Raw genomic sequence first — 53,942 nt, 5'->3', positions numbered from 1 at the left:
AGGAAGAGCTTCGCCTCGGTCAGGATCATCTTGTTCATCAAATCTCCTTGAGCGTGGATACCCCCGCCCTCGGGCAGGGGAGAAAACGCGGTGCGGCGGCGCGCGATTCGGTAACGTGTTCGGCGGCGGCGATAACCAAGCCGTCTGCGTGATCGGCACTACCCTCGCCGCCGGGCCGGCGGAGAGGTGAAACGCCTGTGGAGCTGGTGTAAGACCTCAATGGAGATCCTTCCGGGCGGGCGACCGGCGGTGAAGCAGGAAGTCTCACGGGCGACCGTGGGAAGCCCCTCCCTCCACGGAGGGGAGGAGGTCAAGCGGAGATCTTCTTTCCGGTGAGAGCGAGGAATGCGTCGTCGAGGGTGGCCTGCTCCACCCGCAGGTCGGCGGGGACGGCCCCGGCCGCGGCCACCGCGGTGGTGACCGCGAGGAGCAGGTCGCCGGTGCCGGTGACCTCGACCTGGCCGCCGTCGCGGCTCACCCCGGTCACCTCGGGCAGGGCGCTGAGCACCGAGTCGTCGAACGCGCCGGAGGGCCGGAACCGGACGCGCTGCTGACCGCCAACCCGGGAGATCAGCCCGGACGGGCTGTCCACGGCGACCACCCGGCCGGAGTCGATCACCGCCAGCCGGTCGCAGAGCCGCTCCGCCTCCTCCATGAAGTGGGTGACCAGCACGATCGTCACGCCGTCCGCGCGGACCTGCTCGATGAGCTCCCAGGTGTCCCGGCGGGCCTGCGGATCGAGGCCGGTGGTCAGCTCGTCCAGGATCGCCACGCGAGGGCTGCCGATCAGCGCGAGCGCGATGGACAGCCGTTGCTGCTGGCCGCCGGAGAGCTTGCCGTAGGGGGTGTCCCGCTTGCCGGCGAGCCCGACCCGCTCCATCAGCGCGCCCTGGTCCGCGGGCGTCCGGTAGAAGGAGGCGTAGAGGTCCAGCGCCTCCCAGACCTTGATCTTCGCGGGCAGCGCGGCGCTCTGCAGCTGGACGCCGAGCCGCTCCTTGAGTTCGGTGCCGCTCAGGCCGCCGAGCACCTTCACGGTGCCGGAGTCGGGTGTGCGCAGGCCGGCGACGCATTCGACGGTCGTCGTCTTGCCCGCGCCGTTGGGGCCGAGGACGCCGAATATCTCGCCCTCCTCGACGGTGAACGACACATCGTCCACCGCGAGGTGATCGCGGTACCGCTTGCGGAGGTTGTCGACCTCGATGACCTTCATGCCGACGACCCTAGGAAGCCCGCGGGCCGCGCAGAATCCGTCTGGGCACCCGGCGGGGGTGTGGCTACCTCCACCCCGGTACGGCCTCCAGCGTCATTGGTAGGGTGCGGGCGGATGGGCGAGACTCCATGTCATGAGGCGACATGTGGTGGCGATCGGCCATGCCCTGGCACTGGGGCTGCTGGCCCTGACGGACATCGTCCTCGTCGGTCTGTCCCTGGTCACCGCCATGCTGACGGGGCTAGGGATGATCTTCTTCTTCACCCCGATGGTCACCCTGATCAGGCGCCGCACCATGCTCACCAGGGAGCTCACCGGCCGGTGGCTGGGCACGCCGGTGGCACCGTCCTACCTGCCGCCCCCGCCCCCGCCCCGGCCCCAGCCCGACGGCTGGTACCGGCACGAGCGCCAGCTCTACAAGACGCCGCGGTGGCCCGAGTGGAACAACCGCTGGAAGTGGCTGTTCACCGACCCGGCCACCTGGCGGGACGGGCTCTGGCTGCTTCTGAACCCGGTGCTCGCCGGGACGTTCCTGCTGATGCCCTTCGTCGTGGCCGGCTGCTTCCTGGCGGCGCCGTGGTACCCGAACCCGGTCGGCACGCCCGCGGCGGCGGTGGTGGCCCTCGCCGCGGTGGTCGCGATGCCCTGGCTGCTGCGCGGCTACGGGTGGTGGAACCACCTGATGCTGTCGCCCACGGCGAGGGCCGTGCTGGCCGGCCGGGTCCAGCGGCTCGACCGGGTCCGCCTGGAGGCGGCGGACTCCCAGGCGGCCGAGCTGCGGCGGATCGAGCGCGACCTGCACGACGGGGCCCAGGCCAGGCTCGTCGCCATCGGGATGACGCTCGGCGCGGTCGAGGAGCTGATGGACAGGGACCCGGAGGCGGCCAAGGCCCTGCTGGCCAAGGCGCGCGAGGCCTCGTCCACGGCGCTCACCGAGCTGCGCGGCCTGGTCCGGGGCATCCACCCGCCGGTCCTGGCCGAACGCGGCCTCGGCGACGCCGTACGGGCCCTGGCGCTGGACAGCCCGATGAAGGTCACGGTCACCGTCGACCTGAAGACGCGTCCGGACTCGCCCGTCGAGTCGGCCGCCTACTTCTCGATCAGCGAGCTGCTCACCAACGCCGCCCGGCACGGCGGCGCCGACCGCGTGTGGATCGACATCAGCGGGCAGGGCCGGACCCTGCGCGTCACCGTCACCGACGACGGCTCGGGCGGCGCCGATCCCTCGCGGGGCAGCGGCCTGCGCGGCATCGAGCGGCGGCTGGCGGCCTTCGACGGGGTGCTCGCGATCAGCAGCCCGCCGGAGGGGCCGACCACGGCCGTCATCGACCTGCCGGACGCGCTGACCTGGGCCGAGCCGGAGGTCAGCGTGCCGATGCCGCGGTGGAAGCTCGTCGTCGTCGGTCTGGGCTGGGGCCTCGGATGGCTCCCGCTGTTCCCCCAGGGGCTGATCACGATGGTCGCCAAGATCGTCGGTGCCGACGCGTTCAGCTGGTTCCTCGCGCTCTACCTGCCCGAGCCGTGGCAGTGGCCGATGATCGTCTTCAACATCCTGCTGGGCCTCGGCATGTACGGCGTGGCCCTGGCCCTTCCCATCGCGCATGCGCGCCGGCACTCGATGACGGAGACCACCATACGCAGTCTAAAGTTGGACCGATGAGCCCGAGAGTCGTCATCGCCGAAGATCTCTACCTGCTCAGGGACGGCCTGGTCCATCTGCTCCAGGCGCACGGCTTCGAGGTCGTCGCGGCGGTCGAGTCCGGTCCCGAGCTGCTGAAGGCGCTGACCGACGAGCGGCCCGACGTCGCCGTGGTGGACGTACGGCTCCCGCCCACGTTCACCGACGAGGGGCTCCAGGCGGCGCTGGCCGCCCGCAGGGCCGTTCCCGGCCTGCCGGTGCTCGTGCTCTCCCAGCACGTCGAGCAGCTCTACGCGCGCGAGCTGCTGGCCGACGGCTCGGGGGCGATCGGCTACCTCCTCAAGGACCGGGTGTTCAACGCCGAGCAGTTCGTCGACGCGGTCCGCCGCGTCGCCGCCGGAGGCACCGCGATGGACCCCGAGGTGATCGCCAAGCTCCTGGCCAGCACCGCCCGGCACGAGCCGCTCGGCGCGCTGACCCCGCGTGAGCGCGAGGTGCTGGAGCTGATGGCCGGGGGCCGTTCCAACGCCGCCATCTCCCAGCGCCTGTTCCTCAGCGAGAGCGCGGTCGGCAAGCACACGGCCAGCATCTTCGGCAAGCTCGGCCTCGCCCCGTCCGACGACGACAACCGCCGCGTCCTGGCCGTCCTGACCTACCTCAACGCGGCCCGCTCCCAGCCGTAGCCGCCTTCCGGACCGCCCGCCGGCCGCGCCCGACCGGCGACGCGGAGGCGCCGGCCTTCTCCAGGGAGGCTCTTCCCGTCTCTGTCAGCCGCCCCTCCCGCACGCGAGGGCGTTGGGCCGGATCGACATCTCGGAGGTCGCCCGGTCCGCCCCTCCCGCACGCGCGCGAGGACGTCAGGCGCGCTGGATCAGCCCGGTCTCGTAGGCCGTGATGACCGCCTGGACCCGGTCGCGCAGGCCGAGCTTGGTCAGTACGTTGCTCACGTGGGTCTTGACCGTGTGCTCGCTGACCACCATCGTGGCCGCGATCTCGGCGTTGGACAGGCCGCGGCCGAGGAGTTCGAGGGTCTCGCGTTCCCGGGCAGTCAGCATGTCGAGCGCGGCCGCCGGCGCCGGGGGCCTGGCCCGCCTGCGCACCATGTCGTCGATCAGCCGCCGGGTCACCGACGGCGCGAGCAGCGACTCGCCGCCGGCCACCACCCGGACCGCCTGCACCAGGTCGTCGCGGCGCACGTCCTTCAGCAGGAACCCGCTGGCCCCGGCGTGCAGCGCGTCGTAGACGTAGTCGTCCTGGTCGAACGTGGTCAGCATGAGCACCTTGGTGTCCGTCTCCTCGCAGACCACCCGGGCAGCCGCGATGCCGTCCATCCTGGGCATCCTGATGTCCAGGAGCAGCAGGTCGGGACGGTGCTCGCGGACCGCGGCGACCGCCTCGGCCCCGTCGCCGGCCTCGGCCACGACGGCGATGTCCGGCTGGGCGTCCAGGATCATGGAGAATCCGCCCCTGACCAGCTCCTGATCGTCGGCCACCACCACACGGATGCTCATCACCCAACCGCCTTTCGGTCTTCCCGGAGCTGGGCCGGTAAACGAGGGACCTCGCATGTCTGACCATATTGGTCAGCGCCTCCGGAAAGTCCCGGCGGGCCGCGCTCTCCGTCCGGCCCAGGGTCTATCCCCCGGCCGGGGCGCGGCCGGCCACGGCCCTCCTCCGGCGCTGGCCTGTCCCGCTCTCCGCCCGGCCCGGGGTCTATCCCCCTAGCCACGGCCCTCCTCCGGCGCCGGCCGGCCCGCCCCGCTCTCCGCCCGGCCCAGGGGCCCTCTTCCGGCGCCGGACTGCCTGCTCCGCTCTTCCGGTACCGGACAGTCCGTCCCTCCGATCACACCGGCCCCCGGGGCCTCACCCGCACGAGGCATATGGGGCGGCTCGGAGGTTCTTGTCGGTCCCACCGGCTACCGTTCTGTTGACGTACGGCTCCCGCGCGTGGGGGTGCCGTTCAGGACGAAGGGATGATCAGGTGAAGTTCCAGGTTAACCGTGATGTCCTGGCCGACGCGGTGGCCTGGGTCGCCCGGGCGCTGCCGAACCGTCCGGCCCTCCCCGTGCTCTCCGGGCTGCTCCTGGAGGCCGGCGACGACCTCGTGCTGTCGGCCTTCGACTACGACGTCTCCGCCCGCGCCTCGATCGAGGCCGACGTGGCGGAGCCAGGCCGGGTGCTGATCCCCGGCCGGATCCTCGCGGAGATCACCCGGAGCCTGCCCGCCGAGCCGGTGGAGATCGTCACCAGCGGCTCCGAGGCGGTGCTGACCTGTGGCAGCGCCGAATTCGGCCTGCTCACCATGCCGGTGGAAGACTTTCCGACCCTGCCGTCCATGCCACCGAAGATCGGCGCGGTCGGCGGCGGCGTCTTCGCGAGCGCGGTCGGTCAGGTGGCGCCCGCGGCCAGCCGTGACGAGAGCCTCCCCATGCTGACCGGCATCCGGATCGACATCTCCGGCGAGACCGTGGCCATGGCCGCCACCGACCGCTACCGCATCGCGGCGAGGGAGTTCGGCTGGCGCCCCGAGGAGCCCGGCGCCGCGGCCGCGGCCATGGTGCCCGCCCGGGTGCTCGTCGAGGTGGCCAGATCGCTGCGCGGCGGCGAGGTGTCGATGGCGCTGGGCGACGGTGTCGCGGGCTTCGAGAGCGTCGGCCGGAGCACCACGGTCCGCCTGCTCGACGAGCAGTTCATCGACTACCGCTCGCGGCTGTCCGACGACTGGTCGATCCGGGCCGACCTCCGGGTGGCCCCGTTCATCGACGCGATCAAGCGCGTCGCGCTGGTCGCCGAGCGCAACACCGCGATCCGGCTGTCGTTCAGCCAGGGACAGGTGCTCATCCAGGCGGGCGGCGGCGACATCGGCCGCGGCACCGAGGTCATGGAGGCGGAGCTGTCCGGCGACGGCATCCAGATCGCCTTCCAGTCCCAGTTCCTGCTGGACGGCCTGGCCGGGGTCGAGACCGAGTTCGTCCGGCTCAACATGGAGTCCCCCAGCCGGCCGGCCCTCATCACCGAGGTCCCCGGTGACGCCGACCCCGCCTTCCGCTACCTCGTGATGTCCCTGCGCCTCACCTGACCGAGTCCCGCCCGATGTGCGAAAGGGCCCGCTCCTTGAGGGAGCGGGCCCTTTCGCACATCGGGGGTCTTCGCTGTCGATCAAGTCCGACCGTCGGCAGCGCTCGTGGTCGACACAGCTAGGGGGAGAGCTCCTGAGCCTCGGTCAGGGCGATCAGGATGTGCTCCATGCACGCGTGACCGGCGCGTTCGGCGGCGGCCACGTCGCCGGCCGCGATGGCGCGGGCGATGGCCTCGTGCGGGATGTAGGTGCTGTTGAGCGAGGTGCCCGCAGCGGTGATGCTCGCCCGCAGGGCGGCCGAGAAGTCCTCGTAGAGGTCGATCAGGACCAGGTTGTGGGTGGCCTGGACGACCGCGATGTGGAAGGCCAGGTCGGCCTCGACGAACGCGTTGGGCTCGCCGATCTCCCAGGCCCGCTCCCGTTCGGCCAGGGCGGTTTCGATGCGGACGATGTCGGCGTCGCTGCGCCTCGTCGCGGCCAGCCTGGCGGCCTCCACCTCCAGCGCACGCCGTACTTCCAGGATCTCCAACTGCTCGGCGGTGCGCAGCCGCCGCAGCATGGCACCCGACAGTTCGCTGGTGGCGCGGACGTACGTGCCGTCGCCCTGACGGCACTCCAGCAGGCCCGCGTGAGTGAGCGCTCTCACCGCCTCGCGCACGGTGTTACGTCCGACCCCGAGCTGTTCGGCGAGCACGGTCTCGGTGGGAATCTTCGCGTGCATCTGCCAGGAGTTCGAAGTGATCTGCTCTTTGAGCTGATCGATCACCTGGTCGACGAGGGACGCTCGCTGCGCCGTACGCAGACTCACAGTCCGCCTCCTCCGGGGAAACCAATCATCCTATGAGTCAATGACTGGTCGACCCTAATTATTCCGGAGGCAGAAAAACAAATCCAGAGGCCTGGTGAGCGAGTTGTTTTACCGAACCAGCGCCGAATCGACCGTCACACCAACCATCGCACTACGCACTCCGGCGGCTTCAAGCGCCTTACGGTATGCGCTCGCCTGCTCCTCGCCGGCACCGACCCGGCTGTACAGGTCGCCGAGCTCGCGCCAGACCCGTGCGATCTCCCGGTCGGGGCTGGAGGCCCCGGACCGCAGGTCGTCGAGCAGCCCGCGGGCGCTGTGCAGGATGGTCGTGACATCGCCTTCGCCGCGGGTGAGCGCGACCTGGGCGAGCACCAGGTGTGCGGTGGCCGCCGTGGCGCCGATCCGGCCGCTCAGCGCGTCGAGGGCGGACCCGGCCAGGTCGGCCGCGCCGTCCGGATCGCCGCTTCTGAGCTGGACGTAGGCGAGCACCACCAGGCTCTTGGCGTGGTCGTTCACCCTGTCGGGGAACGCGCCGAAGACCTCGCTCGCGGCGGTCGCGAGCTGGTGGGCCTCCTCAAGCGAGTCCTCGCCCTGGGAGGCGGTGAAGCGCGACCAGTCCATCGCGATGCGGGCCAGCCGGAAGGCCATCCGCGTCGGACGTCCGGTCGCGATCGCGTCGTCGGCGAGGCGGACGGCCAGCGCCGAGTCCTCGCCCTCGGCCGCGGTGATGCTGGCCTGCCAGAGGGAGTGGATCTCGGCGGTGCGGTTGACCGCGGCCGGAACGCCGTTGACCGACAGGAGGTGCCGGACGTAGGACAGGCCCGGGGAGTGCGGCCCGCGGGAGATCTCGGTCTCCATCAGGGAGGCGGCCAGATCCACGGCGATCTCACCCTGGGCCAGGGCCAGCCGGTTCACCTGGGTGAGGGCGTGCGTGGCCAGGTCATGGGCGCGCAGCGCGTCGCCGGCGCGCTGGTAGCAGCGGCTCAGCGCCACCGTCAGCGGCAGGTCGGCCAGCCGTTCGGGGTGGGCGGCCGCCTCGCGCCGGAGCCGTTCGAACGCCTCCACCGCCGGGCCGATCCTGCCCTGGGACTCCAGGGCGCGGGCTCGGCCGAACCGCGCGTGCGCGGCCAGCATGGCGTTCTCCTCGCCGGCGACCTTGACGATCTCGCCGAACCGCTCGGCGGCGGCGGACGGGTCGCCGTGCTGCAGCTCCAGCTCCGCGTGGCGCAGGCCCAGCTCGGTGTCGATCCGCTGGCGCGGCTCGATCCCGTGCAGCAGGAACTCGGTGGTGCACCCCAGCCGTTCGGCGAGAAGGCGCGCGACCACCGGAGTCGGCGTGCGCTTGCCGGACTCGATGAGGGAGACATAACTGTCGGAGAGGTCAGGCCCTGCTAGCTGGGCCTGAGACATGCGCCTACTCAGCCGCAGTCCGCGGACGCGGTCACCGATGGTTCCCTGACTCGGCATCTGATCTCTCAGGGCGGGGGATGGTCAATGTTCCCGCCATGATTGCATGAAGCAGTCGAATCGGGTAACCCCGCGCGAAAAATCCATCAGACGGACTCTTCTCTAGCCCCATGTCATAAAGGACGCGGGGGGACTAATCATCCGAGTCGTTGCCTCCGGGGAACAGCATCTGGCAGACCTCAAGGTAGAGGGTCTCGGGATAGGGGATATAGGTCACCGTCGACAAAGCCTGATCTTGACCGGCCGATTCCAGGACGAACTCGCCGTAACCCAGCATCCGGCCGAGCAGGGAGCGCTGGAAGCTCATGTCCGTCACCTTGCCGAGCGGCATCATCGCGACCTTGCGCGTGATGAGCCCCGTGGTGAGCAGCATGCGCTTGGACGTGACCACGAAGTAGTCGACCGACCACTCCGCCACCTTCCACACGAAGCGGATCAGCAGCAGGAGCCATGCCCACCAGACGATGACGAGCGCGCCGCCACCGCCCTGGTCGCCGAACCACTTGCTGAGCAGACCGGCGAGAATCAGGCCGCCGAAGACCTCGGCGACGGGGCGGAGCAGTACGGCCGGGTGGCGCCGCACCATGATGACCTGGTGTTCGTGGGGGAGTAGGTAGCGGTTGACCGACGAGGGAGCTGAGTCCCCGTGGGTCACAAGTCTCATGACAGATGGGAAACGAACTGGGCCAGGGAATTGGCCGCGGTGTATACCGTGTCCATGGCACCCCTCACTGCGTTCGCGGCGTCACCTGGTCGTGTGAACAGGAAAAACGCTACGAAGGCTGCTCCGCCATACGTTAGAACTTTCTTGACCTGCACTGCGGCCTCCTACTACCACTGACCCACTGCACCCGCCGTATACATTACCCACGCCATAGGCGAGGTAAAGCGCATCAACCCATTACGGTCTCGGCCCGTCCCGAAGACCTGGTGGGACTGATGTGATATCCGTCACCCGCGTTCGCTCGCGACCAGCGCGAGGACCTCGAGGTGTTTGCGGGCGATCCGCTCGACCAGCCCGGGATGGGCGTGGCCGGTGACCTCCAGCGCGCCGTAGTGCGCCGCCTCTATGCAGCGGGTCACGGTGGTCGCCGGGTGTACTTCGGAAAACTCATCCCGCAACGCGGCGCTGACGTCCTCGTAGGGGTCCGGTTCCGGGTCCGGGATGATTCGCTCGCTCATGGTTCTCCCTGGTGTGCGCCCACGGCCGCCATGGGCCGGGGACACAGAAGAGATGTCTTCGTCACTATCGGTACCCACATAAGCACACCGTGTAACGGAGAAACGGCGAAACGACTCTCCCTTGGGGAGGAAGATTACTCAGACGACCCCGTAAAGCCGGTCGCCGGCGTCGCCGAGACCCGGAACGATGTAGCCGTGCTCGTTCAGCCGCTCGTCCAGAGCCGCGGTCACCAGGCGGATCGGCCTGCCGGTGCCCGCGAAGACCTCGTCCATGTAGGCGATGCCCTCGGGGGCGGCCAGCAGGCACAGCGCGGTCACGTCGTCGGCGCCGCGCTCGAAGAGGAACTCGATCGCCGCGGCCAGGGTGCCGCCGGTGGCCAGCATCGGGTCGACCACGTAGACCTGCCGGCCCGAAAGGTCGTCGGGCAGCCGGGTGGCGTAGGTCTCCGCCTTCAGGGTCGACTCGTTGCGGATCATCCCGAGGAAACCGACCTCGGCCGTCGGCAGCAGCCGGGTCATGCCGTCCAGCATGCCCAGGCCGGCCCGGAGGATGGGGACCACCAGCGGGTACGGCTGGGCCAGCCGCACGCCCCGGGCGGGGGCGACGGGGGTGTTCACCGTCACATCGGTGGTGCGGACCTGGCGGGTCGCCTCGTAGGCGAGCAACGTCACCAATTCGTCGGCGAGGCGCCGGAAGGTGGGCGAATCCGTGTTCACATCCCGCAGCACGGTCAGCTTGTGGGCCACCAGCGGGTGGTCAACGACCAGGGTCTCCATGGGCGCCAACGGTATCTCGGATGGCAGCTCAGGAGATAACAGCCCACAGACGTGTGACACCGCCCGCTCGCGCGGATTTGATCACAATTTGGTCGGAGGGGCGTACGGTGATGAGCTGGTTCTGAAAGCATTGACTTCCGTAGAGAATGCATCGGTGGGGATGGCCATGTCAGACGAAGACTCGCTGGACTTTGCCATCGTGGTCTATCGCGAGGACGACATCTGGGAGGCGGAGACGCTCCCGGTGGCGCTCACCTCGGATCTCGACGGCCTGATTCACGCTCTGCGCCAGCAGCCGAGCATGAACGGAACGATTGGCCTGGTCGCCGTGGGGGATGAGTTCTTCGTGGCGTTACGGGTGTTCGGTGAGCGGGTGGAGGTCTTCCTCTCCGACATCGCCGCGTCCTGGGACTTCCCTCTCGCGCAGCAGGCGCTGGAATACCTCGACGTGCCGGTCCCCGACGAGGACGAGCTCGACGCGATCCTCCAGGACGAGGAGACGGCGCTCCCCGCCGGGGATCTGTCGATCTTCGCCGACCTGGGCCTCGACGAGATGGAGCTCGGCATCCTCTCCGGGGACATCGACCTGCTCCCCGAGGACGTGCTGTCCAGCATCGCCGCGCGGCTGGGATTCTCCGAGCCGTTCGAACGCGCCATCGACTCGGTGTTCGGCTGACCTCGGGAGATCGGCCATGGCCTCCAGACCATCCGGAAACAGCGTGTTCTCGGCAGCCTTCGTCCGCACCGCGGACGGATGGAACGGCGCGGAGGTCGATCTCAGCGCCGCCGAGATAGCCGACGACCTGGGCGACGCCGTCCAGGAGCATCTCGGGCTCAGCGGCGACGAGCTGGCCCTGCTCTGCGTGGAGGTGGAGGACGAGTGGTTCGCGATCGTCCGTTACCAGGGCGACCTGGAGCCCCGCGCGTTCCTGTCCGACGCCCAGGCCGGGCTCTCCGACCAGCTCGGCGAGCTCTTCACCGAGCTGGCCGGCGTCGCGCCGGACAAGGACACCCCCGATCTGGGCGTACGGCCCGCGGGTGACTTCGAGCTCCTGAGCGACCTCGGCATGAGTCCCGAGGAGCTCATCGAGCTCAGCATGGAGGAGGGCGTGCTCCCCGCGGACACGCTCTCGGTGATCGCCGAGAGGCTCGCCTTCGCGGAAGAGCTCGACCGGCTGCGGTGACGGACTACGTCCCGGAGATGCGGCTCGCCCTGGCACAGGCCGCGGCGGCCGGCGCCCGCGGTGAGGTCCCGGTCGGCGCGGTCGTCCTCGGCCCGGACGGATCCGTGCTGGCGCGGGCCGGAAACGACCGGGAGTCCCTGAACGACCCCACCGCGCACGCCGAGGTCCTCGCCCTGAGGGAGGCCGCGCGGGCCCGCGGGGAGTGGCGGCTGACCGGCTGCACGCTGGTGGTCACGCTGGAGCCCTGCACGATGTGCGCGGGAGCCTCGGTGCTGGCCAGGGTCGACCGCATCGTCTACGGCGCCACGGACGCCAAGGGCGGAGCCGCCGGCTCGCTCTGGGACGTGGTGCGGGACCGTCGCCTCAACCACCGGCCCGAGGTCGTCATGGGCGTGCTGGCCGAGGAGTGCGCCGGCGTTCTCACCGAGTTCTTCACCGTCCGCCGGATGCGCGAGCAATAGCGGTTATCCGGTAAGCTGCTCGGCGGTGGTGTCGCCTAGTGGCCGAGGGCGCACGCCTCGAAAGCGTGTGATGGGGCAACTCATCCGTGGGTTCAAATCCCACCACCACCGCCACCGAAAAGGCCTCCGGCCCCGTCGAACGGGGCGGAGGTCTTTCGCATTTCCACGCCTTCCACCTCTCGAAGTCCTCCGCGCGCCGGGGCCTCTCGCGTGCCGGGGCGCCGGAGCACGGGCGCGCCCCGCGGGCGACGCCGCCCGGAGCACCGCCGGAGAGAGCCACCCACACGTCCTCGCCCGGCCGCGTCGGCCGCGGGGATGGGGCGCCCGTTCCCGCCACGGACAGTGGAAGGGCCCCCGGGGCACCGGGAGCCCTTCCACCGTTCTCAGCCCTCGGAGGGGAGTTCCAGGACGCGCGCGTGCAGGACCGAGCGCTGGTGCAGGGCCGAGCGCAGCGCGCGGTGCAGGCCGTCCTCAAGATAGAGATCACCGCGCCACTGCACCACGTGCGGGAACAGGTCGCCGTAGAACGTGGAGTCCTTCGCGAGCAGGGAGTGCAGGTCGAGCACCGCTTTGGTGGTGATCAGCGTGTCGAGCCGGACCTGTCGCGGCGGTATCTGCGCCCACTCGCGATGCGAGAGGCCGTGCTCGGGGTAGGGCCGTCCATCACCGATCAGCTTGAAGATCACACTATGTAGTTTAGGAGAGATTCGGACCCTTTGCCTTCCGGGCGGCTCTCATCGCAGGTCAGCGGCCTCTTTCAGATGCCACCGGCGAAGGTGTCGCACCGGTTGGGGTCGCCGCTCTCATAGCCGGTGGTGAACCACTTGACGCGCTGCGCCGACGTTCCATGGGTGAAGCCGTCGGGGTTGACCCGGCCCTGGGTCCGCTCCTGGATGCTGTCGTCGCCCACGGCCGAGGCCGCGCTGAGCGCCTCGTCGATGTCCGTTTTGGTGAAGGGCTTCTCGAACAGGCCGGTCTCGTAGGCGTTCTTGGCCCAGGCGCCGGCGTAGCAGTCGGCCTGAAGCTCCAGCCGGACCGAGCCGCTCTCGGGACCCTGCCGGTCGCCTTCCGCCCTGGCGTTGGTGCCGAGCAGGTTCTGCACGTGGTGGCCGTACTCGTGCCCGATGACGTAGGCCTGGGCGAACGGCCCGCCCTTGGCGCCGAACCTGCTCTCAAGCTGCTTGAAGAACGACAGGTCGAGGTAGACCGTGCGGTCGGCCGGGCAGTAGAAGGGGCCGACCGAGGAGTCGGCCGCGCCGCAGGCCGTGTTGACCTGCTGGGAGAACATGACGGTCTTGGCCGGCTCGTAGTTCTGCGCGACCTTGGGCCAGTAGTCCTGGATGCTGTTGACCACGCCGACCACCCGGCACTCCTCGTTCTGGTCGGCGTCCTGCCCGGTCTTGCACTGGGCGCTCAGATCGGAGCCGGGGCCCACCGGAGCGGGGTCGCCGCCGGTGATGTCTCCGGGGTTGATCCCGAATATCAGCGCCACGATGAGCGCGAGGATCCCTGCCGCGCCGCCGCCGACCGCGAGCCCGCCACCGGGGATCCTGCCCCGGCCGCGGCTCTCGACCTGCGAGCTGTCCAGCTGGGCATCGTCCTTGAAATCCATCGCCGACGTCCCTTCGATCCGCTAGGACCCTCCGACTGCCCTCAGAAGGGCTGGACATGCCGGTGGGTTCGGATACCCCCGGAGGAGACGTGGCAGGGCGCTGTGGCTCGCCGATCCGGCGGCCGGCGGCGGACCGCGTGTCCGGCACCGTCCCGCCCGGCCTCGCCCGGCCGTGCCCTGACGGCCCGGCGGGCCCCTCCCCGTTGGCTGTCTCAGACATTCCCCGGACGGCTCCGTCTACGCCACGGTACGGCGACGGCTCCGAAGGCGGAGGACACGGCCCTGGTCGTGGCCTAGCCGAACCTCTTCTCCGCTTCCTCGTACTTCAGGAGACGCTCCTGCTCCTGGTTGCGCGGCTCCCATAGATCCTCCTCGGTTCTACTGTCGTTCATAAGGTTCCTATTGCGGTCCGGCCATAGCTCGTCAATCCTCGTGCGGGACTCGACGAGGGTCTGGTCGGTGATGAGCAGACCGGGCAGATCTTGCGCGATGCGCTTGGGCATGCCCTCGTAGAGGGTCATGAACTCCCGGTTCGGTTCCTCGAGGAAGGCGCGGGTCCGGCTGTCGGGGGTGCCACCGAAATCCAAGAGCTCGCGCCGGCCGCTGCGGTCCGGATCCGCCCCGCGGTCGAAGTTACGCCTGCACCAGTCAAGGAGATCCGCGTACCGGCTGGTCGCCGCGGCCAGGCCGCCCGCGACGACAGCCAGGGCGGTCGCGTTCCCGTAGATCTGCCGCAGCGCTGTCTGGGCGTTGTCCGCGGCCGCGCCACGCCACGGCGAATCCCGCAGGTCCTGAGCCCGGCTCTGCAGTGCCCTGACCAGTTCGATCAGCGCGTCGGTGGCCTGTCTGAAGTGCAGGGAGTTGTCATGGAAGCGCTTGTCGGGAGAGAAGTCCTCCTTCGCCTTCTCCGCGGTCATGTCGCCGACGCCGTAGTCGACCTCCTCGGAAAGCTCCAGTGACAGACTGCTCTTGGGATAATCCTTGCTCGGGGTATTGAAGAGCCTGCTTCTGGGCGAGTTGCCCCCCAGCATTGCGGCGATCCGCTCCTCGAACCTGGACCTGGCGATGTCGCCGAGCAGTGGCTCTTCTAAAAGATCATATCGCTGGGCGCACTGCTCGATCAGTAGCCCGGCCATCGCCGCCTCCGCGTACAGATCCGCCCAGAAGTGGGAGAACGCGTCACCGGCGTAGTAGAGCAGCTGGCCGATAGCCCCGGGTAATCTCCAGTTGAGCGACAAGTAGAAGTGATCGGGGTATTGGGCGAAATATTTGTCGTTGCCCGCAGAGATGCCGATTTTGACGAGGCCGAGGGCGGCCGCCCGCACTCCGGCACGGTCGATCTCGTAGCCGTCGCTGTGCTCGTTTCCGAGGCCCGGCCAGTATCCGGGGGACTTGGGGACGGCGTCCCACTGGGACAGCAGTTCGGCGGAAGTGGGGCTCGGATCACGCATGTCAGCCTCCGAAGATCAAACTCGGACGGCCACACTATGGACATGCCGGATGTGCGGGCAACCGTCGGCCAGGGCTGGAACGCCGAAGGGCCGTGCCGCAGATCGCGGCACGGCCCTTCCGGACTGGCGGAGGATAGGAGATTCGAACTCCTGAGGGGTTGCCCCCAACACGCTTTCCAAGCGTGCGCCCTAGGCCAACTAGGCGAATCCTCCGTGGAGAAGCTTACCGAACTTTCAGGAGTGTGCAGACCATGTTTTCGGGACCCCGAGCACTCCGTTCAGAGGCTAGACTGTGCCAGGACCCCTCGCGCGGCGTCATCCTGTGAACCTCCCCAGGGCCGGAAGGCAGCAAGGATAAGCAGGCTCTGGCGGGTGTGCGAGGGGTCTCTTCGTTTCAGGCCCCTCGCAGGTGGGAGCGTCGCATGAGTCTTGCGCTCTACCGCAAGTACCGGCCCGGGACCTTCGCGGAGGTCAAGGGACAGGAGCACGTCACCGAGCCGCTGCGGCAGGCGCTGCGGAGTGGCCGGATCAACCACGCCTACCTGTTCAGCGGGCCCCGGGGATGTGGCAAGACCTCCAGCGCCCGGATCCTGGCCCGCTCCCTCAACTGTGAGAAGGGCCCCACCCCCGACCCGTGCGGGGAGTGCGAGTCCTGCGTGGCGCTGGCCCCCACCGGCCCCGGCCACCTCGACGTCATCGAGATCGACGCCGCCTCGCACGGTGGCGTGGACGACGCCCGCGACCTGCGCGAGCGGGCCTTCTTCGCGCCCGTGTCGGCGCGCTTCAAGATCTACATCATCGACGAGGCGCACATGGTGACCCGCGAGGGTTTCAACGCGCTGCTCAAGCTCGTCGAGGAGCCTCCTCCGCACCTGAAGTTCGTCTTCGCGACCACCGAGCCCGAGAAGGTCATCGGGACGATCAAGTCCCGGACCCACCACTACCCGTTCCGGCTGATCCCGCCCACGGCGCTGCGCACCCTCATGGAGGAGATCCTCACCTCCGAGAAGGTCCCGTTCGAGCCCGCCGCGCTGCCGCTGGTGGTCCGGGCGGGCGCCGGGTCGGCCCGTGACTCGCTGTCGATCCTCGACCAGCTGTTCGCCGGGTCGGACGAGGCGGGCATCACCTACGCCCGCGCGGTCTCCCTGCTGGGCTACACCGACGGCGACCTGCTCGACGACGTGATCGCCGCCTTCGCCGCCCGCGACGGCGCGCAGGTGTTCCAGGCCGTGAACCGGGTGATCGAAGGGGGGCACGACCCCCGCCGGTTCGCCATGGACCTGCTGGAGCGCTTCCGCGACCTGGTGATCCTGGCCAACGTGCCGGAGGCCGCCGGCAGCGGGCTGCTCGACAGGCCCGCCGACGAGCTGGAGCGGCTCCAGGCGCAGGCCGTCTCGATGGGACCGGCCGAGCTGACCCGAGCCGCGGAGATCTTCAACGCGGGCCTGACCGAGATGCGCGGGGCGGCCTCGCCCCGGCTGCTGCTCGAACTGATGTGCGCCAGGACGCTGCTCCCCGGAGCCGCGCAGGGCGAGGCCGCGCTGCTGAGCAGGCTGGAGCGGCTGGAGAAGGGCGGCGTCACGGCGGTCCCCGCGGCCTACGCGGCGCCGGCTCCGGTGATCCACGCGGCCCCCGCCCCGGGTGCCCCCGCTCCGGTGGTCCAGGCGGTGGCGCCCCAGGCCCCGCCGCCCGTGCCGCCTGCCGCGGGTACGGCTCCCGCCGCTCCCGCCGAGCAGTCCCGCCCCCAGGGGGACGGCGACTGGCCCGTCGCGGCCCGCCCCGGCGCTCCGGCACCCGAACCCCAGGCCCAGCAGGCACCCGCCGCTCCGGCCGCCGCGCCGGTCTCCGGGGCCGGTGGTGGAGCCGTCCAGCAGGCATGGCCGCAGGTGCTCGGGGTGCTCAAGCAGCGCAGCATCGTCGTCTGGGCGAACGTCAACACCAACGCCCAGGTCATCGGGGTCGAGGGCAAGGTCGTCACCCTCGGGTTCACCCAGGTCGGCGCGATGCGGAACTTCACCGGCGGGGGCAAGGACGCGGTGGTCGCCGCGGCGCTGCAGGACGTGCTGGGCGGCAACTGGAAGGTCGAGGCCGTCGTCTCCGGCGGCGGGGGGCCCGCCCCCTCCGGCGGCGCCCGTCCTCCGGCCGGACCGCCCCAGAGCCCGCCCCCGCCGCGTCAGGACCCCGCCCCCAGGGCGGAGCCCGCGCCGGCCCCGGCCGCCCCGGCGACTCCGGCCGCCCTGGCGACTCCGGTAGCCCCGGCGGCTCCTGCCGTCCAGGAGTCCCCGGCCCGTCAGGCTCCGCCCGCCACTGACGAGTCCTGGCCGGACGCGCCGCTCCCGGACGATCCCGGTTCGCCCCCCGCCCCGAGCCCCGGCCTCGCCGCCGCCCGCTCGGCGGCCAGGGCCGCCGCCCAGTCGGGTCCCAGGGCCGCCGCGGGCGGCAAGCCGGCCTGGCCGGACGCGGTGCCCGGCCGCAAGCCCGCCGTCGAGACCGACGAGGTCGACCCGCTCAACGACGCCGACGCCGACGTCGACGCGCTCACCGGAATGGCCCTGCTCCAGCGCGAGCTCGGCGGCCAGATCATCGGAGAGATCGACCACACCTGACGGATGTCCCACCAGCCGGGGTTTAGCGCCCGTCCCTGGGGAACACGTGCTCACGCCAGTACAAGACCTGGCCGGAACCCCGTAGGCTCGTGACGACTGATGTCACGGACGAGGAGCACACGACGGTGAACCCAGGGGATGTCAACCTGCAGCAGCTGCTGGAGCAGGCACAGCTCATGCAGCAGCAGCTTGTGAGCGCCCAGCAGGAGCTGAACGACGCGGAGGTCGAAGGCTCGGCGGGCGGCGGACTTGTCGTGGCCACGGTCAACGGCGGAGGCGAACTGCTCGAACTGAAGATCAGTTCTGATGCGGTCGACCCCGGTGACCCCCAGGAGACGGCCGACACCATCGCCGACCTGGTCATCGCCGCGATCCGGGATGCGGTGCGCGCCGCCGCCGACCTCCAGCAGGAGAAACTCGGTCCACTCGCACAGGGGCTGGGAGGCGGGAGCGGGCTCGGCCAGCTGCCCGGTTTCTGAGTCATGTACGAAGGGGTCGTCCAGAACCTGATCGACGAGCTGGGGATGCTCCCTGGCGTCGGTCCCAAGAGCGCGCAGCGGATCGCGTTCCACCTGCTGGCCGCCGAGCCGACCGACGTGAAGCGGCTCGCCCACGCCCTGCTCGAGGTCAAGGAGAAGGTCCGCTTCTGCCGGGTCTGCGGGAACGTCGCGGCCGAGGAGGAGTGCCGGATCTGCCGTGACGTCCGGCGCGATCCCCACGTGATCTGCGTCGTCGAGGAGTCCAAGGACGTGGTCGCGATCGAGAAGACCCGCGAGTTCCGGGGCCGCTACCACGTGCTCGGCGGGGCGATCAGCCCGATCGACGGAGTCGGCCCCGACGACCTCCGGATCCGCGAACTGATGACACGCCTGGCCGACGGCCAGGTGACCGAGCTGATCCTCGCCACCGACCCCAACCTGGAGGGGGAGGCGACGGCGACCTATCTCGCCCGTCTGGTGAAGCCGATGGGACTGAAAGTCACACGACTGGCCAGCGGCCTGCCCGTGGGCGGTGACCTCGAATATGCCGATGAGGTCACCTTGGGCCGCGCGTTCGAAGGAAGGAGGCTGCTGGATGTCTGACGCATGGGGTGCTCTCGCGGAACGGATCGCCGAGCACGCGGAGAACTACATCGACGGCCTGACCCGGCTGGCCGGTGGCGAGGGCGGAGACGCCATCCTGCCGCTGCTGCTGGTGGAGGTGGCACAGGTCAGCTCGGCGGGCGCGCAGCTCGGCGCCAGCCAGGACGTGATCCTGTCCGGCAACTGGGAGCCGCACCTGAGTGAGGACCCGGACGTCGACGTCGTCCGCACGACCCTCGCCGAGCGGCTGGGCCCGGTGGACGACTACGCCGAGGTCTTCGATCCCTACAAGGACACCGCGGTCACGCCGTACCGGCTGTCGGACGACCTGACCGCCGTGGCCGCCGATCTCATCCACGGTCTCCGGCACTATCAGGCGGGCCGCCCGCTGGAGGCTCTGTGGTGGTGGCAGTACTCCTACTTCAACACCTGGGGCAACCACGCCGGGGCGGCGATGCGGGCCCTCCAGGCACTTGTCGCGCACACCCGTCTCGATGTGGCAGAAGAGCGCACAATGGTGTGATTGTCCACATGCTGGGCTGGATCAGGGGTGATCTACCAGAGCGCCAGTAGACTGTGAGCTCCACAGCCCTAGATTGCTTCGGAGACATCTCGTGGCGCTCGTTGTTCAGAAGTACGGTGGTTCGTCCGTCGCCGACGCGTCCTGCATCAAGCGGGTCGCCCAGCGGATCGTCGCGACGAAAAAAGCCGGCAACGACGTCGTGGTGATCGTCTCGGCGATGGGCGACACCACCGACGAGCTGCTGGATCTCGCCCAGCAGGTCTCGCCGCTGCCGCCGGGCCGCGAGCTCGACATGCTGCTGACCTCCGGTGAGCGCATCTCGATGGCGCTGCTGGCGATGGCGATCGCCAACCTGGGGCAGGAGGCGCGCTCGTTCACCGGCTCCCAGGCCGGGGTGATCACCGACTCGTCCCACGGCCGCGCGCGCATCATCGACGTCACGCCCGGCCGGATCCGCGGAGCCCTCGACAGCGGCCAGATCGCGATCGTGGCCGGGTTCCAGGGCGTCTCCCAGGACACCAAGGACATCACCACGCTCGGCCGGGGCGGCTCGGACACGACCGCCGTCGCACTCGCCGCCGCTCTGAGCGCGGACGTGTGCGAGATCTACACCGATGTGGACGGCATCTTCACCGCCGATCCCCGCATCGTCCCGGTGGCCCGCAAGATCCCTCAGATCTCCTACGAGGAGATGATGGAGATGGCGGCCTGCGGTGCGAAGATCCTGCACCTGCGCTGCGTGGAGTACGCTCGCCGTTTCAACGTGCCGATCCACGTCAGAAGCTCGTTCAGCACCAAGGAAGGCACGTGGGTCGTCTCCGACCCCGACAGTGAAGGAACAGAGATGGAGCAGCCCATCATCTCCGGCGTCGCGCACGACCGGAGCGAGGCCAAGATCACCGTTGTCGGGGTGCCCGACAAGGTCGGCGAGGCTGCCACGATCTTCAAAACGCTGGCCGACGCCGAAGTCAACATCGACATGATCGTGCAGAACGTGTCGGCGGCGGCGACCGGTCGGACGGACATCTCCTTCACGCTGCCCACGAGCGACGGCTCCACGGCACTCACCGCACTGAAGAAGATCCAGGAGCGCATCGGGTTCGAGTCGCTGCTCTTCGACGACCAGATCGGAAAGGTCTCGCTGATCGGCGCGGGCATGCGCTCGCACCCCGGCGTCACCGCGACGTTCTTCGCCGCCATCGCCGACGCGGGCGTGAACATCGAGATGATCTCCACCTCGGAGATCCGCATCTCGGTGATCGTCGGGCAGGACGAGGTGGACTCGGCGGTCACCGCCGCGCACCGCGCGTTCAATCTCGACGCCGACCAGGTTGAAGCCGTGATCTACGGAGGTACCGGCCGATGAGCCGCAGGCCCACCCTTGCTCTGATCGGTGCGACCGGTGCCGTCGGCACCGTCATGCGCGACATCATCTCCACCAGGGAGGACGTCTACGGCGAGATCAAGCTCGTCGCGTCCGCCCGGTCGGCCGGAAAGATCCTGCGGGTCCGCGGGGAGGACCTGGTCGTCCAGGAGCTGACCCCCGAGGTCTTCGACGGCGTCGACATCGCGATCTTCGACGTGCCGGACGAGGTCTCCGCGGTCTGGGTGCCGGTCGCCGCCGAGCGCGGCGCGGTCGCCATCGACAAGTCGGGCACCTTCCGGATGAACCCCGAGGTCCCGCTGGTCGTGCCGGAGGTCAACCCCGAGGCCGCGCGCAACCGGCCGCTGGGCGTCATCTCCACCCCCAACTGCACCACGCTGTCGATGATGGCCGCGATGGGCGCGCTCCACGAGCAGTACAACCTGCGCGAGCTGGTGGTCGCCTCCTACCAGGCGGTATCTGGCGCCGGCGTGGCCGGTTCGGCCCGTCTCTACGACGAGGTCGAGGCCCTCGCGGGCGACCGGACGGTCGGGCAGACCGCCGGTGACGTGCGCAAGGTCCTGCAGAACAAGCTCGGCGAGGCCGAGTCGCCGTTCCCGGCGCCGGTGGCGTTCAACGTCGTGCCGTGGGCGGGGTCGCTCAAGGACGGCGGCTGGGCCTCCGAGGAGATCAAGCTCCGCAACGAGTCCCGGAAGATCCTCGGGATCGACGACCTGAAGGTCTCGGCGACCTGCGTCCGCGTGCCGGTGATCACCACCCACTCGCTGGCCGTGCACGCGACCTTCGAGCGTGAGATCACCGTCGCCGACGCGCACCGGATCCTGGAGGCCGCGCCGAGCGTGGTCGTCATGGACGACCCGGCCAACGGCGTCTTCCCGACCCCGGCCGACGTCGTCGGCACGGACCCGACCTACGTGGGCCGCGTCCGCCAGGCGCTCGACTTCCCGAACACCCTGGACCTGTTCGTCTGTGGTGACAACCTCCGCAAGGGCGCGGCCCTGAACGCGGCCGAGATCGCCGAGCTGGTCGCGGCCGAGTTCGCGTAGCCGCCTCTCCGCCCCACGGCGGAATCCGCCTTCCGGCCGTACGGCGGCGCAGGTCGCCGCCGTACGGCCTTCGCGTGGAAGCCCTCGTACGGCCTTCGCGCCGGACGCCGCCGTACGGCTCCCGTCCGGATGGCCGAGCCGCGGCCTCCGGTCCGGACATCGCCTGGCGGCTCCTCCGGAAGCTGTCGCCCGACCGGCCCATGGCGGTGCCCGCCGTACGGACTCCGGCCTGGGGGCGCCGTGCGGGGCGCGCCGGTGTGCCAGGGGGTGGCGGTTCCGGCTGGGCGGCCGGGGAAGGCAGGGGGGATCTTCCGGGTGTCCGCGTGGTCCGTGGAGGCCGCGGGTGTCAGCGGAAGAGGATGTCCCAGTGATCGGACTCGCGGGCGTACACGGTCCCCGAGTCCCGATAAAGGGCGGCTCCGTCACCGCGGACGCCGTCGAAGGCGTGCTCGCGCGTGATGTAGCGGTTGATGCAGTTGTTGGGCGTGATGTCCAGCTTGTAGCCCCGGTGATGGCTGTAGCGGCCGGGAGCGTGGCCGACCTCGGTACCCCCGGTGACGACGACCTGGCAGCCGCTGCGGCGCTTCAGCGCGATCACGTCGGCCACGGTGGCGGCCCGCACCGCCTCCAGCGAGGTGCAGGTCCTCACGCTGCGGTTGGTGCATCCCCCGGACGACTTCCAGCGCAGACCGGCCGCCCGGAGCTGCTGTGCGGCCTGCACGTGGCCGATCCGGATCGGCTGTATCGGGTGGCTGGACTTCGCCGCCGCCTCCGTCCTCGACGTGGTTCCCGCCTCCGTGCCCGCTTTCGCCTCCGTGCCCGCTTTCGCCTCCGTCCCCGTCTTCGCGCCTGTCTGTGCCTCCGTCCCCGTCTTCGCCTCTGTCCGCGTCGCCGCCTCCGTCCGGGGCGCGGCCGCCTGCCCGTACGGGCTCCGGGCGGTGGCCAGGACGTCGGCGTCGTAGGTCCCGGTGACCGCGGTCCGGACCTCGGCGGGCCGGATCGCCGGGGCCGGCTCCGGGGCCGTCACGGCGGCCGGCGAGCGCGGCCCGTCGGCCGCGGCGGCGGCATGCGAGGCCGGTGCGACGAGCGATATCTGCAGAGCGAGCAGTGCTCCGGCGGTGAGCCGCGCACGCCTCTGTTTACAGGGACGTGTCCCCATCGTTTTATCCCTTGTGACGGGAGCCCTCCCACCAGAAGGATCAATCCCACATTGGAACCGGTATGACCCCTCTGGGATGCCGGATTTTGCCCTGGAGTGGTGATCATCGTGAGTCGCGATGACCTAACGGCGTCATGGGTCGTACAGTGACGAACGTGTCCGAGCCGACCCAGAGAAGTAGGGGATCAGACAAGACCCGCGAAACCATCGTGGAGACGGCCTTGCGGTTGTTCCGCGAGCGCGGATACGAGGCCACCACCATGCGGGCCATCGCCGCCGAGGCGGGGGTCTCGGTGGGCAACGCCTACTACTACTTCGCCTCCAAGGAAGCCCTGATCCAGGCGTATTACGACCGGGCGCAGGCCGAGCACGAGGCCGCCTGCGAGGAGCTGCTGGCCACCGAGCGGGCCTTCGCGCCGCGACTGGGCGGGGTGCTGCGGGAGTGGGTGCGCGTCTCCGAGCCCTACCACGAGTTCGCGGTGAAGTTCTTCAAGCACGCGGCGGAGCCGAGCAACCCCCTCAGCCCGTTCAGCGCCGAATCGTCGCCCGCCCGGGATTCGGCGATCGCGATCTACCGCAGGGTGGTGGAGGGGTCGGCGGACCGGATGGACGCCGAGCTCAGGGCCGAGCTGCCCGAGCTGCTCTGGCTGATGTCGATGGGGGTCGTGCTGTTCTGGGTGCACGACACCTCGGAGGGGTGCCTGCGGACCTACCGGTTCATCGAGCTCAGCGTGCCGCTGGTGGACCGGCTGGTCGGCCTCTCCCATCTGCCGGGCCTGCGGGGGATCGCCCGGGACTTCATCGCGGGGGTTCACGAACTTCGCGCGTGACGTCCTGGCGAACCACGAGAATTCGAGTAACGAACACATTACCCTCGGTAGTTGCTTTGGTGACGAGTTCGAGGGAGTCTCATGGGCTGGGTAACCATGCTGGTCGTGGCGGCTGTCGCGATCATGCTGATCGCGCTTCTCGTGCTCAGGCGGAGGGGCAAGGCGGACGAGGGCGGCGGTTCCGCGTCGGTGGACTTCTCCGCCAACCTCGCCCTCGCCGTCTACCTGCTGGTGCTGGCCTACGCCGCGGTGCTCTGCCGGGACGCGCTCTCGACGGCGCAGACCGACGTCCAGGCCGAGGCGGAGACCCTCACCGAGATGTACTGGTCGGTGGCGCCGATCCCCGAGGCCGCGCCGATCCGGGCCCAGATCCGGGACTACGCCGCCAAGAGCGTCGATCTCGACTGGCCGCTGATGGCCGAGGGGCAGCTCTCCCCGATCCCCACGCGGATGCTCGAGGACATGCGGGCGGCCACGATCCGGCTGCGGCCCGTCGGCGAGGAGAGCAAGAGCCTCCAGCAGGACGCGCTCAGCCATGTCTCCGAGGTCGCCCACGCCCGCGCCATCCGCGCCGACGACGCCGACGCGGGCCTGGAGAGCATCTTCGTGATCTCGATGATCGTCTCCGGGCTGCTGGTGATCGCGCTGCCCTGGACGCTCGGGGCGAAGCCCACGTTCCCGTCGGTCGTCGGCGACGCCGTCAGGGTGGGCGTGGTCGTCGTCGGCATCGGGTTCATCATGCTGATCAGCCACCCCTTCACCGGGCTGGGCTCGGTCGGGCCCGACGCCTTCAAGGCGGCGCAGAAGCAGTACGACCAGATCGACGACCGGTTCCCGGTGACGGCGCCGGCGCCGGTGGCGGCGGAGTAGCGGACTCTCCGGTCACCTGGAAGCCCGTCGGCGGAACGTCCGCCGGCGGGCTTCCGCGTCCGCTATCTGCGCGCCCTGCCGTTCAGTGCGGCGACGGCGGTGACCGAGATCACTCCGGTGAAGACGACCAGGATGATCAGCCTGCGGTCGGTGCCACGGCGCCGTTCGGCGAAGCGGTCGAGCACCAGCTGCCGCTGCACGATGCCGGGGGAGGCGGACGGCACGACCGGCCGGGGGGTGGGAGTGGGGGTGGGGGTCGGTGTGGGGACGGCCTCCGGCGGGACGGCGGCCTGGTGGGGCCGGGGCCTCGGCTGCGGGGGAGGCTCGACGGGCCGGACCACGGGGGGCCGGGGGGTGGGCGGTTTCGGGGGTGTCGGCGTGGGGGGCGGGGGCGTCGTCGGATACGGCGGCTCGGGCGCGGTGGGGTATCCCGGGCCGGGATACCCCGGCTCCGACGGATAGTCCGGCTCGGGCTCCGGATCCTCCTCGGGCTCGGGGGCACCGGCCTCCGGCGCGGTCCTGAGGGCCGCCCTGGGGGTGGCGGCGGGCGCCGGTGCGGGATGGAGCGGGGCCAGGCCCGCGCACACCCGCACGGCGATCCTGGGCAGCGGTCCGCCGATCTCGGCCGCCAGGCAGTGTCCGGGGGGATCGCCCCGGTCGTCGGCGGCCGCCGGGGCGCCGGCGGACCCGGCCGCCACGGACGCGGCCGTGCATGCCGCCACGACCGCCGCGCCGAGTATTCCCTGTCGTCGTCTCACGCGCCGCTTCATCGTCACCCAAACGTTCTAACACCTGACGCATGGTGATGATGGGGTAAGTGGGGATGCGGTAAAGATCGTTCCCTGTTTGCATACCGTCCGGTTGGTATGGTCGGCCTATTGACGACCCCCCGATCGGGTACGGCAAGCTACATCAGAATGTCGTTCTAGACGGCGACCACGGACACGGAGGCGCGGATGGCTACGGGCGCACGCTGGGGGATGACGGTCCCCTTCTACGACCGCACACTGGCCGAGTCCCGGGAGCTGGTGGCCGAGCTGCCCGCGCTCGGCTACACCGACGTCTGGTCCGCCGAGGTCAACGGCGTCGACGGCTTCGTGCCGCTGGCCCTGGCCGCCGAATGGGCCCCCGGCGTACGGCTCGGCAGCGCGATCGTCCCGGTCTCCACCCGGGGGCCCGGCCTGCTGGCCATGTCGGCCGCCACCCTCGCCGACCTCGCCCCGGAGCGGTTCGTCCTGGGCATCGGAGCCTCCTCCCCGGCCATCGTCGAGCGGTGGAACGCCGGCGAGTTCGTCAAGCCGTTCGCCAGGACCAGAGACACCCTGCGTTTCCTGAAGAAGGCCCTCGCGGGGGAGAAGGTCACCGAGAGGTACGAGACGTTCGAGGTCAAGGGGTTCAGGCTGGAGCGCGCCCCCAAGGTCCCGCCGAAGATCGTGCTCGCCGCGCTGCGGCCCCGCATGCTCCGGCTGGCCGCCGAGGAGGCCGACGGCGCGATCACCAACTGGCTCTCGCCGCAGGACGTCCGCAAGGTCAGGTCCGAGATCGGGCCGGACACCGAGCTGATCGCCCGGCTGTTCGTGTGCGTCAGCGAGGACGCGGAGAAGGTGCGGGAGCTCGGCCGGCGGATGCTCGCGGGCTACCTGACCGTCCCGGTCTACGCGGCCTTCCACGAGTGGCTGGGACGCGGTGAGGTGCTGCGGCCGATGCACGAGGCCTGGGCCGCCGGCGACCGGCAGACGGCTCTCAGGGCCATCCCCGACGAGGTCGTGGACGCGCTCATCGTGCACGGCGACGCGGCGACGTGCCGGGCCAGGATCCGCCAGTACGTGGACAACGGGCTGACCACCCCGGTGCTCGCCCCCATCCCCGGGGGTGGGGTCCCGATCTCGCAGGCCGTACGGGACCTGGCTCCCACGGGGGAATGACGCGGTGCGCCGCGGGAACCTCGCCCGGAGGGCACGCGTTATATCGTGAGGCGGCAGGGTAGAGGGCCGCCAGACCACGGTGCTCCCGAGGAGGTTCTCCCATGGCGAAGGCGGCGCGTGCGGCACAGGCCTGGCGGACGTACAAGAACGTGACGGAGCCGGGCTCCCCCGGCCTCGGCGCCCGCCTGCGGGCGATCCCGAAGCTGATCGGCGCGGTGATGCGCGGGCAGTATCCCGGCATGGGCAAGAGCAAGCTGGCCATGATGGGCCTCGGCGTGCTCTACATCCTCTCGCCGGTCGACATCGTCCCTGACTTCCTGGTGCTCGTCGGCGTGGCGGACGACTTCGGCGTCTTCCTCTGGCTGATGGGCTCGCTGCTCGGGGAGAGCGGCCGCTACGTCGACTGGGAGCGTAAGCAGGTCAGAGCTTTTCCATCCTGAGCCAGGCCCGGGAGGGCAGCGGGTGGCCGAACAGGCGGGCGGCGTTGCCGTAGGCCACCCTGGCGATGTCGGCGGGCGGCAGGCTGCCCAGGTTGGTCGCGACGGCCTTCTGCGTGTCGGGCCAGGTGGAGTCGGAGTGCGGGTAGCCGCTCTCCAGCAGGACGTGCTCCAGGCCCACGGCGAGGCGCACCCCTGACAGGGCGTGGTCGTTGAGCGTGCCGAAGAAGAAGTTGCGGCGCAGGACCTCGCTGGGCTTCAGCCCGCCCTCCCAGGACGCCTCGCCCGCCACCGGATGGTCCAGGGCGTAGTCGGCCCGTTCGGCCAGCATCGGCAGCCAGCCCACGCCACCCTCCACGATCAGGATCCGGAGCGCGGGGAAGCGCAGCGGCACGCCCGACCAGAGCCAGTCGGCACAGGCGAACATGGCGCTCGCCGGCATCAGCGTGGTGATCGCCTCGATCGGGGTGTCCGGGGAGGGCACCGGGGCCCAGGAGCCCGCGCCGGCGTGCAGGCAGACCACGGTGCCCGTCTCCTCGCAGGCCTGGAAGAACGGGTCCCAGTGGTCGCTGTGGATGGACGGCAGGCGCAGCCGCGTGGGGAACTCGGGGAAGAGGACCGCCTTGAAACCGCGGGCCGCGTTGTCCCGGATCTCCTTGGCCGCGGTCTCGGGGTCGGTCAGCCAGGGGAGCTGCAGGGCGATGATCCGCTCTGGGTAGGTGCCCGCCCAGACGTCGACGTGCCAGTCGTTCCACGCCCGCAGGACCGAAAGGCCCAGCTCCTGGTCGCGGGTCTTGGCGAAGACCATCCCGGACTGCCCGGCCAGCATGCCGGGGAAGCAGAGCGCGGCCCAGAGGCCGGCCCGGTCCATGTCCTCGATCCGGGCCTCGATGTCGTGGCAGCCCGGCCGCATGTGCTCGAACCGCACCGGGTCGAGCGTCCACTGCTCACGCGGCAGGCCGGCGCCCACGTCGAGCCCGGCGCACGGGTAGGTGGCCCCGCCGTAGCGCCAGACCTGGTGGCCCGAGTCGGTCTCCACCACCTTGGGGGCGAGATCGGCGTACTTCTCGGGGAGCCGGTCCTCGAACATGTCGGGCGGTTCGATCAAGTGATCATCGGCTGAAATGATCACATAGTCCCGCCGCCTGGGCTCGGGGTCGGGCAGCAGCGGCGTAGTCACGCGGTAAACCGTACGTCGCTGGCATAACACTCATCAAGCTGCGAGGTCTCCGCTTGGTATCTCTGTCCGCCTCGGATGGGCCCCGGGGCCACCGTCGGGGGAATGGCAGCGGCCCCGGGGGGCGGACCCGCCTGGAGGGTGCTGCTCTCGGCGGGCCCTGACACGTGCCCCTACCCGGAGATCGTCCGAATATCGGGATTTTCCAAAAGACGATTCCGAAGAACGGTCAAGACCTCTCCGTCCGGCGGCGGGGGTATGCAAAAAGCGGTATCAGGACGGCCATCGTCAAAGCCTGTCCATGAGGTAGTAAAGAGAGTGTGGCCGCTGATCTCGGCGAGGTGAAGGACGGCTGGCGGATCGCCGGGCTCGTCGTCCGGATCGCGCTGCTGCTGATCCTGCTCTCGGGGGCTCTGGTCACCGCGCTGAGCTTCGCCCCCTCCCAGCGGACGCTGGGCGAGTTCCGGGCCGCCGTGGCCGCCGGCCGGGTCTCCGCCATCACCTACCGGACGGGAGGCGAGAAGCGGCAGCTCTACGAGCTGCGATGGTCGGAGGGGCCGCTGGCCTGGCACGGGATCGGCACGGTGCCGGTCCGCGACGGCCCCCGGAGCTACACCGTCGCGGAGTTCACACGCGACATCGCCGGAGTCTCCGCCGACGTGACCCAGCTGAGGGGCCACTCCGGCGACGGAGGGATCATCCCCGACTGGCCGTTCCAGATGCCCGTACGCGGCTGGGCGGTCTGGACCGGCGTGGCCTGGTCGGTCACTTCCCTGATCATGCTCGCCTCGGTGCCCCGGCTGGGCAACCGATGGGCGTGGTTCTGGCTGTTCACCGTCGGGCAGGTCGGCGCGATCGTCTTCCTGCTGCTCGAACCCCGGCCGCTCTGGTCCGGGGCCGGGGAACGGCCCGTGCCGCGAGGCAGGCTGACCGGCGCGCAGGGATGTCTGGTCTCGATCGGCCTGGGCCTCCTCGCCGTGGCCGGCGCGACGGGGGTGGGCCGGCTCGCGGGCCTCGTCCTGGGTTAGCCGGCGGCGGTGCGGCGGCCTCTCCCGGTCGGCGGATCAGGCCTCGACGGGCTGTTCCTGCCCCCGCTTGGCCTCCTCGGCCCTGATGTCGGCGGCCTCCCTGCGGATCAGCAGCGCCCAGCCGCCGATCGCGATCCCGATGAACAGCCACCACTGCACGCCGTACGCCAGGTTGAGCCCGCCGCCCGCGCCGACCTCGGGCTCGGGCACCGGCGCGGGTGCCGCGGCGGCCGCGGGCGACTGCTCGGTCAGCTCCACGTATCCGCCCAGGAGCCGGTACGGCAGGCCCCGGCCGATCGTCTCGGTGTTGATCAGCAGGACCTGTCCCGCGGGAAGGCCCTCCCGGTCGCGGATGCCCGAGGACTCCTCGGTCTCGCTCGGACGTAGCCGGCCGGTGACAGTCACCTGACCCGTGCTCGGCGCGGGGACCTCGGGAGGGGCGTCGGCGGTGGCGCCCGCCTTGACCCAGCCCCGGTTCACCAGCACGCCCTGGCCGTTTCCGGTGTCCAGCGGGGTGAGAACGTAGAAGCCGACCACGCTGTCCTGGGTGCGGCGGCGGACCAGGAGCTGGTGGGCCGGGTCGAAGGTCCCCGTGGCGGTCACGGAATGGTATTTGTCCTGCGGGCGCACGCTCCCGCCCGGCGTGGTCAGCCTCTCCACGGGCACCGGCGGGGCGGCGAGGTTTCCGGTGATCTGGTGGCTGCTGGTGGACCGCACCTCGTAACGCCCGAACTGCCACTGGCCCAGGAACACGAAGGCGGGGATGACCAGCAGGACCACCACGTGAAGGGCGAGCCATCGAGGAGTCAGAAGGAACCGGTACACGCTCCCAAGGGTAGGCACCACGGGCACCGCCCTGTCCTCCGAGTAGGTCTTTCGCCGTAGTAGGGTGCCCCGAAGCGCTCGATCGTCGGAGTCATGGAAAGTCTGCCGGACACTCCGGATATCCCACGCGGTCGGGCGGATCCGTCCCCCGGAACGTTCCATGATCTCCGGAGCCCGCGCCTGATGACTCTGCTCCTGTCGCCCCCCGTGGCTCCGATCGCACTGCCCCGCCTCGGGGCGATGCTGCGGCACGCCGCCCCCCGGGTGCTGGAGGGGATGATCCTCCCGGTCGCCGTCTTCTACGCCGGGATGGTCCTGTTCGGCCTGTACGGCGCGCTGGCCGTGGCGGTGGCCTGGGTCTACGGCGGGATCGCCTGGCGGCTGGTCAAGCGCAGGCCGGTGCCCGGCACGGTGATGCTGGCCGCGGGGACGATCACGGTCAGGGCGGTGCTGGCCGGCGCGACGGGGAGCCCGGTCCTGTTCTTCCTGCAGCCCTGCCTCGGCGTCTTCTGCGCGAGCATGGGCTTCCTGTGCACCGCGACGCTGCGGCGGCCGCTGGCGCAGCGGGTGGCGACCGACCTGGTCCCGCTCCCCGAGCACCTGCTGGATCATCCCCGGATGCGCCGCTTCTTCGTGTGGCAGTCGGTGCTGTGGGGCTGCGCGCAGCTCCTCAACGCGCTGCTGAGCCTGTGGTTGCTGCTCAGCCAGCCCCTGGAGACCTACCTGTTCGTGCGGACCGCGGCGGTCGCGGTGCTGCTCGGCGGCGCGGCGCTGATCTCGGTGCTCAGCCTCCGGCACTGCCTGCGCGCGCTGCAGCGCTGAGGCGGGCGCCTGGACCGGGGCGCGGGGTGACCTCGCGGGGGCCGGCGACCTCGTGGCCCTCGGCGCAGCGGAAGTGCTGCTCGACGGCGGCTCCGCAGTCGCGGTGGGTGAGGAGCACCGGCGCGCCCTCCTGGTCGGCGAGATGCCGGTCGCCCCAGTGCATCAGCGCGATCAGGGCCGGATAGAGGTCCAGTCCCATCTGCGTCAGCCGGTATTCGTCCCGCCGGCGCTGGCCGGGCTCGCGGTAGGGGACCTTGCGGAGCAGTCCCTCCTCCACCAGGCGGGTCAGCCGGGCGCTGAGCACCTGTCTGGGCGCCCCCGTGGCGGCCTGCATGTCGGCGAACCGGCGCACCCCGCTGAACGCCTCCCTGAGCACGAGGAACGTCCACTTCTCGCCGACGATGGCCAGGGCGCGCTCGATGGAACAGTTTTCCGCCCGGAAGGGCATGTTGCCGAGGGCCGCCTCACTCATGTCCGCATCGTAGGTCGCCATGGCACCTCCTCCAACGCCATCTAAGTCTAGTTGACAGACTCAGGTGTCCGGCGGGACTCTAAGTCCATGATGCGAACTCAGCTTGCGCGGTCGCGCCGCGACCCGGTGCGGGCACTGCTCGGCGACGGCGTCGAGATCCGGCCGGCGCGGGCGGACGACGAGGAGCGGATCCGCCGCTTCCTCGCGGGACTGTCGCCGCGCACGCAGACGCTGCGGTTCTTCACCGGGGTGCACCGCCCGAGCGCGAGCCTGGTCAGGTCGCTGCTCGCGATGGACGAGCGGCGAGACGTGCTGCTCGCCGTACACGGGGAGGCCGTCGTCGGCCACGCGATGAGCTTCAAAGGGGGGCAGGCCGACGTCGAGATCGCCCTGGTGGTGGCCGACGAGTGGCAGGGGCGCGGGGTCGGCTCCCGGCTCGCCCGGAGACTGCTCCGCCGGGCCTCCGTCGCCGGGGCCCGGACGCTGGGGATGGACGTGCTCGGCGACAACCGCATGGTGCTGTCGATGGTCCGCAGGGCGTGGCCGGAGGCGACCATGAAGGCCTCTGCCGGGGCCGTCGAGGTCACCGCGACGGTGGATCCGTGACCCCCGGCCCGGCGGTGACGGCGGACCCGGGGCGCCGTGAGCCGGGCGGGAGACATCCTCGCGGCGGGGGCGTTATGATCGACGCGGCCTGAGGCGTCTCCGCGGTATTTGCGGAACAAGGTTCTGTTGCCGCACCATTGGCCTTGTGAAGAGTGCCAAGAACGGACGCGACGGCCGTACCCGGATCGTCGAGGGTGCCCTGCGTCGATTCAGCCAGGACGGTGTCTCGGCCACCACGCTGGCCAGCCTCCGCGAGGAGAGCGGCGTCAGCGTGGGGAGTTTTTACCACCACTTCGCCAGCAAGGAGCACGTCTTCGGCGTGCTCTACGCCGACACCCTCCGGATGTACCAGGAGGCGTTCCTCGCCGAGCTGCGGCGCCACGAGGGCGCCCGCGAGGGCATCGAGGCCATCGTCGCGCTGCACATGGCCTGGTGCGGGGAGAACCGCGAGCGGGCTCACCTGCTGATCAGCGAGCGGCCGCCCAAGCGTGACGAGCCGGGCGGCACCGAGGTGTCGGATTCGCGGCGGGCGTTCTTCAAGCAGGTCTCCGACTGGTGGCGCCCCCACATGAAGGACGGCCTGCTCCAGCCTGTCCACCCGACCATGTGCTACGTGCTCTGGCTGGGCCCCGCCAACGAGATGTGCCGCCTGTGGTTCGCCGGGGCCCACCACCCCACGCAGGAGGAGATAGCAGGCCTCTGCGAGGCCGCCTGGCAGGGCCTGCGCCAGCAGCCCGCCTGATCCCGCCTGATCCCGCCTCCACGCGGACGTCACGGGCGGCGGGAGGCTCGCGGGGCGTCGGCGGCGCGGAGGTCCGGAGGCTCGCGGGGCGCCGGCGGCGTGGAGGTTCGCCAGGCCGCCGGGACCGCCGCCCGAGGGCTCCGGCCCGGGTCGCGGGGGCTCCTCCGGGCCGGAGCGGTCTCAGTGTGCTCCCACCAGCCCGCGCAGCCGGGTGGGGACCCGCCAGACCTCCTCGTCCAGCGAGATGTCCAGCCGCAGGTCCTGGCGCCGGCGTCGCAGGCCGGGCACGCGCACCCGGTCGCTGACGTCGAACCTGCCGTGCCGGGGGTAGCCGAATCCCAGCTCTCCGGGGAGGACCCGCAGCTCGTCCCGGTTGCCGCACCGGGGGCAGGTCCAGGCGACCAGGTCCATCCCGCGGTGGTAGTCGTGGCAGGCGCGGAAATACTCATCAGGGCGGAAACGGGACTCACAGGCGAAGCATGGGATCAACATGGCGGATCCTTTGGAGCAGGTGACGCGGTTATATATGGCGGCCATAAAGAATTACCGCTCCGTGCTTGAGGTCCGCTTGCAGAACGCTTACGTCGGTCTGTAACAGTCTCATCACTCTGAGCATCGAGAGTCGCTCTTGGTCCTGAGAGGGCGCTGGGGTCGCTGATGCAAAAATGGCCCGGTGAACGATCTGCCTGACCGGCTCAGAGAGCTGCTGCTCGACGCCGGCTACACCATCGACGGCGTCCGCGAGCGCCTCGGCGAGGTCGCCGCCACCGCGCTCTCCCGCGAGGAGACGGTGCCCGCCCTGCGCGCCACCCGCGACGGAGACCTCCTCGGCACGCTGATCCGGCTGTGGTGGCTCGGCGTGCCGGTGGACGCCCCCGCCGGCCTCCCGGTGGCCGATCTGGCCGCCGCGGGCCTGGTGACCGCGGAGGCCGGCCGGATCGCCTCCACGGTCCACCTGCAGCCCTGGGAGACGGGCGGCTACGTCGTCTCCGACCGCAAGGTCAGGCCCGGCGACCCCGCCCTCCGCAAGGACCACGTCGTCGGCGCGGGCGGGGCCTCGGCGAACCTGGCCCAGCTGGCCTCCCGCCGCCCGGTGGAGCGCGCCCTCGACCTCGGCACCGGGTGCGGGGTCCAGGTGCTGCACCTGGCGGACCGGGCCCGGGAGATCGTGGCCACCGACGTCAACCCCCGCGCGCTCGAACTGGCCCGGCTGAGCTGGGCGCTGTCCGGGATCAAGGGGGTGGACGCCCGGCAGGGCTCCCTGTTCGACCCCGTCGCGGACGACCGCTTCGACCTGATCGTCTCCAACCCGCCGTTCGTGATCTCTCCCGGCGGCCGGTTCACCTACCGGGAGTCCGGCTTCGAGGCCGACGGCTTCTGTCGCGACCTCGTACGGCTGGCCCCCCGCTTCCTCGCCCCCGCCGGCACCTGCCAGCTCCTGGCCAACTGGCTGCACGTCGACGGGGAGGACTGGCGGGACCGGGTGGGCGGATGGCTGACCGGCACCGGCTGCGACGGCTGGGTGGTGCAGCGGGACGTGCAGGACCCGGCCGAATACGTGGAGCTGTGGCTGCGGGACGCCGCGGAGCAGGGCACCTCCCGCTACCGCGAGCTCTACGACGACTGGCTCGGCTGGTTCGCGTCCATGAACGTCACCGGGGTCGGCTTCGGCTGGATCACCATGCACGACTCCGGCAGCCTCGACCCGGTCGTGCGGGTGGAGGAGTTCGGCCAGCGGGTGGAGCTCCCGGTCGGCGGATACGTGGACGGGGTGCTCGACTCGATCGCCCGGGCGCACCGGCTGGCCGACGCGGAGCTGCCGGGCGCCCGGCTCGCGCTGGCCGACGGCGTGCTGGAGGAGCGGATCGGCCCGCCCGGGGCCGAGGACCCGGCGAGGATCATCCTCAGGCAGACCCGGGGGCTGCGCCGTACCGCACAGGTGGGGACCGTGGAGGCGGCTCTCGCCGGGGTCTGCGACGGCGAATATCCACTGGACCCGCTGCTCGCCGCGATCGCCGAGCTGACCGGGGAAAACCCTGATGACCTGCGGGCGAAGGCCCTCGAAGCGCTCCGTCCGCTGATTGCCGAAGGGTTTTTCAACATATCCACAGGGTGATCCTCCACAGGCTGTGGATATCTTTGCCGATCGGTTGTTGATCGGATGTTGAGCGCCGGGGAGCAGGCTCTGGCTGTGGGCACGGACCCGGGGGGGATGGGACCGTGTCGAGTCCGGCCGGTCGTCAACGTGAGGCGGCCGGCCACCGGGTGACGCACCGGATAACCGGGCCCCCTACGCGTCACCCGGTGGTCTGACGGCCGGCCGGGCACCCACATCCGACCTTCAGGCTCAGAGCGACGGGAACTCCGGTGATCAACCACTTTTGGATGACGCGTCTCGACGACGACTTGTACGACGGACTCGGGTCAGTTGCCGACGTGATCACGATCGAGCAGGGCGCGCAGGTCCGCGGCTTCGGGGGCGCCGAGCCTGACGAAGATGTCATGGGCGCGTTCGAGGCAGTCGTGGCTGCGGCCCGTGCTGCCGAGCCCGGCGAGCGCCCTGCCTAGCACCCACAGGGACAGCGCCTCGCCGTACGGATGACCGATCTCGCGGCTGACCGTCAGGGCCTGCTCCGCGTGGCGGGTCGCGTCGGAGAACCGGCCGGCGGTGATGAACGTCTCGGCCAGCCGGGAGCAGACCCGCTGCTCCCACACCCGCTGCTTGCTGGCCCGGAAGAAGGCCAGGCACTCGGCGTGATGGTGGACCGCCTCGTTGAGCCGCCCGACCCGCGACAGGATCATCCCCAGGTGGTAGCGGGCCCTGGCGGTGCCGGCGCTGAAGCCGAGCTCGATGAAGACGGCCAGGCCCTGCTCCGCGGCGGCGATCGCCTCCTCCTGCTGGCCCAGGAACAGGTGGTCACGGGCGGAGTAGCTGAGCGTCAGCGCCTCGCCGCCCCGCGCCCCGACCTCCCTGAACACCCTGCGCGCCGAGTCGAACCAGGCCAGCGCCTCCACGTGGCGGCGCTGACGCCCGGCCACGACGGCCAGCGCGTTCATCGCCTCGCCGGTGACGATCCGGTCGCCCCCGGCGGCCAGGTCCAGCGACGCCCGGAACTCGCTCTCCGCCTCGGCCAGCCGGTTGGCGTTGAACAGCACCCTGCCCAGCACGTAGCGGCAGCGCAGCTCGCTGGAGGTGCCGCCGAGCCGCCGGGCGGCGGCCAGCACCTCCTTGGCCCGCTGGTCGAACTCCCGGGCGTGGCTGCCCGACTCCAGCAGCGGCTCCATGGCGAGCAGCAGGTCGGCGCCGGGCAGCAGGGCCCCGGCCTCCTCGGCGCCGCTCGCCTGGGCGATCGACGCGAACAGCGCCTCCGCCTCGACCGACAGCCAGGCCACGGCCTCGTCGGCGGAGCCGAACGCGTGACCCGGCCCGGCCGCCGCGAGCTGGTCGGCGACCGTGCTGCCCTCGTAGGCGAGCCGGTGCGCCGACCGCGCGGAGGCCAGGTAGAAGTCGAGCAGCCGGCGCAGCGCGGGCGCCCCCTCCCCGCCCCGCCCCGCGCCCCCCTCGGCCCGTTCGCCGGTACGGCGGGCGAAGAGCTTGAGCAGGTCATGGAAGCGGTAGCGGCCGGGGGCGGGAGCCTCCAGCAGGCTGGCGTCCACCAGGGACTCCAGGATGTCCTCGGTGTCCATCGGGCTCAGCGCGAGCAGCGCGGAGGCGGCCCCGGCCGAGATGTCCGGGCCGCCCGGCAGGGAGAGCAGCCGGAACGCCCGCGCCTGCGCCGGGCTGAGCTGTCCGTAACCGAGGGCGAAGGTCGCCTCCACCGCGAGGTTGCCCACGCGCATCTCGTCGAGGCGGCGGCGCTCGTCGGCCAGCCGGGGCACCAGCGAGGCGACCGTCCAGGAGGCCCGGGCGGCCAGGCGCGCCGCCACGATCCGCACCGCGAGCGGCAGGAAGCCGCAGGCTGCGACGACGTCCATGGCGGCGGCACGCTCCGCGGCCACCCGTTCGGCGCCGGCGACCGTGCCGAACAGGGTCAGCGCCTCCTCCGGCTCCATGACGTCCAGGTCGACCAGCCGGGCCGCGGCCAGGTCGGCGAGCTTGCCGCGGCTGGTCACGATCGCCGCACAGCCGGTCGACCCCGGCAGCAGGTGGCTGACCTGGGCGGCGTCCCTGGCGTTGTCGAGCAGCACCAGCATCCGCCGGTCGGTCAGGAGCGAGCGGAACAGTGCCGACCGCTCGGCCAGGCCGTCCGGGATGATGTCGGCGGGCAGGCCGAGGGCGCGCAGGAACGCCGCCAGCACGGACTCGGGCGCGACCGGCTCCTCGCCGTATCCGCGCAGGTCGGCGTAGAGCTGGCCGTCGGGGAACAGGTCGTGCAGGGCGTGGGCGACGTGCACCGCCAGGGTCGTCTTGCCGACGCCCCCGATGCCGGAGATGGCGGCCACCGGCACGCCGTCGCCGCTGCCCTGGGTGGACAGCAGGGTGCACAGCCGGGCGATGATCTGGCGGCGGCCCGTGAAGTCGTTCACCGCCGCGGGGAGCTGCGCCGGGCGCGGCAGCTCGGGAGCGCCGGGCTCGGGGGCCTCCGGCTGCCGGGCGGGCTCCGGGGGGTCGGCGGGCGCGAGCCGTACCGGGGCGGCGGCGGGCGAGGCGGGGGCGAGGCTCGGATCGCCGGTGAGGATGCGCTGGTGCAGGGCGGCCAGGTCGGGTCCCGGCTCGATGCCGAGCTCCTCGATCAGCGCGTTACGGGTGTCGGCGAAGGTCGCGAGCGCGTCCGCCTGCCGCCCGCACCGGTAGTAGGCCAGCATCAGCTGGGCGCGGAGCCGCTCGCGGAGCGGGTGGTCGGCGGTCAGCGCGATCAGCTCGGAGACGACGTCGGCGTGCCGGCCCAGCTCCAGGTCCAGGTCCATCAGGGTCTCCAGCACGCTCATCCGGCGCTCGACGAGCCGGTCGCGCTGATGCTCGGCATAGGGGCCGACGGCCCCGGCCAGCGGCTCACCGGTGCACAGCGCCAGGCTCGCGCGCAGGCTCTCGGCGGCCCCGGCGCGGTCTCCGGCGCGTCGGGCGGCCTCGGCCTCCTGGACGCCCCGATCGAACAGGGTCAGGTCCAGGACGCCGCCGAGCCGCAGCGCGTAGCCCCGGCCCACCGAGATGAGCAGCTCGGGGCGGGTGCGAGGGGATCTGCCGGGCTCCAGCACGGCCCGCAGCCGGGAGACGTAGGTGCGCAGCGCGCCGAGCGCGCGCGGCGGGGCGTCCTCCCCCCAGACCGCGTCGATCATCTCGGCCGGGGTGACCGCCCGGCTCTCGCGCAGGAGCAGCATCGCCAGAATGGAACGTTGCAGGGGGGTGCCCAGATCGAGTTCGGTGCCGTCACGCCATGCCTGTACAGGGCCGAGCACGGCGAAGCGCAACCCGTCTTCGCTGCCGTGAACAGCCATTTCTTTGATCTCCGTCTTAATGGAAAGTTTTGTGGCCAATGATAGATCCTCGGTTGCTTAGTCCATAGATGGCTACTCACTCGTTAACCGAAGCGTTGATTGGCCGTTAATCGGGCGTTGAGCCCTGAGCGTGATGCTGAGGGCTGTCGGGCATGGCGCCATACGGGGGCTGTCATGCCCGACATGTCAGTAGATTGCAGGTGCCGATCAGGCGTTGATAAAGGCGCTGTAAGCGTGGTGCAGGCGGCTCGGCCTATCAATGAGCCATGGCTCCTCGACCAGGAAAAAAGGAGTCGCTCCCACCCTCAAGGAGAACCACCATGCGCCGCACGACCCGCACCCTTCTGGGCCTCGCCGCCGCCACCGCCGTCATCGCGGCCGGCGCCCCGGTCCTGGCCACCTCCGCCTCGGCCGCCACGGTCACCGCGAGCACGACCGCCGCGAGCGACTACGACTACTGGGGCTACGACTACTCCAAGTACTACGACGACTCCCGCGCCAAGGCCAAGGGGCGCACGTGGGTCGACCGCTTCGACAGGGTCCACATCGAGGGCAGGCTCTACGACAAGTACTCGCCGAGCTGGCTCTGCGGCTACGTCCAGGTCAAGTTCGAGAACGCCGACGGCGACGAGACCTACTACTGGGCCAAGAAGTGCGGCTCCAGCGGCTACCAGCCCTTCCACTTCCGGCAGGCCGACGTCGACAACGTCCAGGTCCGGGTCTGCTACTGGGACAACAACCAGGCCAAGAGGAAGCTCTGCGGCAAGTGGGACTACGTCTACGAGGTCGACGGCGGGGACGAGGACGACGAGTAACCGTCCGCCGGACGAACATCAGGCCCGCCCGGAGTCCCGGGCGGGCCTTTAGTTCCATGAGGTCATCGAAGTGACGGGGTCGCCTCTACGCGGCTTCGAACAGGCCGAGCCGCGCGTGGAGCCGTTCTCGTACGAGCGGCCATTCCGAACTGAGGATCGAGTAATAGGCGGTATCTCGGACCGTGTCGTCGGCGCCTCGGGTCTCCGCCCGGCGCACACCGTCAAGGTGTGCGCCGAGGGCCTCGATGGCGGCCCGGGAGCGTACGTTCCGTACGTCGGCCTTGAGTGTGATGCGGTGGACCTGCCAGGTCTCGAAGGCGAGGGAGAGCATCAGATACTTGCTCTCCCGGTTGACACCCGTGCCCTGGGCCGAAGCGGCCAGCCAGGTGTAACCGATGTCCGCCACGGACGGGACCTCGCCCACCGCACCATGTGCACCCGGCGGCCAGGGCATGGGCCCCTGCCAGTACTCCAGGTTCATGAGACGGGTGGCACCGACGACGCGGTCGGTGTGCAGCCACCGGATGGCGAAGGGCATCGTGCGGCCCTCCGCCTGCTCAGCCAGAGTGGCCTCCACGTAGGAGACCATCTCGCCCCGGCCACGGGGAACGCGAGTGAAGGCGTAAGTAGAACGGTCTTCACTCGCCGCGGCGACGAGGTCGTCGACGGCCGCGAGGCTGAGCGGTTCCAGGCGCACGGAGCGCCCGGACAGGGTGACAAAAGCGGGCATGAGCACATGATGAGGGCTCCCCGAGATGCCTGACGCCAAATGACACGGGACATCTTGGTGAGCATCCAGGAAAATGCCTGTCTCCCTGGCGCGTGGAGCACAAAAGCCCAGGTCAGCCACGCGAATGTTATCTCAGGCGCTTCCGGCGCCAGAGTAAAGTTTCCCCCAAGGGCGGCTCCCGGCGATCACCCCGCCGCCGGGGTCGGGACCAGGGCGGCGCGCACGAGCCGGCCAGGTGCGTGCCGGGCCGTGTTCAGGCCGGTCAGAGCCTCGCTCAGGTGGTCCAGCGAGGCCGAGATCCAGGGCAGTTCGAGAGGGTCGGCGGCGCCCAGCGCGGCCAGCCGCCGCTCGGTCGTCTCGCCGTACAGGAGGCTGGTCGCCACCCGCACCCGCAGGGCCCTGGGATCGTCGCCGAAGGCGTGCCCGGGGAGCACCCCGACGCCGTGCCTGTCGAGCAGGTCGGCGGTCAGCTCGGCGGAGGTCGCGTAGGCGAGCCCGGTGAAGTCGGGGTAGAGGTAGAAGCCGCCCTGCGGCGCGTCCACCCGCACGCCCGCCCGGACGAACCTCTCGTACACCGCCCGCGCCACCGTGCCGTGCAGCCGCCGGCTCTCGTCGATCCGCTCGACGAGCTCGGCGGGCTCGGTGTAGGCGTAGGCCGCTGCCTGCTGGACCGGAGCCGCCGGGCTGGACCAGATCTCGCTGGCCACGGCGAGCAGCCGGTCGCGCAGCTCCACGGACGGGAGCCGGGCGACGCCGATGCGCCAGCCGCCGAGGGCGAGGCTCTTGCTGAGCCCGCTGGTGATCACGGTCCGCTCGGGGGCCAGCTCGGCCGGGCTGAGGAAGCCCGCGGCGGTGTCGTGGACGAGATCGCGGTAGATCTCGTCGGAGATGATGGTGAGGTCGAGGTCGCGGGCGACCTCGGTGATCCGCCTGATCGTGCGGGCGGCGGCCAGCGTGCCGCTGGGGTTGTCGGGCAGTGTGACCAGCAGCGAGCGCACGTCGCGCCCCTGGGACCGCGCGTGCAGGACCGCGGAGACGACACGCTCGGGGTCCGGCACCCCTCCCTCGCCGGGGGGTGCCGGGACGAGCAGGGGCCGCGCCCCGACCAGATCCGCCTGGGCGGCGTAGCTGACCCAGCTCGGCATCGGCAGCACGATGTCGCCGCCGATCGCAAGCAGCAGGCCGTAGAGCAGGGACTTGCTTCCGGGGCCGCAGACCACCAGCTCGGGGTCGGTGGGCAGGCCCCGACGGTGCCAGTATCCGGCTGCCGCCTCACGCAGCGCGGCCGCTCCGGCGACCGGTCCGTATCCGTTGTGCTCGGACGCGGCGATCAGCCGTTCGCGCAGCGCCGGATGAACGGGCAGACCGGCCTCGCCGAAGGCCAGGTGCAGCACGCGCTCACCGGCGCGCCGTCTTCGTTCGATGTCCTCGTTGGCCGCCAGTGTGGCGGAGAGCGTCACGTTCATGGGGAGTCCTCTCGCTCATTGCGGAACGTTCCCAAGCGTGGTGGGCTACAGGCATCAGGACAAGCTTTGGTTGTTGTGGGTAGGCATAAGGAAGTCTGATGCTTGATTTGCGGCGTTTGGCGCTGATCTGCGAGTTTGCCCGCCGGGGAAGTATCGCGGCCACCGCCGCCGTTCTCGGCTACAGTCCCTCGGCGGTCTCCCAGCAACTGGCGGCGCTGGAGCGGGAGGCGGGAGCGGTGCTGCTCGACCGGACCGCCCGCAGCGCCGAGCTGACCGACGCCGGGCGCCGCCTGGTCCAGCACGCCGAACGCATCCTGTCGATGGTCGAGACCGCCGAGTCCGACCTGTCGGCCCAGGCGGCGACCCCCGCGGGCCGGGTCACCGTCACCGCCTTCCCCACCGCCGCGGTCGCCTTCGCGCCCGCCCTGGCCCGGACGCTGCGCCGCCACACCGCGCTGACCCTGCGGATGGGGCAGGGGCGCTCCGGGCGCGGGATGCGCGAGGTCCAGTCGGGCGAGGTGGACATCGCCCTGGTGGACGACTGGTACGGCCGGGTGCGCGAGTCCGACACGTTGCGGGTCTTCCCGCTGCTGCACGATCCGCTGGTGCTCGTGGTGCCGCGCAAGCACCGCCTGGCATCCCTGGACGAGCCCGTGGACCTGCGTGAGCTCCGCGACGAGCCGTGGATGGCCACCCCGGACGGCGAGCCCTCCCGGCTGGCCGTGGACAGCCTGCTGGCCGACGTCGGCGGCGCCCTGCCGGTGCCGTGGGAGTTCGAGGGCCTGGGCACCATCCTCGGCCTGGTCGCCAAGGGCATCGGCATCGCGGCCGTCCCCGCCCTGGCGCTGGCCTCCGGGGTGCGCGGCATCGTCGTCCGCGAGTTCCCCGGCGCCCCGGTCGGCCGCGACGTCCACGCCGTCGCCCGCGCCTCCAGCGTCCACCGCCCCGCCGTCTCCGTCACCCTGCGCGCCGTCCACGTCGCAGCCCGGCTCCTCGCCGCCGACCTCGCGGCGGTGGAGCTCGCGGCCCGGTAACCTCGGGGCGTGCCTCCCTCCTATGCGCTTGAGCGACTGCTGTCGGCCGACGGGACGAAGCTGGTGGCCGGGGTCGACGAGGTCGGGCGAGGGGCCTGGGCCGGACCGGTGGCGGTCTGCGCGGTCGTCACGGACCTGTCGGAGCCGCCCGCGGGGCTGACCGACTCCAAGATGCTCAGCCCGGCCCGCCGCACCTCCATGGTCGCCGAGATCACCGGCTGGGCGGCCGGGATCGGCTACGGCGAGGCGTCACACGAGGAGATCGACGCGCTCGGCATGACCGAGGCCCTGCGCCGGGCGGCCGGACGGGCGCTGGCCGGGCTCCCGGTCCGGCCCGACGCGGTCATCCTCGACGGCAAGCACGACTACCTGGGCGCGCCGTGGCCGGTCCGCTGCGAGATCAAGGGCGACCTGTCCTGCGTCTCCGTGGCCGCCGCCTCGGTGATCGCCAAGGTCCGCCGGGACGCCTACATGGCCTCTCTCGGCCTGGAGGAGTACGGCTTCGCCGACAACGCCGGCTACCCGTCGCCGGTCCACCAGGCGGCGCTGGCCTCGCTCGGGCCGACCGCGCACCACCGCCTGTCCTGGTCTTACCTGGACGACCTGCCCCGCTGGCGCCACCTCAAGAAGCACCGCAACCCGCTCGCCGGAGAGGGACAGCTCGGCCTCTTCGGGTAGGGGCCGCGGCGTCCGGCCGGAACGGTGATCTGACCTTTCCCGTTCCCTTGCGCCGTTCCAAAGTACTCACTATGCGCATCGGTGTCTTTCTGGTCGTGGCGGGATTCCCGGGCAGGAGGCCGGGGGAGGTGTTGCGGGACACGGTGGAGGCGGTCGCCGCCGCCGAGGACGCGGGGTTCGACGACGCGTGGATCGCCGAGCACCACTTCATGTCGTACGGCGTGTGCCCGTCGGCGGTGACGCTGGCCGGTGTGGCGCTGGGCCGTACCTCCAGGATCCGGATCGGCACGGCGGTGAGCGTGCTGTCGACGCGGCATCCGGTCGACCTGGCCGAGCAGGCGGCCGTCCTCGACCAGGTCTCGGGAGGGCGGTTCACGCTCGGCGTCGGCAGGGGCGGGCCGTGGGTGGACCTGGAGGTGTTCGGGACGGGGCTGGCGCGCTTCGAGCACGGTTTCGCCGAGTCGCTGGATCTGCTCTGCGCGGCCCTGGGCCGGGAGACGGTCACGGCGGACGGGGAGTTCTTCCGCTTCAGGGAGGTGCCCATGGTGCCCGCCGTCCGGCTCCGGCCGGTCGTCGCCTGCACCTCGCCGGAGACCGTGACGCTCGCGGCCGAGCGCGGCCTGCCGATGCTGCTCGGCATGCACATCGGCGACGGGGAGAAGGCCGCCATGCTCCGGCGCTACCGGCGGACGGCCGTACGGCCGCCGGCCGCCGGCGGGCCGGAAGGCCGAAAGGCCGGAGCGGCGGGCCCGTCCCTTCCCGGGCACGTGGCGGCGGTCGTGGGATACGTGGGCGACTCGACGGCGCAGGCAGTCAAGGAGCTGCGGGAGGCCATGCCGCGGTGGCTGGAGCCGGGGCTCGCGGGGTATGTGCCGGTGGACGGCCGGGCACGGCCGCGGCGCGACATCCCGGCATATGTGGATTTCCTCTGCGACGCGCACCCGGTCGGCTCACCCGGCCACTGCGTCGAGAGGATCACGCGGACCGCGGAGGTCACCGGGCTGAGACACCTGATGCTCATGGTCGAGGGCGCGGGCGACCAGGCCCGCACCCTCGAGAACATCCGGCGGCTCGGGGCCGAGGTGCTGCCCCGGGTCCGCGATCGCCTCCCTAGCAGTCGACGAGCTCCGGCGTCTGGTTGAGGATCTGGGACCTGGCGGTGACGAACTCCGCGTGGGCCTTGGTGGCCGACGGGTCGAAGACCGCGACCCGGTGGCAGTTCTGGAAGGCCAGCCTCACCCCGAAGTGCCGCTCCAGGGCGCCGCGCATGGCGTCGCTGGCGAGACAGCGCAGGAGCTGGCCCCGGGCGGCCTCGTCCGGCGGGGGAACGGTGTTGTCGGTGAACTCCGCGCCGCTGTGATCGCGCTGCCGGACCAGCTCGCTGATCACCGACCAGGCGTAGGGCAGGGAGTCGCGGACGCAGGCGACGAACGCCGCGTCGTCCACCTCACCGGCTTCCGCCAGGTCGAGAAGATCCTTCGAAACGGTCAGCGACATGCTGCGTTCTCCTCTCAGAAGGGGATCATTCAGACATTAGGGTGGGCCCGGCGGCCGCTCCATCTAGCGTGAGAGCGACACTCGCGTGGGCCCGAAGACGAAGCCGGGGTCGATCTGGGCGGCGAGATCCTCGCCGGTGGCCCTGTTCGCCCAGGCCTCGGCGTTCTTGAGATGGAACTGCACGGCCTGGCGGCCGAACCGGGCCCAGTCCTTCTCCTGGGCGTCCAGATGCCTCAGCATCCTGCCCAGCGCCTCGACGTTGGCCGGCTCCAGATCCTCCAGGTGGAAGGCGCGCCCCTGCTCCATCGCCCGCACCGCCGCCGAGTGCTCCACGCACACCAGCAGATCCTCGCCCACATGCTCACGCAGGAACTCCACATCCCGCGGGCCGTGCACCTTGTTGCCCACCACCGCCACCGCCACCCCGAAGTCGGCCGCGTAGTCGCGGTACTGGCGGTAGACCCCCACCCCCTGCCGGGTCGGCTCGGCCACCAGGAACGTCAGGTCGAAACGGGTGAACAGCCCCGAGGCGAAGGAGTCGGCCCCCGCGGTCATGTCCACCACCACATACTCCCCCGCCCCGTCGACCAGGTGGTTGAGATACAGCTCCACCGCGCCGACCTTGGAGTGGTAGCAGGCCACCCCCAGATCGTCGTCGGCGAACGGGCCGGTGACCATCAGCCGCGGACCGGCCGGGGTGGCCACCGCGTGCCGGGCGTGGATGGGATCGCCCGGCTCCTCCAGATCCAGCAGCCGCGAGCCGCGCCCCGGCGGCGTGGTCTTGACCATCGCCGCCGCCGAGGAGACGCGCGGGTTGTCGCCCCGCAGGTAGTCCTTGATCTCGCTCAGGTGCGCGCCCATCGGCCGGGGCAGCGCGCCCTCCTCCACCCCCAGCGCCATGCCCAGGTGCTGGTTGATGTCGGCGTCGATCGCGACGACCGGCCCGCCCCGCACCGCGGTGTATCTCGCGAACAGCGCCGACAGCGTCGTCTTGCCGCTGCCGCCCTTACCGACGAATGCCACCCTCACGACGACGATCCAATCTGATTATGAAAACCATTGCAAGTTCCGAGGGTGATTATCATGCCACGGTCGGTGAGCGCGCGTGGCGGGTATGGCGGGGAAGAGGACGGGGGCGGCCGATGGCATGGCTGATATTGGTGATATCGGGGGCGATGGAGACGGCTTGGGCGATTGCTCTGGAGAAATCCGAAGGATTCTCCAAGCCGATGCCCACCACGATCTTCGTGCTGACGCTGGTCCTGAGCATGGCCGGGCTCGGCTACGCCCTGAAGTTCATCCCCGTCGGCACCGCCTACGCGGTGTGGGTCGGGATCGGCGCGGTCGGCACGGCGGCCGTCGGCATGATCTGGCTCGGCGAGTCCTCGTCGGCTGCCCGGATCGTGTGCCTGTCGCTGGTCGTGGCCGGAGTCGTCGGCCTGAAGGTGTTCCACTGACCGCCGCCGGCCCCGCCGCTCCTCCGGCCCGTCACCGACGTGCTCCACGGGTGGGCCCATCGACCGGTGGCGACACCGTACCCGCTCTCAGCCTCGGGACTTGCCCGTCTGGTCGTGGGCCGGCCGGCGGGCCCGGTCGAGATACCACTCGCCCCACTCGTCGAGCAGCAGGACGATTTTCTCCAGGCTTCTGCCGGCCTCGGTCAGGGAGTACTCGACCTTGGGCGGCACCTCGCGGTAGACCGTCCGGGTGACCAGCCCGTCGGCCTCCAGTTCGCGGAGCTGCCGGGTCAGCATCCGCTGGGTGACGCCGTGCATCGCGCGCATCAGTTCACCGAAGCGGTGTGTCCTGTCGAGGAGCTTGCGCAGGATCGCCAGCTTCCAGCGGCCGCCGAGTATCTCCATGGCCACTTCGACCGTGCAGTGCTCGGGGATCTCGTCGAGGTCGCTGCGCATGCCGCTCACCTCCATAGGTATACAGATCGGCACTACGGCACAGAAAATACCGTACTTGCTGTCCGGTCACCATGGAACCAGGCTGGCGGCATGACCCTCGACGAGACGGCCGATCCGCGTGCCGCCGCCCGCCCCCGCGGGCATCCGCGCAGGTGGGCGACGTTGGCCGTACTGTGCACGAGCTTGCTGCTGGTCGGCATCGACCTGACCGTGCTGCACGTGGCCGTGCCCGGCATCACCCGGCACCTGATGCCGGAGGCCGCGGAACTGCTGTGGATCGTGGACGTCTACTCGCTGACCGTGGCGGCGCTGCTGGTGACGTTCGGAACGCTGGGGGACCGCCTGGGGCGGAAGCGGATGCTGTCGGCGGGCTTCGCCGTGTTCGGGACCGCCTCGGCCGCCGCCGCGTTCTCCGGTACGGCGGCGCAGCTCATCGGTGCCCGGATGCTGCTCGGCGTGGGCGCGGCGATGATTATGGCATCCACCGTGGCCGTCATCAGGTCGGTGTTCCCCGACGCCCGCGAGCGCGCGGTCGCCATCGGGCTGTGGACGGCGGCCCACAGCGTGGGCGCCACGATCGGCCCCCTCGTCGGCGGCGCCTTGGTGGAGCGGTGGTGGTGGGGTGCGGTCTTCCTGGTCAACGTGCCGGTGGTGGCCGTCGTCCTGGTGGCCGGCCACCGGTTGATCCCCGAGTCCAGGGACCCGGCGCCGCGCCGCTGGGACGCGCAGGGTGCCGTCCTGTCCATCGCCGGCCTGGCCCTGGCGGTCTACGCGTTGAAGCGGCTGGGCGGCGACGGAGCCGTTGTAACGGCCGTTCTGGGGACGGCGGGGATCGCGCTGCTGGCGGCGTTCGTCGTCCGGCAGCGGCGGGCGTCCCAGCCGCTGCTCGACCTGTCGCTGTTCGCCGACCGCCGCTTCCGCGTCGCCACCCTCGGCGTGCTCGGCTGCTTCGGCTGCTACACCGCGCTGCTGTTCTTCCTCACCCAGTGGCTCCAGCTCGTCGCCGGCCACTCACCGGTGAGCGCCGGGCTGATGCTCGCGCCGCTGGCGGCGGCCAACGCGGCCGGGGCGGTGGCGGCGCCCTGGCTGGCCGGCCGCACAGGGCACCGAGTGGCCGTAACCGCCTCGCTGGCCGTCTTCGCCGCGGCGCTCGCCGTACTGGCGGGGTACACAGGCGCGCCGGTCGCGGTGCTGGTCGCGGTGCTGGTCGTGTCGGGCGCGGGAGCGGGCGTGGTGATGACCCTTGGCGCGGACATCATCATGTCGGCGGCGCGGCCGGAGCGGGCGGGGGAGGCCGCCGCGATCCAGGAGACGTCCTTCGAGCTCGGTGCCGGGCTGGGGATCGCCGTCCTCGGCACCGCCCTCGCCGCCACGTACCGGGCCGTGCTGCCCGCCGTACCCGGGCTCCGTCCCGAGGAGGGCGCTGCCGCGCGCGAGTCGCTCGGCGCGGCCACCGCGGTCGCGGCGCGGCTGGACCACGCGAACGCCGCCGTCCTGCTCCGGGCCACCAGGAACGCCTTCGACCAGGGCTTCACCGTGGTCATGGGCATCGCCGCGGCGGTCCTCGTGGCGACGGCGGTGCTGTCGGCGGTGCTGCTGCGCGGCGGGGCACGCCGGGGAGCGTAGCCCGGAGGATCCGCCTCTCGCGCGCCCCGCCACCCACACGGCGCTCGCCGCCCCCTGTGCACGTGGACGCCACCGGCACCCGGGTGCGTCGGTGGGATCGCTCGAACACCGACACCAACCAGAGGTCCGTGATCGACGACGGCATGATCAAGGCCGATTCCAGCACGCCGGCGGGCCGGCCCGCGATCAAGGGTGCGCGGCCGTTTTGCGGTGGTGAGAGGCGCGGGCTTTGGCGCGGTTCCCGCAGATGTCCATTGAGCACCAGGTCCGGCGCCGATTGCGGGAGCAGTCATAGTAGGCCCACCGGCAGCTCGGCTCCCGGCAGGCCTTGAGCCGCGTCCATGTGCCGGCCGCCACGGCATCGGCGACGATGGCGAGCAGCCCGGCCAGCGCCGCGTCGACCGGCACCCGGGTGCGGGCCACCAGCCGGGGTGGAAGGGCGGTCACGTCGAGCATCAGCGGGAAGTCACGCGCGAGTTCGGTGAGTTCGGCTCGGGCAGCGGGGTCGAGGCCGTCCGGGCGCGGGCTGGAGACCGGTTCGGCGTTGTTCTCGGCGATCAGCGCGCGCAGTCCCTCGCGTATCCATTCGGCACGATCGCGCTGCTCAGCGCTCACAGCCGCGTCGCCAGGCATCAGATCGCGGGCGTGCAGCCACTCCGCCAGCTGCTGCGGAGTTCCGATGTCGTCGCCGTCCCTGCGGCGGGTGTTGATGAACTCCTCGATCACACGCAGCGGCATCGGCGCCGTTCCAGCGGCGAGATTGTCCGGCACGGACCCGGCAGTGCGCTCGTTCGCCATATCTCAAAGTCTAACCATCCATTTGATATGGTAGGTTACCTAACCAGCATAGCTACTACGTCGGTTAGATCGGAAAGGCCCACCCTTGAGCGTCAGCATCGGCAACATCTGTATCGACACGAATGACCTGGCAGGCGGCACCGCCTTCTGGCAGGCGGTCACCGGATACCAGGTGGCTTCCTCGGACGAGGGGACCACCTACCTGGAGGACTCGGGCAAGAGCGGTGTGGGCCTGTCCCTGCAGGCCGTGGCCGAAGGCCGGGCGGGCAAGAACCGGCTGCACCTGGACCTGTTCGCCGATGACCTGGCGGGCGAGGTCGACCGGATTCGGGCGCTCGGCGCGACCGAGGTGCAACGGTTCGACGCCGACGGCTGGGTCGTGCTGGCCGACCCCGAGGGCAACCAGTTCTGCGTCGTCGCCGCGTAGACACGCCCGGAACTCGCGACGCCGGTTTCCCGCCACCACAGGAGCGACAGCTATGGCCTCCGTGCAGAAAGAGATCATCATCGATGCCGACCCCGCGGACGTGTGGGCGATCATCGGTGACTTCACCGACGGGCCCGTCCGGATGGCGCCGGGCCTGGTGACCGACAGCCGGCTCGACGGGCCGGACATCAGGGTCGTCACGTTCGCCGACGGAACCGTGGCGCGTGAGCGGCTCATCGCGCTCGACGACGAGACGCGTCGGCTCGCCTTCTCCGTCGTCGGTGGCACCATGCAGCCGACACACGACAACGCCTCGATGCAGGTCGCCCCCCACGGGGACGGCCGCAGCCGGTTCGTATGGATCCACGACGTGCAACCGGACGACCTCGCCATCCCGATGGAGGCCGTAATGGACCACGGTCTGCGCATCTTCAAGCAGACGGCGGAGGCCTCCGGCTAGCACCTCCCGGGCGCCGCCCGCTCCGCCGCCCTACTTCCCCCTGGTGGCGGGGGCCACCGAGTCACATCTCACGGCCTGCCTCGCGGTGGTGGCCGAACCCGGGCGTTTCCACGTCGTCACCGTCGTGAAGTATCACCGCTGGACCGGGCCGGTCTACTTCAACGCGATCCGCCCCTTTCACCACCTGGTCGTACTGGGCATGGCCAGGGCGGGCGTCAGGAAGCGCGTCCTTGGTGATGTGGGCGAGGGTGATCTCGGTGAGTAGCGTCTCCTCGTGCTCGCGCAGCAGGCTCCACACGTCGGCCAGGGGGCCCGCGACCCCCGGGTAGCCGCCGTGCTGGGAATGCTCGGGATTGCCCTCGACCACCATGATCACGTCGGCCAGGGTGATCTCCTCGGCGGGCCGGGCCAGCCAGTAGCCCCCGTCGGGGCCGCGCTGGCTGTGGATGAGCCCGGCCCGCCGTAGCTGCAACAGGATGTTGTCCAGGAACCTCCGGGGGATGTTCTGCGACACCGCGATCTTCTCGGCGGGCACGGGGCCGGGCGGCGCGGCGGCCAGTTCGGTGGCGGCTCGCAGCGCGTACTGGGTTCTGGCGGAGATCCGCATATCGTCAGTTGCGCACCTGCTGGAGACCCCAGCGGCGGCGCAGAGAGTTGTCGGCCGTCTCGAACAGCAGGTCCACCCCGATGCCGATGATCAGAATCACGATCATGGTGGCGAGCAGGCCGGCCGAGTCGGCGAGCTCGCGGTCGTAGTAGAGCCGCTCGCCCAGCGAGGACTGGTGGGCGATGATGACCACCAGCTCACCGGCCATCAGCGAGCGCCAGGCGAAGGCCCAGCCCTGCTTGAGCCCGGCGAGGAACGACGGCAGCGACGCCGGCAGGATCACGTGGCGGTAGAGCTGGAGGCGGCGGAAGCCGAGCACGTGCCCGGCGCGCAGCAGGATCGGCGGCGTGTAGTCCACCCCGCCGATCAGGCCGTTCGCGATGGACGGCGCGGCGCCGAGGATGACCACGAAGGTGATCGCGCTCTCGGTCAGCCCGAACAGCAGGATGGCCAGCGGGAACCAGGCGATCGACGGCATGGTCTGCAGGCCGGTGATCAGTGAGCCGAAGGCGGCCCGGAGCACCCGGATCCGGGACACCAGGGCGCCCAGGACCAGCCCGACCAGCACCGACACGGCGAAGCCGGTCACCGCGCGGCGCATCGTCACACCGATGGCCTCCCAGTATTCGCCGCTGGTCAGGCGGTCTGCGAGGACCGGGACCACCTCGGAGGGCCCGGCGAAGACGTAGTCCGGCCAGAAGCCGGCCCACACCACGGCCTGCCAGATCGCCAGCACCATGCCGACCGCCAGGGCCATCGGCCAGACGCGGCCCCAGATCCGGGGGGCGAGCCCGCCGCGCGTGCCACCGCCCAGCTCCAGCGCGTCGAGCCCGGCGAGCTGCCGGGCATGGATGTCGGGGGTTGCCTGGTCAACTGCCATGGCGCATGACCTCCTCGCGCAGGCGGCCGGTTATGGTTCCGGCGATCTTGGCCACCTCGGCCGAGTCGGTGTGGCGGGGACGGTCGAGCGTGACCGGGAAGTCCTCGACGACCCGGCCGGGGCGGCTGCTGAGCAGGATCACCCGGTCGCCGAGCCGTACGGCCTCGCGGACGTTGTGGGTGACGAACAGCACGCTGAGCCCGCGCTCCCGCCAGATCCGCTCCAGCTCGTCGTGGAGCAGGTCGCGGGTCATCGCGTCGAGCGCGCCGAACGGCTCGTCCATCAGCAGCACGTCCGCGTCCTGGGCGAGCGCGCGGGCCAGGGACACCCGCTGGCGCATGCCGCCCGACAGCTCGTGCGGGCGCTTGTCGCCGAAGCCGCCCAGGTGGACGATCTCCAGGAACTCCGCGGCCCTGGCCTGGCGCTCGCGCTTGGCCACGCCCTGGACCCGCATCGCCATCTCGACGTTCGCCGAGACGGTGAGCCAGGGGAACAGCGCGGGCTCCTGGAACATCATGGCGATCCTGCGGCCCTCGGTGCCGATCCGGCCGGCCGTGGGGCTGTCGAGTCCGGCGACCAGCGAGAGCAGGGTGCTCTTGCCGCAGCCGGAGGCGCCGAGCATGCAGACGAACTCGCCCTGCCCGACGGAGAGGGAGACGTTGTCGAGGGCCAGGAGGCCGTTCCTGCCCTGGCCGTAGATCTTGGAGACGCCGTCCAGCCGGACCGCGGGCTCGGGGCCCTCGGTCCGGCTGTCCGCCCGCTCCCGGAGCGGAGCTGTCATTTGCTCTCCTACTGGATACGGATCGGGCGGTTACCTGTCGGCGACCGCGGTCTCGCCCTTGGCCTTGAGGATCTCGTTGAGGGCGTTCAGGTCGTAGATGCCGTTCAGGTCGACCGGCTGGAGCAACCCGATCTTGACCGCGTGATCCGCGCTGCCCACCAGCGAGGAGGCGATCGGGTCGTTGGTGAAGGTGATGTTCTTGAACACGCTGTCCAGCACCTCTTGCTTGAGCGGCTTGCCGCTCAGCTTCTCCAGCGCGCTGTTGACGGTCTTGGCGGAGCCGGCCGGGTCGGCGTTGATCGCGGCGTTGGCCTCGACGTGCCCCTCAAGGAGCTGCTTGACCGTCTCGGGGTGCTGGGCGGCGAACTCCTGGCGGACGATCAGGTGAGTGATGACGAACTGCTTGTCCGGCCAGAGGTCGCGCTCGTCGACGAGGATCTTGCCCTTGCTCTCCTGGACCAGGCGGCTGGCGAACGGCTCGGGCACCCAGGCGCCGTCGATGTCGCCGGTGGCGAAGGTCTGCAGGGTCTGGGAGTTCTCCTGCGGGAGGATGTTGACGTCACCGCCGCCCTTGGTGTCGGTCTTCAGCCCCTTCTCCTGCAGCCAGTAGCGCAGGGCCACGTCCTGGGTGTTGCCGAGCTGCGGCGTGGCGATCTTCTTGCCCTTGAGGTCCTCGACCCCGTTGATCTCGGGCTTGACGACGAGGTAGACACCGCCGGAGGCCGAACCGGCGATGATCTTGATTGCCTTGCCCTTGGACTTGGCCCAGGCGTTGATGGCCGGGTTGGGGCCGATGTAGGTGGCGTCGATCGCGCCCGAGAAGACCGCCTCGATCGCGGCGGGGCCGGCGTTGAAGGTGCTGGTCTTGAGCTTGGTGGCGCCGAGGTGCTTGGCGAAGAAGCCCTTCTCGACGCCGACCAGTGCCGTGGAGTGGGTGATGTTGGGGAAGTATCCGAGCCGGACCTCCGCGAGCTTGTCCCCACCGCCGGCGGAGGCCGCCGTCCCCGCCGTCTCCGTGCCCCCGCAGGCGGTCGCCAAGGTCGTGAGCGCCAGTGCGGCCAGTGCGGCCACCACCCCGCGAACCCTGCGAGCGTTCATGACTACTCCCTAATTCCTACTAAATAAGTCGGTTAGGTGTATATAAGAGCCTAGTATGCCTACCGGTCAAGTAGGAATCATAGGGAACGGTCCATCGTTACCGCTCTGTGCTCTTTCGTGTGGAGTCCGTGACCTCGCCGGCGGGTGCCTTGGTCTGGCCCTGTCCATCGGGGGAGCGCCCGGGGAGGTCCATCGGGACGCGCCCCGGGAGGTCCATCGGGGAGCGCCCGGGAAACCGGAGGCGCGCCGGCGGGGCGATCACCGGAGAGGCGCGAGACGTGTCGCGGAGAGGGGTCGGTGGCGCCCGCGGCCGCCGATCCCGGCGGCGCACAGGGAACACCGGCGTCAGTTGCAGGCGAGGTCGAGGTTGACGGCCTCCTGGGCCGGGTCCTTGCGGGCGTGCTTGGCACGGCCCGAAGGGGCGGAGGAGTCGGCGGACGACTTCGCCAGGATGGTGCTGACCTTGTGCTTGATCAGGCGGTAGTCGGGGTCACCGGTGTTGATCAGCGGAGGGACGAACTGGAAGCTCTTGATCTTGGATTTCTTCACCTTGTCCGACAGGTCGATCAGGTTCGGCAGCAGCCCCTGCGGGATGTCGGTGGAGACGGCGCGCAGCGCGACGTCGGCCAGCTTCTCGAAGCTCCTCAGCACCGTCACCGGATCGGCCTGCTTGGCGACGGCGTTCATCAGGCACTTCTGCCTGCCCATCCGGACGTAGTCGTCGCTGTAGGTGCGGGCCCGGCCGAACCAGAGCGCCTCCTCACCCGACAGCTTGCGGGTGCCCGCCCGGATCAGGCCCTCGTTCTGCCTGCCGTACACGATGGGCTCCTTGACGGTGACCTTCACCCCGCCCATCGCGTCGATGATCTGGGCGAAGCCGCTCATGTCGACCATCGCGTAGTGGGTGATGTCGAGCCCGGTGATGTCGCTGATCGTCTTCTTGAGCAGTGTCGGGCCGCGCTGGCCCTTGGGGGTGCCCGGGACCATGTCGGGGTAGTCCTCGGCGTACTGGAAGACCTCGTTGAGCAGGCCCGGGGTGTAGGGCGGTTCGCCTCCGAAGCCGTAGGGGAAGCGGTCCCGGGGCGGGCCCGCCGGCATCGGGACGTGCTCCAGGTTCCTCGGCAGGCTGAACAGCACGGTGTCGCCGGTCCCGGTGTCGACGCTGGCGACGGTCATGCTGTCGGTGCGGACGCCGGGCCTGCTGGGCGCCGCGTCGGCGCCGATCAGCAGGATGTTGACCCGGTCGCGGCCCCGCCACGGATCCACCGGGATCGGGGCGGTGTTCGCGGTGA

At 70.7% G+C, this 53,942-nt stretch carries 58 protein-coding genes, 2 tRNA genes, 1 other RNA gene and 1 pseudogene (2 of these 62 running past the window's edge); 32 read left to right on the top strand and 30 right to left on the bottom strand.

Annotated elements, in window-relative coordinates; genetic code table 11:
• A protein-coding gene (locus tag SROS_RS45070; protein WP_012895677.1) for an ABC transporter permease crosses the window boundary here: on the bottom strand, positions 1-38 show its 5' portion. It extends 697 nt beyond the left edge of the window; the window shows 38 of its 735 coding nt (coding positions 1-38); its start codon is at positions 36-38; the stop codon falls past the left edge of the window.
• Positions 39-310: 272 nt separating this feature from the next.
• Positions 311-1,210 carry an ABC transporter ATP-binding protein gene (locus SROS_RS45065; protein WP_012895676.1) on the bottom strand — a complete coding sequence of 300 codons (900 nt, stop codon included), beginning with the start codon at positions 1,208-1,210 and terminating at the stop codon, positions 311-313.
• 133 nt (positions 1,211-1,343) lie between these two features.
• Here SROS_RS45065 and SROS_RS45060 point away from each other — a divergent pair, with 133 nt between their 5' ends.
• Both SROS_RS45060 and SROS_RS45055 read left to right on the top strand, forming a co-directional pair.
• The gene (locus SROS_RS45060) at positions 1,344-2,870 is read left to right on the top strand and encodes a sensor histidine kinase (protein ID WP_012895675.1); all 1,527 of its coding nucleotides are present in this window, start codon (positions 1,344-1,346) and stop codon (positions 2,868-2,870) included.
• On the top strand, positions 2,867-3,532 hold the full coding sequence (locus SROS_RS45055; RefSeq protein WP_012895674.1) for a response regulator transcription factor: 666 nt from the start codon (positions 2,867-2,869) through the stop codon (positions 3,530-3,532). Before SROS_RS45060 ends, SROS_RS45055 begins: the two co-directional genes overlap by 4 nt.
• A 174-nt stretch (positions 3,533-3,706) precedes the next feature.
• On the opposite strand, the gene SROS_RS45050 is transcribed toward SROS_RS45055, so the two are convergent.
• The gene (locus SROS_RS45050; RefSeq protein ID WP_012895673.1) at positions 3,707-4,360 is read right to left on the bottom strand and encodes a response regulator; all 654 of its coding nucleotides are present in this window, start codon (positions 4,358-4,360) and stop codon (positions 3,707-3,709) included.
• A gap of 470 nt (positions 4,361-4,830) precedes the next feature.
• Here SROS_RS45050 and dnaN point away from each other — a divergent pair, with 470 nt between their 5' ends.
• The gene (dnaN, locus tag SROS_RS45045) at positions 4,831-5,928 is read left to right on the top strand and encodes a DNA polymerase III subunit beta (protein ID WP_012895672.1); all 1,098 of its coding nucleotides are present in this window, start codon (positions 4,831-4,833) and stop codon (positions 5,926-5,928) included.
• Positions 5,929-6,046: 118 nt separating this feature from the next.
• Here the strand turns inward: dnaN and SROS_RS45040 are convergent, their stop codons facing one another.
• From SROS_RS45040 to upp, 5 genes are all read right to left on the bottom strand, one after another.
• Positions 6,047-6,736 carry a FadR/GntR family transcriptional regulator gene (locus SROS_RS45040; protein ID WP_012895671.1) on the bottom strand — a complete coding sequence of 230 codons (690 nt, stop codon included), beginning with the start codon at positions 6,734-6,736 and terminating at the stop codon, positions 6,047-6,049.
• Positions 6,737-6,844: 108 nt separating this feature from the next.
• Positions 6,845-8,203: a helix-turn-helix domain-containing protein gene (locus SROS_RS45035; protein ID WP_012895670.1), complete on the bottom strand. Its 1,359-nt coding sequence runs from the start codon at positions 8,201-8,203 to the stop codon at positions 6,845-6,847.
• A gap of 133 nt (positions 8,204-8,336) precedes the next feature.
• Positions 8,337-8,867, bottom strand: coding sequence for a PH domain-containing protein (locus tag SROS_RS45030; protein ID WP_012895669.1), 531 nt, complete (start codon positions 8,865-8,867; stop codon positions 8,337-8,339).
• Positions 8,868-9,154: 287 nt separating this feature from the next.
• Complete coding sequence (locus tag SROS_RS45025) at positions 9,155-9,385, bottom strand: hypothetical protein (RefSeq protein WP_012895667.1); 231 nt, start codon at positions 9,383-9,385, stop codon at positions 9,155-9,157.
• Positions 9,386-9,523: 138 nt separating this feature from the next.
• Positions 9,524-10,162 (bottom strand): uracil phosphoribosyltransferase, encoded by a 639-nt coding sequence (gene upp / locus SROS_RS45020; RefSeq protein WP_012895666.1) that lies wholly within the window; start codon positions 10,160-10,162, stop codon positions 9,524-9,526.
• Between the two features lie 166 nt (positions 10,163-10,328).
• Here upp and SROS_RS45015 point away from each other — a divergent pair, with 166 nt between their 5' ends.
• From SROS_RS45015 to SROS_RS45000, 4 genes are all read left to right on the top strand, one after another.
• Positions 10,329-10,838 (top strand): tRNA adenosine deaminase-associated protein, encoded by a 510-nt coding sequence (locus SROS_RS45015; RefSeq protein WP_012895665.1) that lies wholly within the window; start codon positions 10,329-10,331, stop codon positions 10,836-10,838.
• Between the two features lie 43 nt (positions 10,839-10,881).
• Positions 10,882-11,346, top strand: coding sequence for a tRNA adenosine deaminase-associated protein (locus tag SROS_RS45010; protein ID WP_245564521.1), 465 nt, complete (start codon positions 10,882-10,884; stop codon positions 11,344-11,346).
• Between the two features lie 17 nt (positions 11,347-11,363).
• Positions 11,364-11,807: a tRNA adenosine(34) deaminase TadA gene (gene tadA, locus SROS_RS45005; RefSeq protein WP_043658340.1), complete on the top strand. Its 444-nt coding sequence runs from the start codon at positions 11,364-11,366 to the stop codon at positions 11,805-11,807.
• 24 nt (positions 11,808-11,831) lie between these two features.
• Positions 11,832-11,921, top strand: a tRNA-Ser gene (locus tag SROS_RS45000).
• Between the two features lie 269 nt (positions 11,922-12,190).
• Here the strand turns inward: SROS_RS45000 and SROS_RS44995 are convergent.
• The 4 genes from SROS_RS44995 to SROS_RS44980 all read right to left on the bottom strand — a co-directional run bounded on the left by SROS_RS44995 (position 12,191) and on the right by SROS_RS44980 (position 15,083).
• Positions 12,191-12,493 carry a type II toxin-antitoxin system VapB family antitoxin gene (locus SROS_RS44995; RefSeq protein WP_012895662.1) on the bottom strand — a complete coding sequence of 101 codons (303 nt, stop codon included), beginning with the start codon at positions 12,491-12,493 and terminating at the stop codon, positions 12,191-12,193.
• A gap of 71 nt (positions 12,494-12,564) precedes the next feature.
• On the bottom strand, positions 12,565-13,419 hold the full coding sequence (gene ypfJ / locus SROS_RS44990; protein ID WP_012895661.1) for a KPN_02809 family neutral zinc metallopeptidase: 855 nt from the start codon (positions 13,417-13,419) through the stop codon (positions 12,565-12,567).
• Between the two features lie 293 nt (positions 13,420-13,712).
• On the bottom strand, positions 13,713-14,870 hold the full coding sequence (locus SROS_RS44985) for a hypothetical protein (protein WP_012895660.1): 1,158 nt from the start codon (positions 14,868-14,870) through the stop codon (positions 13,713-13,715).
• 124 nt (positions 14,871-14,994) lie between these two features.
• Positions 14,995-15,083: transfer RNA gene (locus SROS_RS44980), tRNA-Ser, on the bottom strand.
• An 83-nt stretch (positions 15,084-15,166) separates the two neighbouring features.
• On the opposite strand from SROS_RS44980, the gene ffs reads away from it, so the two are divergent.
• From ffs to SROS_RS44950, 7 genes are all read left to right on the top strand, one after another.
• Positions 15,167-15,262, top strand: an RNA gene (ffs, locus tag SROS_RS46810) — signal recognition particle sRNA small type.
• Between the two features lie 30 nt (positions 15,263-15,292).
• On the top strand, positions 15,293-17,476 hold the full coding sequence (locus SROS_RS44975) for a DNA polymerase III subunit gamma and tau (protein ID WP_012895659.1): 2,184 nt from the start codon (positions 15,293-15,295) through the stop codon (positions 17,474-17,476).
• A gap of 125 nt (positions 17,477-17,601) precedes the next feature.
• A complete protein-coding gene (locus SROS_RS44970) occupies positions 17,602-17,955 on the top strand; it encodes a YbaB/EbfC family nucleoid-associated protein (protein WP_012895658.1) in 354 nt (117 codons plus the stop codon).
• Positions 17,956-17,958: 3 nt separating this feature from the next.
• Positions 17,959-18,558, top strand: coding sequence for a recombination mediator RecR (gene recR / locus SROS_RS44965; RefSeq protein WP_012895657.1), 600 nt, complete (start codon positions 17,959-17,961; stop codon positions 18,556-18,558).
• Positions 18,551-19,081, top strand: coding sequence for a DUF5063 domain-containing protein (locus tag SROS_RS44960; RefSeq protein WP_012895656.1), 531 nt, complete (start codon positions 18,551-18,553; stop codon positions 19,079-19,081). The genes recR and SROS_RS44960 overlap by 8 nt, the downstream gene beginning before the upstream one ends.
• 91 nt (positions 19,082-19,172) lie before the next feature.
• On the top strand, positions 19,173-20,447 hold the full coding sequence (locus tag SROS_RS44955; RefSeq protein ID WP_012895655.1) for an aspartate kinase: 1,275 nt from the start codon (positions 19,173-19,175) through the stop codon (positions 20,445-20,447).
• Complete coding sequence (locus SROS_RS44950) at positions 20,444-21,511, top strand: aspartate-semialdehyde dehydrogenase (RefSeq protein WP_012895654.1); 1,068 nt, start codon at positions 20,444-20,446, stop codon at positions 21,509-21,511. Before SROS_RS44955 ends, SROS_RS44950 begins: the two co-directional genes overlap by 4 nt.
• A 346-nt stretch (positions 21,512-21,857) precedes the next feature.
• Here the strand turns inward: SROS_RS44950 and SROS_RS52545 are convergent, their stop codons facing one another.
• On the bottom strand, positions 21,858-22,670 hold the full coding sequence (locus SROS_RS52545) for a hypothetical protein (RefSeq protein WP_012895653.1): 813 nt from the start codon (positions 22,668-22,670) through the stop codon (positions 21,858-21,860).
• Positions 22,671-22,825: 155 nt separating this feature from the next.
• Here SROS_RS52545 and SROS_RS44940 point away from each other — a divergent pair, with 155 nt between their 5' ends.
• The gene (locus SROS_RS44940; RefSeq protein WP_245564520.1) at positions 22,826-23,500 is read left to right on the top strand and encodes a TetR family transcriptional regulator; all 675 of its coding nucleotides are present in this window, start codon (positions 22,826-22,828) and stop codon (positions 23,498-23,500) included.
• An 81-nt stretch (positions 23,501-23,581) separates the two neighbouring features.
• Entirely contained in the window at positions 23,582-24,370 is a 789-nt protein-coding gene (locus SROS_RS44935; RefSeq protein WP_012895651.1) for a bestrophin-like domain, read from the top strand.
• Positions 24,371-24,432: 62 nt separating this feature from the next.
• On the opposite strand, the gene SROS_RS46805 is transcribed toward SROS_RS44935, so the two are convergent.
• Positions 24,433-25,128, bottom strand: coding sequence for a hypothetical protein (locus tag SROS_RS46805; RefSeq protein ID WP_148269422.1), 696 nt, complete (start codon positions 25,126-25,128; stop codon positions 24,433-24,435).
• Between the two features lie 198 nt (positions 25,129-25,326).
• Here SROS_RS46805 and SROS_RS44925 point away from each other — a divergent pair, with 198 nt between their 5' ends.
• Both SROS_RS44925 and SROS_RS44920 read left to right on the top strand, forming a co-directional pair.
• A complete protein-coding gene (locus SROS_RS44925; protein ID WP_012895649.1) occupies positions 25,327-26,295 on the top strand; it encodes an LLM class F420-dependent oxidoreductase in 969 nt (322 codons plus the stop codon).
• Between the two features lie 101 nt (positions 26,296-26,396).
• Positions 26,397-26,735: a YkvA family protein gene (locus SROS_RS44920; protein WP_012895648.1), complete on the top strand. Its 339-nt coding sequence runs from the start codon at positions 26,397-26,399 to the stop codon at positions 26,733-26,735.
• On the opposite strand, the gene SROS_RS44915 is transcribed toward SROS_RS44920, so the two are convergent.
• Entirely contained in the window at positions 26,716-27,912 is a 1,197-nt protein-coding gene (locus tag SROS_RS44915) for an amidohydrolase family protein (protein ID WP_012895647.1), read from the bottom strand. The two genes, SROS_RS44920 and SROS_RS44915, sit on opposite strands and share 20 nt — an antisense overlap.
• 317 nt (positions 27,913-28,229) lie before the next feature.
• Between SROS_RS44915 and SROS_RS44910 the strand changes: the two genes are divergently transcribed.
• Positions 28,230-28,937, top strand: a complete 708-nt coding sequence (locus SROS_RS44910; RefSeq protein ID WP_012895646.1) for a hypothetical protein — start codon at positions 28,230-28,232, stop codon at positions 28,935-28,937.
• A 36-nt stretch (positions 28,938-28,973) separates the two neighbouring features.
• On the opposite strand, the gene SROS_RS44905 is transcribed toward SROS_RS44910, so the two are convergent.
• The gene (locus tag SROS_RS44905) at positions 28,974-29,762 is read right to left on the bottom strand and encodes an SURF1 family cytochrome oxidase biogenesis protein (protein ID WP_043654288.1); all 789 of its coding nucleotides are present in this window, start codon (positions 29,760-29,762) and stop codon (positions 28,974-28,976) included.
• A gap of 183 nt (positions 29,763-29,945) precedes the next feature.
• Here SROS_RS44905 and SROS_RS44900 point away from each other — a divergent pair, with 183 nt between their 5' ends.
• Positions 29,946-30,584: a VC0807 family protein gene (locus tag SROS_RS44900; RefSeq protein ID WP_012895644.1), complete on the top strand. Its 639-nt coding sequence runs from the start codon at positions 29,946-29,948 to the stop codon at positions 30,582-30,584.
• Here SROS_RS44900 and SROS_RS44895 read toward each other — a convergent pair.
• Positions 30,547-31,077, bottom strand: coding sequence for a winged helix-turn-helix transcriptional regulator (locus SROS_RS44895; RefSeq protein ID WP_012895643.1), 531 nt, complete (start codon positions 31,075-31,077; stop codon positions 30,547-30,549). The two genes, SROS_RS44900 and SROS_RS44895, sit on opposite strands and share 38 nt — an antisense overlap.
• A 66-nt stretch (positions 31,078-31,143) precedes the next feature.
• Here SROS_RS44895 and SROS_RS44890 point away from each other — a divergent pair, with 66 nt between their 5' ends.
• Together SROS_RS44890 and SROS_RS44885 are read left to right on the top strand one after the other, a co-directional pair.
• A complete protein-coding gene (locus SROS_RS44890) occupies positions 31,144-31,662 on the top strand; it encodes a GNAT family N-acetyltransferase (RefSeq protein ID WP_012895642.1) in 519 nt (172 codons plus the stop codon).
• A 145-nt stretch (positions 31,663-31,807) separates the two neighbouring features.
• The gene (locus tag SROS_RS44885; protein WP_012895641.1) at positions 31,808-32,404 is read left to right on the top strand and encodes a TetR/AcrR family transcriptional regulator; all 597 of its coding nucleotides are present in this window, start codon (positions 31,808-31,810) and stop codon (positions 32,402-32,404) included.
• Between the two features lie 180 nt (positions 32,405-32,584).
• Here SROS_RS44885 and SROS_RS44880 read toward each other — a convergent pair whose 3' ends face one another.
• The gene (locus tag SROS_RS44880) at positions 32,585-32,896 is read right to left on the bottom strand and encodes a hypothetical protein (protein ID WP_012895640.1); all 312 of its coding nucleotides are present in this window, start codon (positions 32,894-32,896) and stop codon (positions 32,585-32,587) included.
• Positions 32,897-33,077: 181 nt separating this feature from the next.
• On the opposite strand from SROS_RS44880, the gene SROS_RS44875 reads away from it, so the two are divergent.
• The gene (locus SROS_RS44875) at positions 33,078-34,520 is read left to right on the top strand and encodes a DUF7059 domain-containing protein (RefSeq protein ID WP_012895639.1); all 1,443 of its coding nucleotides are present in this window, start codon (positions 33,078-33,080) and stop codon (positions 34,518-34,520) included.
• Between the two features lie 308 nt (positions 34,521-34,828).
• Here the strand turns inward: SROS_RS44875 and SROS_RS44870 are convergent, their stop codons facing one another.
• Positions 34,829-37,840, bottom strand: a complete 3,012-nt coding sequence (locus SROS_RS44870; protein ID WP_012895638.1) for an AfsR/SARP family transcriptional regulator — start codon at positions 37,838-37,840, stop codon at positions 34,829-34,831.
• Between the two features lie 320 nt (positions 37,841-38,160).
• Between SROS_RS44870 and SROS_RS51585 the strand changes: the two genes are divergently transcribed.
• Positions 38,161-38,655, top strand: coding sequence for a hypothetical protein (locus SROS_RS51585; RefSeq protein WP_012895637.1), 495 nt, complete (start codon positions 38,161-38,163; stop codon positions 38,653-38,655).
• 85 nt (positions 38,656-38,740) lie between these two features.
• Here SROS_RS51585 and SROS_RS44860 read toward each other — a convergent pair whose 3' ends face one another.
• Together SROS_RS44860 and SROS_RS44855 are read right to left on the bottom strand one after the other, a co-directional pair.
• Complete coding sequence (locus SROS_RS44860; protein ID WP_052317231.1) at positions 38,741-39,385, bottom strand: GNAT family N-acetyltransferase; 645 nt, start codon at positions 39,383-39,385, stop codon at positions 38,741-38,743.
• Positions 39,386-39,570: 185 nt separating this feature from the next.
• On the bottom strand, positions 39,571-40,851 hold the full coding sequence (locus tag SROS_RS44855) for a pyridoxal phosphate-dependent aminotransferase (RefSeq protein WP_012895635.1): 1,281 nt from the start codon (positions 40,849-40,851) through the stop codon (positions 39,571-39,573).
• Positions 40,852-40,949: 98 nt separating this feature from the next.
• Between SROS_RS44855 and SROS_RS44850 the strand changes: the two genes are divergently transcribed.
• The 3 genes from SROS_RS44850 (at position 40,950) to SROS_RS44840 (ending at position 43,705) form a co-directional block, all read left to right on the top strand.
• Positions 40,950-41,885, top strand: coding sequence for a LysR family transcriptional regulator (locus SROS_RS44850; protein WP_012895634.1), 936 nt, complete (start codon positions 40,950-40,952; stop codon positions 41,883-41,885).
• A 9-nt stretch (positions 41,886-41,894) separates the two neighbouring features.
• Positions 41,895-42,563 carry a ribonuclease HII gene (locus tag SROS_RS44845; RefSeq protein WP_012895633.1) on the top strand — a complete coding sequence of 223 codons (669 nt, stop codon included), beginning with the start codon at positions 41,895-41,897 and terminating at the stop codon, positions 42,561-42,563.
• Positions 42,564-42,634: 71 nt separating this feature from the next.
• Positions 42,635-43,705, top strand: coding sequence for an LLM class flavin-dependent oxidoreductase (locus tag SROS_RS44840; protein WP_012895632.1), 1,071 nt, complete (start codon positions 42,635-42,637; stop codon positions 43,703-43,705).
• Here the strand turns inward: SROS_RS44840 and SROS_RS44835 are convergent.
• Positions 43,674-44,060, bottom strand: coding sequence for an SCO5389 family protein (locus tag SROS_RS44835; protein WP_012895631.1), 387 nt, complete (start codon positions 44,058-44,060; stop codon positions 43,674-43,676). The genes SROS_RS44840 and SROS_RS44835 overlap by 32 nt on opposite strands.
• 63 nt (positions 44,061-44,123) lie before the next feature.
• A complete protein-coding gene (locus SROS_RS44830; protein WP_012895630.1) occupies positions 44,124-45,089 on the bottom strand; it encodes an ATP-binding protein in 966 nt (321 codons plus the stop codon).
• A gap of 113 nt (positions 45,090-45,202) precedes the next feature.
• Between SROS_RS44830 and SROS_RS44825 the strand changes: the two genes are divergently transcribed.
• On the top strand, positions 45,203-45,517 hold the full coding sequence (locus SROS_RS44825) for a DMT family transporter (protein WP_012895629.1): 315 nt from the start codon (positions 45,203-45,205) through the stop codon (positions 45,515-45,517).
• 87 nt (positions 45,518-45,604) lie between these two features.
• On the opposite strand, the gene SROS_RS44820 is transcribed toward SROS_RS44825, so the two are convergent.
• Complete coding sequence (locus tag SROS_RS44820; protein ID WP_012895628.1) at positions 45,605-45,973, bottom strand: winged helix-turn-helix transcriptional regulator; 369 nt, start codon at positions 45,971-45,973, stop codon at positions 45,605-45,607.
• Between the two features lie 90 nt (positions 45,974-46,063).
• Between SROS_RS44820 and SROS_RS44815 the strand changes: the two genes are divergently transcribed.
• A complete protein-coding gene (locus SROS_RS44815; protein ID WP_012895627.1) occupies positions 46,064-47,599 on the top strand; it encodes an MFS transporter in 1,536 nt (511 codons plus the stop codon).
• Positions 47,600-47,785: 186 nt separating this feature from the next.
• On the opposite strand, the gene SROS_RS44810 is transcribed toward SROS_RS44815, so the two are convergent.
• Positions 47,786-48,397: a CGNR zinc finger domain-containing protein gene (locus SROS_RS44810; protein WP_218919789.1), complete on the bottom strand. Its 612-nt coding sequence runs from the start codon at positions 48,395-48,397 to the stop codon at positions 47,786-47,788.
• A gap of 85 nt (positions 48,398-48,482) precedes the next feature.
• On the opposite strand from SROS_RS44810, the gene SROS_RS44805 reads away from it, so the two are divergent.
• The 3 genes from SROS_RS44805 to SROS_RS54710 are packed head-to-tail and all read left to right on the top strand — an operon-like array spanning position 48,483 to position 49,549.
• Positions 48,483-48,824: a VOC family protein gene (locus SROS_RS44805; protein WP_012895625.1), complete on the top strand. Its 342-nt coding sequence runs from the start codon at positions 48,483-48,485 to the stop codon at positions 48,822-48,824.
• 52 nt (positions 48,825-48,876) lie between these two features.
• Positions 48,877-49,284: an SRPBCC family protein gene (locus tag SROS_RS44800; RefSeq protein WP_012895624.1), complete on the top strand. Its 408-nt coding sequence runs from the start codon at positions 48,877-48,879 to the stop codon at positions 49,282-49,284.
• 43 nt (positions 49,285-49,327) lie between these two features.
• Entirely contained in the window at positions 49,328-49,549 is a 222-nt protein-coding gene (locus SROS_RS54710; protein ID WP_218919788.1) for a DUF2867 domain-containing protein, read from the top strand.
• On the opposite strand, the pseudogene SROS_RS44795 reads toward SROS_RS54710, so the two are convergent.
• The 5 genes and pseudogenes from SROS_RS44795 to SROS_RS44775 all read right to left on the bottom strand — a co-directional run.
• Positions 49,502-49,891 (bottom strand): annotated as a pseudogene (locus tag SROS_RS44795) (RrF2 family transcriptional regulator); the annotation flags it as partial. The gene SROS_RS54710 and the pseudogene SROS_RS44795 overlap by 48 nt on opposite strands.
• A gap of 4 nt (positions 49,892-49,895) precedes the next feature.
• Positions 49,896-50,771 (bottom strand): ABC transporter permease, encoded by an 876-nt coding sequence (locus tag SROS_RS44790; protein WP_012895622.1) that lies wholly within the window; start codon positions 50,769-50,771, stop codon positions 49,896-49,898.
• The gene (locus tag SROS_RS44785; protein ID WP_012895621.1) at positions 50,761-51,552 is read right to left on the bottom strand and encodes an ABC transporter ATP-binding protein; all 792 of its coding nucleotides are present in this window, start codon (positions 51,550-51,552) and stop codon (positions 50,761-50,763) included. Before SROS_RS44785 ends, SROS_RS44790 begins: the two co-directional genes overlap by 11 nt.
• 30 nt (positions 51,553-51,582) lie before the next feature.
• Positions 51,583-52,650: an ABC transporter substrate-binding protein gene (locus tag SROS_RS44780; protein ID WP_012895620.1), complete on the bottom strand. Its 1,068-nt coding sequence runs from the start codon at positions 52,648-52,650 to the stop codon at positions 51,583-51,585.
• Between the two features lie 345 nt (positions 52,651-52,995).
• A protein-coding gene (locus tag SROS_RS44775) for an LCP family protein (protein WP_012895619.1) crosses the window boundary here: on the bottom strand, positions 52,996-53,942 show its 3' portion. It continues 427 nt past the right edge of the window; 947 of the gene's 1,374 nt are visible here — the last part of the coding sequence; the start codon falls outside the window, past its right edge; it ends in the stop codon at positions 52,996-52,998.

Source organism: Streptosporangium roseum DSM 43021, from assembly GCF_000024865.1.
Lineage (GTDB): Bacteria > Actinomycetota > Actinomycetes > Streptosporangiales > Streptosporangiaceae > Streptosporangium > Streptosporangium roseum.
The sequence above is the reverse complement of the archived record's forward strand: the minus strand, read 5'-3'. Positions and strand labels throughout refer to the sequence as shown.

Bases quoted from the DNA above. Each gene is read 5' to 3' on its own strand.
- SROS_RS45065 (WP_012895676.1), bottom strand. From the start codon at position 1,210: ATGAAGGTCATCGAGGTCGACAACCTCCGCAAGCGGTACCGCGATCAC.
- SROS_RS45060 (WP_012895675.1), top strand. From the start codon at position 1,344: ATGAGGCGACATGTGGTGGCGATCGGCCATGCCCTGGCACTGGGGCTG.
- SROS_RS45055 (WP_012895674.1), top strand. From the start codon at position 2,867: ATGAGCCCGAGAGTCGTCATCGCCGAAGATCTCTACCTGCTCAGGGAC.
- SROS_RS45050 (WP_012895673.1), bottom strand. From the start codon at position 4,360: ATGAGCATCCGTGTGGTGGTGGCCGACGATCAGGAGCTGGTCAGGGGC.
- SROS_RS45035 (WP_012895670.1), bottom strand. From the start codon at position 8,203: ATGCCGAGTCAGGGAACCATCGGTGACCGCGTCCGCGGACTGCGGCTG.
- SROS_RS45030 (WP_012895669.1), bottom strand. From the start codon at position 8,867: ATGAGACTTGTGACCCACGGGGACTCAGCTCCCTCGTCGGTCAACCGC.
- SROS_RS45025 (WP_012895667.1), bottom strand. From the start codon at position 9,385: ATGAGCGAGCGAATCATCCCGGACCCGGAACCGGACCCCTACGAGGAC.
- upp (WP_012895666.1), bottom strand. From the start codon at position 10,162: ATGGAGACCCTGGTCGTTGACCACCCGCTGGTGGCCCACAAGCTGACC.
- SROS_RS45015 (WP_012895665.1), top strand. From the start codon at position 10,329: ATGTCAGACGAAGACTCGCTGGACTTTGCCATCGTGGTCTATCGCGAG.
- tadA (WP_043658340.1), top strand. From the start codon at position 11,364: ATGCGGCTCGCCCTGGCACAGGCCGCGGCGGCCGGCGCCCGCGGTGAG.
- ypfJ (WP_012895661.1), bottom strand. From the start codon at position 13,419: ATGGATTTCAAGGACGATGCCCAGCTGGACAGCTCGCAGGTCGAGAGC.
- SROS_RS44985 (WP_012895660.1), bottom strand. From the start codon at position 14,870: ATGCGTGATCCGAGCCCCACTTCCGCCGAACTGCTGTCCCAGTGGGAC.
- SROS_RS44975 (WP_012895659.1), top strand. From the start codon at position 15,293: ATGAGTCTTGCGCTCTACCGCAAGTACCGGCCCGGGACCTTCGCGGAG.
- recR (WP_012895657.1), top strand. From the start codon at position 17,959: ATGTACGAAGGGGTCGTCCAGAACCTGATCGACGAGCTGGGGATGCTC.
- SROS_RS44960 (WP_012895656.1), top strand. From the start codon at position 18,551: ATGTCTGACGCATGGGGTGCTCTCGCGGAACGGATCGCCGAGCACGCG.
- SROS_RS44950 (WP_012895654.1), top strand. From the start codon at position 20,444: ATGAGCCGCAGGCCCACCCTTGCTCTGATCGGTGCGACCGGTGCCGTC.
- SROS_RS52545 (WP_012895653.1), bottom strand. From the start codon at position 22,670: ATGGGGACACGTCCCTGTAAACAGAGGCGTGCGCGGCTCACCGCCGGA.
- SROS_RS44935 (WP_012895651.1), top strand. From the start codon at position 23,582: ATGGGCTGGGTAACCATGCTGGTCGTGGCGGCTGTCGCGATCATGCTG.
- SROS_RS44925 (WP_012895649.1), top strand. From the start codon at position 25,327: ATGGCTACGGGCGCACGCTGGGGGATGACGGTCCCCTTCTACGACCGC.
- SROS_RS44920 (WP_012895648.1), top strand. From the start codon at position 26,397: ATGGCGAAGGCGGCGCGTGCGGCACAGGCCTGGCGGACGTACAAGAAC.
- SROS_RS44900 (WP_012895644.1), top strand. From the start codon at position 29,946: ATGACTCTGCTCCTGTCGCCCCCCGTGGCTCCGATCGCACTGCCCCGC.
- SROS_RS44895 (WP_012895643.1), bottom strand. From the start codon at position 31,077: ATGGCGACCTACGATGCGGACATGAGTGAGGCGGCCCTCGGCAACATG.
- SROS_RS44890 (WP_012895642.1), top strand. From the start codon at position 31,144: ATGATGCGAACTCAGCTTGCGCGGTCGCGCCGCGACCCGGTGCGGGCA.
- SROS_RS44880 (WP_012895640.1), bottom strand. From the start codon at position 32,896: ATGTTGATCCCATGCTTCGCCTGTGAGTCCCGTTTCCGCCCTGATGAG.
- SROS_RS44870 (WP_012895638.1), bottom strand. From the start codon at position 37,840: ATGGCTGTTCACGGCAGCGAAGACGGGTTGCGCTTCGCCGTGCTCGGC.
- SROS_RS51585 (WP_012895637.1), top strand. From the start codon at position 38,161: ATGCGCCGCACGACCCGCACCCTTCTGGGCCTCGCCGCCGCCACCGCC.
- SROS_RS44860 (WP_052317231.1), bottom strand. From the start codon at position 39,385: ATGCCCGCTTTTGTCACCCTGTCCGGGCGCTCCGTGCGCCTGGAACCG.
- SROS_RS44855 (WP_012895635.1), bottom strand. From the start codon at position 40,851: ATGAACGTGACGCTCTCCGCCACACTGGCGGCCAACGAGGACATCGAA.
- SROS_RS44850 (WP_012895634.1), top strand. From the start codon at position 40,950: ATGCTTGATTTGCGGCGTTTGGCGCTGATCTGCGAGTTTGCCCGCCGG.
- SROS_RS44840 (WP_012895632.1), top strand. From the start codon at position 42,635: ATGCGCATCGGTGTCTTTCTGGTCGTGGCGGGATTCCCGGGCAGGAGG.
- SROS_RS44835 (WP_012895631.1), bottom strand. From the start codon at position 44,060: ATGTCGCTGACCGTTTCGAAGGATCTTCTCGACCTGGCGGAAGCCGGT.
- SROS_RS44825 (WP_012895629.1), top strand. From the start codon at position 45,203: ATGGCATGGCTGATATTGGTGATATCGGGGGCGATGGAGACGGCTTGG.
- SROS_RS44820 (WP_012895628.1), bottom strand. From the start codon at position 45,973: ATGCGCAGCGACCTCGACGAGATCCCCGAGCACTGCACGGTCGAAGTG.
- SROS_RS44815 (WP_012895627.1), top strand. From the start codon at position 46,064: ATGACCCTCGACGAGACGGCCGATCCGCGTGCCGCCGCCCGCCCCCGC.
- SROS_RS44810 (WP_218919789.1), bottom strand. From the start codon at position 48,397: ATGGCGAACGAGCGCACTGCCGGGTCCGTGCCGGACAATCTCGCCGCT.
- SROS_RS44800 (WP_012895624.1), top strand. From the start codon at position 48,877: ATGGCCTCCGTGCAGAAAGAGATCATCATCGATGCCGACCCCGCGGAC.
- SROS_RS44790 (WP_012895622.1), bottom strand. From the start codon at position 50,771: ATGGCAGTTGACCAGGCAACCCCCGACATCCATGCCCGGCAGCTCGCC.
- SROS_RS44785 (WP_012895621.1), bottom strand. From the start codon at position 51,552: ATGACAGCTCCGCTCCGGGAGCGGGCGGACAGCCGGACCGAGGGCCCC.
- SROS_RS44780 (WP_012895620.1), bottom strand. From the start codon at position 52,650: ATGAACGCTCGCAGGGTTCGCGGGGTGGTGGCCGCACTGGCCGCACTG.